Below are 57,671 nucleotides of genomic sequence, written 5' to 3'. Positions count from 1 at the left end.
GGTTCAGCTTCTTTAGATAGACGAATTGTCTTCGCGTAACAACCACCTTCAAAGTTGAAGATACCATCGTCATCCCAACCGTGCTCATCATCACCGATTAGCTCACGTTTAGGATCGGTTGATAGGGTTGTTTTACCAGTGCCTGATAGACCGAAGAAAATAGCGACATCGCCTTTCTCGCCAACGTTTGCACTACAGTGCATTGAAGCAATACCTTGTAGAGGTAGTAGGTAGTTCATCATTGCGAACATACCTTTTTTCATCTCACCGCCGTACCAGGTACCGCCAATGATCTGAACACGTTCAGTCAGGTTGAAAGCGACAAAGTTCTCAGAGTTTAGACCTTGTTTCTCCCAGTTAGGGTTGGTTGTTTTAGCACCGTTCATTACCACGAAATCAGGTTCGAACGTTGCTAGTTCTTCGTCGGTTGGACGAATGAACATGTTCTTAACGAAGTGCGCTTGCCACGCTACTTCAGTGATAATACGCACACTTAAACGCGTATCTGGGTTAGCACCACAATAACCGTCGATGACAAACAGACGCTTGCCAGATATCTGAGTTGTTACAAGCTCTTTCAGCTCGTCCCATACTTCAGTGGTAATCGGTTTGTTGTCATTTTTGCCTTGATCTGACCACCACATGGTATCGCGTGTTGTGTCATCTTTAACAATGTACTTATCTTTTGGTGAGCGGCCAGTAAAGATACCAGTATCAACCGCAACGGAGCCTAGTTCCGTTACTACGCCTTTTTCGTAGCCTTCTAGACCCGGCAGTGTTTCTTCAACGAATAACTGCTCGTAGCTAGGATTACGAAGAACTTCGGTAACGCCAGTCAGTCCGTGCTTAGTTAGATCAATTTGTGCAGCCTTAGTATGTTCCATAACGGTCATAGGTGCTCCTTGTAGGATATTTTGTAGGGATTTTGTAATAATTTTTTATTGTTATCTGCTCACCATGCTAGCAACGAGGCTCGGGGGAAACAGGGATACAGCTCAAAAAATATCCATATTAACCTTGGGGTTTTAAGCGCCTCGTCACATATTGGCCCAACTAGTCTATCCTGTACGCAAACCTTTGCGCTAGGGGCGAGAACATTATTAATTGATTAAAATTAAGCGGTGATTTTATTACGAGATGTTACGGAGTTTGCGCTATTTTGATCACAAAAAAGGCCAGCTGAGTGCTGACCTTTTTGGGGTAAATTACGTGTTTTTGGTACGCCGTAAATTAATGAACCGTATTGCTGCCTTTATCTGCCGCTTCTGCGTAAAGAGCATCTACATCATTTTTGTCGAACGAGTAGTTTGTGCCACAGTAATCGCAGTGTAGTCCCACACTACCTTCCGTGCTTAGAATGTCGTAAATCTCTTCTTGAGCAACAGTAATGATAGCCGCAGCGCTTCGATCACGTGAACAGCCACAGAAGAACTCAACCGGTTGAGGTGTAAATACCTGAACCTTCTCTTGGTTGTATAGACGGTAAAGCAGTTCGTTAGCTTCTAAAGAGAACAACTCTTCGTTTTTAACGGTGTCGGTTAGTTGCTCTAGATGCTCGAAATCATCTGGCGTACCTGTGCCGTCAGGCATAACTTGTAAAAGCATACCTGCAGCGTGAGCTTTACCTTCATGTTCGCCAGTGCGCAGCCATAGACGAGTCTTAAGCTGTTCTGAGTTAGCAAAGTAACCTTCAAGAACGTCAGCAAGCGTTTCGCCTTCCAGACCAACGATACCTTGGTAACGTTCACCTTTCTTAGGATCGATGGTGATCACTAGGTGGCCTTTACCCATTAGGTCGTGTAGGCCAGCATCATCAGCAATCTCGCCTTCAAAGCGAGCGACACCGCGGATCTTTTGGTCGTGATCGCCATTGATAACAACTAGAGATACTGGGCCATCACCTTGCAATTGCATGGTAATAGAGCCTTCAAACTTTAGGGTCGCTGTTAATAGCGTCGTTGAAACCAATAGCTCACCCAGTAGCTTTTGAACTGGCGCTGGGTATTCCTTGCTAGAAATAATCTGTTGGTACGCTTCATCGATTTGTACCAATTCACCACGTACTGATAGATCTTCAAATAGGTAGCGATTTAAAACATTACTTGTAGACATTGGGTCTGCCATTTGGCTATTCCTTCTAGCTTATTGATTCTTGAACTTGATAATGTCACGACGTTGCTTTTTATCTGGGCGACGTTCAGGTGCTGGGCTATGAGCATTCAGCTTACGTTGTGCTGCAAACTCTTCTCTTTTTGCCACGCTCTCGGTGGTTTCTGCATAGAGGGTTTGGGCGATCGGAGCTCCGCCACGATGAGCCGAGATTTTCTCGATTGTCACCGTTTTTTCTTCATTACCTTGACGCAGTGTAATCACGGCCCCAAGTTCGACAATTTTACTTGGTTTGCTGCGCTGACCATTATAGTGGACTTTGCCACCATCGACCATGTTGCGAGCAATAGACCGGGTTTTGTAAAAACGAGCTGCCCACAACCATTTATCGAGTCTGACAGCTTCATTAGCAGTTTTCATATAGGGCTGTGCCTTATTAAGTGAGAAATGAATGCGGTTTAACTGTAATGAACAGTGCGCAACATGTTTTTTTGATGATGCTTATCACATTAAGTAGAAGCTTAAAGTGGAGGCGGTTGGCATTTTTTTCAAGTCATATTACAAAATAGCCATGTAATGCCGTTTTATCGATTTGCTATGATATAGTTCGAGATCTTATGCTTAAATAAGCTCGGTATCGAACGAATGAATAAAAAGGCTGAAAGTTTAATGATTTGCAGCGTTTGTCGTCATGAAAAGGGGCAAGGGAAGTGAACTTTTTAGAGCTCAAAAGTCGCATGGGAAATTCACCTGTGTTGAGCCGCTTATTAGAGAATGGATTTGTATTTCAGCAAAAACTAAGCCTAGTGACGTGTTGTTTGTTGATTGCAGCTTCAGCATGGATTTTAGGACAGCTTGCGTGGTTTATTGAACCTGCCGAGCAAACCGTTGTGCCTTGGAAAGCAACAGCTTCATCGTCTTCCTCTCCTCAATCGACCCTCGATATTTCTTCCCTACAGCAGAGCAACATGTTTGGTGCCTATAACCCAACCACAGCTCCTGTTGTTAAACAGCAAGTTATCCAAGATGCACCTAAGACACGATTAAACCTAGTTTTGGTGGGCGCTGTCGCCAGCTCTAATCCAAAATTGAGCTTAGCGGTGATCGCGAATCGTGGCACGCAAGCAACTTACGGCATTAACGAAGAGATTGAAGGTACGCGAGCTAAGTTAAAAGCGGTATTAGTGGATCGCGTGATCATCGATAACTCAGGGCGAGATGAAACATTGATGCTTGAAGGGATTGAGTACAAGCGTTTAGCGGTATCAGCACCTGCGCCACCTCGTACCACTTCTTCTGTTCGTGGCAATAACCCCGCTTCCGAAGAAGAGAAGCTAGACGAAATTAAAGCGAAGATAATGCAAGATCCACAACAAATCTTCCAATATGTTCGACTGTCTCAGGTGAAGCGTGACGATAAAGTTATTGGTTATCGTGTGAGCCCTGGCAAAGATTCAGAACTTTTTAACTCTGTTGGGCTCCAAAACGGAGATATTGCTACTCAGTTAAATGGGCAAGACCTGACAGACCCCGCAGCGATGGGCAACATATTCCGTTCCATTTCCGATCTGACAGAGCTAAACCTCGTGGTCGAGAGAGATGGACAACAACATGAAGTGTTTATTGAATTTTAAAACTTTGCGTCTGAAGACAGACGAAAGTGTAGGAGAAATACGTGAAGCATTGGTTTAAGAAAAGTGCATGGTTACTGGCAGGAAGCTTAATCTGCACACCCGCAGCCATCGCTAGTGATTTTAGTGCCAGCTTTAAGGGCACTGACATTCAAGAGTTTATTAATATTGTTGGCCGCAACCTAGAGAAGACGATCATCGTTGACCCATCGGTGCGCGGTAAAATTGATGTACGTAGCTATGACGTACTCAATGAAGAGCAATATTACAGCTTCTTCCTAAACGTATTAGAAGTGTATGGCTACGCGGTCGTTGAAATGGACTCAGGCGTTCTTAAGATCATCAAAGCCAAAGATTCTAAAACCTCAGCAATTCCCGTTGTTGGTGATCGTGATTCGATCACAGGCGACAGTGTAGTCACGCGTGTTGTGACGGTTCGTAATGTCTCGGTTCGTGAACTTTCTCCTTTGCTTCGTCAATTGAACGATAATGCCGGTGCGGGTAACGTTGTGCACTACGATCCTGCCAATATCATCTTGATTACCGGTCGTGCGGCGGTAGTGAACCGTTTAGCAGAAATCATCAAGCGTGTTGACCAAGCGGGTGATAAAGAGATTGAAGTCGTTGAGCTAAAGAATGCATCGGCGGCAGAAATGGTTCGTATTGTTGATGCTCTGAGTAAAACCACCGATGCTAAAAACACACCTGCATTCCTACAGCCTAAATTGGTTGCCGATGAGCGTACTAATGCAATTCTTATTTCCGGTGACCCAAAGGTACGTAGCCGTTTAAGAAAGCTGATTGAACAGCTTGATGTAGAGATGGCGACCAAAGGTAACAACCAAGTTATCTACCTTAAATACGCAAAAGCGGAAGATCTTGTCGATGTGTTGAAAGGCGTATCGGACAACTTGCAGTCAGAGAAACAATCTTCAACTAAAGGCAGTTCATCGCAACGTAATCAAGTCATGATCTCAGCCCACAGTGATACCAACTCGTTGGTCATTACCGCACAACCAGACATCATGAACGCGCTGCAAGACGTTATCGCGCAGTTGGATATTCGTCGTGCCCAAGTGTTGATCGAAGCCTTAATTGTCGAGATGGCTGAAGGTGACGGCATTAACCTTGGCGTGCAGTGGGGCAACCTAGATACTGGTGCCGTGATTCAGTATGGTAACACTGGTGCATCGATTGGTGGCGTGATGGTTGGTTTGGAAGAAGCCAAAGACACTGAAACGACCACTGCCGTTTATGATGACAATGGTGACTTCCAACGTAATGAAACCACCACTGAATCGGGTGACTATTCTACCTTGGCATCTGCTCTTTCTGGCGTTAATGGCGCCGCAATGAGTGTTGTTATGGGTGATTGGACAGCGTTGATCAGCGCGGTTGCGACCGACTCAAACTCAAACATCCTATCTTCTCCAAGTATCACGGTTATGGACAATGGCGAGGCTTCATTCATTGTGGGTGAGGAAGTGCCTGTTCTAACCGGTTCTACCGCAGGTTCAAGCAACGACAACCCATTCCAAACGGTTGAACGTAAAGAAGTGGGTATCAAGCTTAAAGTGGTGCCACAAATCAACGAAGGTGACTCGGTTCAGCTGCAAATAGAACAAGAAGTCTCTAACGTATTGGGCGCCAATGGTGCAGTTGATGTTCGTTTTGCTAAGCGTCAACTGAACACGTCTGTGATTGTTCAAGACGGTCAAATGTTGGTGCTGGGTGGCTTGATTGATGAGCGTGCACTGGAAAGTGAGTCTAAGGTGCCGTTCTTGGGTGACATCCCAGTACTTGGACACCTGTTTAAATCAACCAGTACTCAGGTTGAGAAAAAGAACCTAATGGTTTTCATCAAGCCAACCATCATCCGTGATGGCATGACAGCCGACGGTATCACTCAGCGTAAGTACAACTTCATTCGTGCTGAGCAGTTATACAAGTCTGAACAAGGTTTGAAGCTGCTGGATGACGATAATATCCCGGTATTGCCTAAATTTGGTGCCGATATGAATCACCCGGCTGAAATCCAAGCCTTCATCGATCAAATGGAAACAGAATAATGTCTGAATTGGTAGGGGCGGCACGCACTTATCAGCGTTTACCGTTTAGCTTTGCGAATCGCTACAAGATGGTGTTGGAATATCAGCACCCTGAACGTGCGCCAGTGCTTTATTATGTTGAGCCACTGAAATCAGCTGCGATCATTGAAGTAAGCCGCGTTGTCAAAAATGGCTTTACTCCAGAAGCTATTACAGCAGAAGAGTTTGATAAAAAACTGACCGATGCTTATCAACGTGATTCGTCAGAAGCGCGGCAGTTAATGGAAGACATCGGTGCTGACAGTGATGATTTCTTCTCATTGGCAGAAGAACTGCCCCAAGATGAAGATCTACTCGAATCGGAAGACGATGCACCTATCATCAAATTAATCAATGCGATGTTGGGAGAGGCGATCAAAGAAGGCGCTTCGGATATACACATCGAAACTTTTGAAAAGTCACTCTGTATCCGTTTCCGAGTTGACGGTGTGTTGCGTGATGTTCTAGCGCCAAGCCGTAAACTGGCTCCGCTATTGGTTTCACGTGTAAAGGTTATGGCTAAACTGGATATTGCGGAAAAACGCGTGCCACAAGATGGCCGTATATCTCTGCGTATCGGTGGTCGTGCGGTAGATGTTCGTGTCTCAACCATGCCTTCTTCACATGGTGAGCGTGTGGTAATGCGTCTGTTGGACAAAAACGCGACTCGCTTAGACTTGCACAGCTTAGGCATGACCGCAGAAAACCACGAGAACTTCCGTAAGCTGATTCAGCGCCCACATGGCATAATCTTGGTGACCGGCCCTACGGGTTCGGGTAAATCAACAACCCTGTATGCTGGCCTGCAAGAGCTCAACAGCAATGAGCGAAATATCCTTACCGTTGAAGACCCAATCGAATTTGATATTGATGGTATTGGCCAAACCCAAGTGAACCCTAAGGTTGATATGACCTTTGCGCGCGGTTTACGTGCCATTCTTCGTCAAGATCCCGATGTGGTTATGATTGGTGAGATACGTGACTTAGAGACCGCTGAGATCGCTGTTCAGGCCTCTTTGACGGGTCACTTAGTTATGTCGACCCTTCACACCAATACAGCAATTGGTGCGATCACGCGTCTACGTGATATGGGCATTGAACCTTTCTTAATCTCTTCTTCGCTGCTGGGTGTTTTGGCTCAGCGTTTGGTTCGTACTTTGTGTAACGACTGCAAAGAGCCTTATGAAGCCGACAAAGAACAGAAAAAACTGTTTGGATTGAAGAAGAAAGAGAGCCTGACGCTTTACCATGCGAAAGGTTGTGAAGCGTGCGGCCATAAAGGTTATCGAGGCCGTACCGGTATTCATGAACTGTTGATGATTGATGATTCAGTCCAAGAGCTGATTCATAGCGAAGCAGGTGAACAGGCGATTGAAAAAGCTATTCGTAGCACGACACCAAGCATTAGAGATGACGGCTTAAGTAAAGTTCTGAAAGGGATAACGTCCCTAGAAGAAGTGATGCGCGTTACCAAGGAAGTCTAGTATGGCGGCATTTGAATACAAAGCGCTGGATGCTAAAGGTAAAAGTAAAAAGGGGTCTATTGAAGCGGATAACGCTCGCCAGGCTCGCCAGCGCTTAAAAGAGCAAGGCTTAATGCCGGTTGAGATGACTGAAGCCAAGGCAAAAAATGCCAAAGGCTCTCAACCTTCGACCAGTTTTAAGCGTGGTATCAGTACACCTGATCTTGCTTTGATTACGCGTCAAATATCAACGCTTGTTCAATCTGGTATGCCGTTGGAAGAATGTTTAAAAGCGGTCGCCGAGCAATCGGAAAAACCACGTATTCGAACTATGTTACTTGCCGTCCGCTCTAAAGTGACGGAAGGTTACTCGTTAGCCGATAGCTTGTCAGATTATCCACATATCTTTGATGAACTGTTCAGAGCCATGGTTGCGGCGGGCGAAAAATCAGGGCACTTAGATGCGGTATTGGAGCGATTAGCTGATTACGCGGAAAATCGTCAAAAGATGCGCTCTAAGTTACTGCAAGCGATGATCTACCCGATTGTGCTGGTGGTGTTTGCGGTGACGATTGTCTCTTTCCTATTAGCAACGGTAGTACCTAAGATCGTTGAACCCATTATTCAAATGGGCCAAGAACTTCCGCAATCGACACAATTTTTATTAGCATCGAGTGAATTTATCCAGGATTGGGGCATCCAATTACTGTTGTTAACTGTTGGTGTGATTGTTCTGATTAAGACGGCACTGAAAAAGCCGGGCGTTCGTATGAGTTGGGATCGAAAATTATTGAGTATCCCGCTGATTGGTAAAATAGCGAAAGGGATCAATACCTCTCGTTTTGCTCGAACACTCTCTATTTGTACCTCGAGTGCGATTCCTATTCTTGAAGGGATGAAGGTTGCGGTGGATGTGATGTCGAATCACCATGTGAAGCAACAAGTACTGCAGGCATCAGACAGTGTTAGAGAAGGGGCAAGCCTGCGTAAAGCGCTCGATCAAACCAAACTCTTCCCACCGATGATGCTGCATATGATTGCCAGTGGTGAGCAGAGTGGCCAGCTGGAACAGATGCTGACAAGAGCGGCGGATAACCAAGACCAAAGCTTTGAGTCGACCGTGAATATCGCGCTAGGTATTTTTACGCCAGCACTTATCGCTTTGATGGCAGGCTTAGTGCTGTTCATTGTGATGGCGACGCTGATGCCGATGCTTGAAATGAATAATTTGATGAGTGGTTAACCAACTGCTCATAAGACGTTAGTTTTTGGATGAGCGAGAACAAGGACACTATTACCTTCACTCGTTGTCTGTAATTTGGAGAAAACAATGAAAAATAAAATGAAGAAACAATCAGGCTTTACCCTACTAGAAGTGATGGTTGTTGTGGTTATCCTCGGCGTATTGGCGAGCTTTGTTGTACCTAACCTATTGGGTAACAAAGAGAAGGCTGATCAACAGAAAGCGATCACTGATATCGTGGCGCTAGAGAACGCGCTGGATATGTACAAACTGGATAACAGCGTTTACCCAACAACGGATCAAGGCCTTGATGCATTGGTTTCCAAGCCAAGCAGCCCAGAGCCTCGTAACTACCGTGACGGCGGTTACATCAAGCGTTTGCCAAACGACCCATGGGGTAACGAGTACCAATACCTAAGCCCTGGTGATAACGGCACTATCGATATCTTCACACTTGGTGCTGATGGCCAAGAAGGTGGTGAAGGGATTGCTGCAGATATCGGCAACTGGAACATGCAGGATTTCCAATAAGCTTCGGCTTGTTGTTTGATTCGTTCCTGTTGGTTGATAAGTTATTGAGCTTGAAACGTTATTGATGGTTGGACGTAAACAGATGGAGTCTACAAGGTGAAAACTAAGCAAACACAGCCAGGTTTCACCTTGATTGAGATTCTTTTGGTGTTGGTATTACTGTCAGTAACGGCGGTCGCAGTGATCGCGACCATACCTACCAATAGTAAAGACGTCGCCAAAAAATATGCCCACAGCTTTTATCAACGAATTCAGTTGCTTAATGAAGAGGCTATTTTGAGTGGCTTAGATTTTGGTGTTCGTGTTGATGAAAAGAAATCGACTTACGTTCTGATGACTTTGAAGTCTGATGGCTGGCAAGAAACTGAGTTCGAAAAAATCCCCTCTTTAACTGAATTACCAGAAGATCTCGCATTGTCACTGACCTTAGGTGGTGGCGCATGGGAAGACGATGATCGGTTATTCAATCCAGGAAGCCTGTTTGATGAAGATATGTTTGCTGATCTTGAAGAGGAAAAAAAGCCTAAGCCACCACAGATCTACATCTTATCGAGTGCTGAAATGACACCATTTGTGCTGTCGTTTTATCCAAATACAGGTGACACCATACAAGATGGTTGGCGCATTCGAGTGTTGGATAATGGCGTTATTCGATTGCTTGAGCCAGGAGAAGAAGATGAAGAGGAATAACGGCTCTCCTTATCGTTCTCGTGGTATGACTCTTGGTTCTCGAGGAATGACCCTGCTTGAAGTATTAGTTGCGCTCGCTATTTTCGCAACGGCAGCGATCAGTGTTATTCGTGCCGTCACTCAGCACATTAATACCCTTAGCTATCTAGAAGAAAAAACCTTCGCAGCTATGGTAGTAGACAATCAAATGGCTCTCGTCATGCTGCATCCTGACAAGCTTAAAAAAGCGCAGGGCACGCAAGAGTTAGCAGGAAGAGAGTGGTTCTGGAAAGTGACGCCAATTGATACTAGCGGTGATTTGTTAAAGGCGTTTGATGTAAGCGCGGCAACCAGTAAGAAGGCCTCTCCAGTGGTTACGGTGCGCAGCTATGTTGTCAAATAAGAGCATGTCGTTAAGTAGGGTCAAGCCATCAGCTAAGGCTTCATCTAAGTGTCTGTCACGCAAACAAAGACTATCCTCGAAAGGGAGAGGCTTTACCTTAATCGAAGTTTTGGTCTCGATCGCTATCTTTGCCACGTTAAGCATGGCGGCTTATCAAGTGGTAAACCAAGTTCAACGAAGTAATGAAATCTCAATTGAACGCAGTGCGCGCTTGAATCAATTACAGCGTAGCTTGGTCATTTTAGATAATGATTTTCGTCAGATGGCAGCGAGACAATTTCGCACCGATGGTGAAGAAGCATCATCTAAGCTGATCTTATTGAAAGAGTATTTACTGGATTCCGACAGTGTTGGCATCATGTTTACTCGTTTGGGTTGGCATAACCCGCAGCAGCAGTTCCCTCGAGGTGAGGTGACTAAAGTGGGTTACCGCATCAAAGAAGAAACGCTTGAGCGAGTATGGTGGCGCTACCCAGATACACCAGCAGGCCAGCAAGGCGTGATGACTCCCTTACTTGATGATGTCGAAAGCTTGGAGTTCGAGTTTTATGACGGCAGTCGTTGGGGGAAAGAGTGGCAAACTGATAAGTCTCTGCCTAAAGCGGTAAGACTCAAGCTAACATTGAAAGATTATGGTGAGATAGAACGTGTTTATCTTACGCCTAGTGGTACGTTAGACCAAGCTGATGACTCTTCAAGTAGTGAGGACAGCAATGGCTAATCGAATCAATCGTCCTGCTAAGAGACGTTCGGTCATAGGGCGTAAACAACGCGGTGTAGCATTGATCGTTATTTTGATGCTATTGGCGATCATGGCAACCATTGCAGGCAGTATGTCTGAGCGTCTGTTTACTCAATTCAAACGCGTTGGTAATCAGTTAAATTACCAACAAGCTTACTGGTATAGCATTGGTGTAGAAGCGCTTGTACAAGACGGTATTAGGCAAAGCTATAAAGACAGTGATACTGTGAATCTAAGCCAACCATGGGCGTTAGAGGAGCAGGTCTATCCATTAGATTATGGGCAAGTCAAAGGCCGTATCGTGGATGCGCAGGCTTGCTTTAATCTTAATGCGCTAGCGGGTGTTACGACAACTTCAAGTAACCAAACACCTTATTTAGTGACAGTTTGGCAAACCTTATTGGAAAACCAAGATATTGACCCTTATCAGGCTGAGGTTATCGCGAATTCAAGCTGGGAGTTTGTTGATGCTGATACCCGAACCACTTCTTCGTCTGGCGTAGAAGACAGCACCTATGAAGCGATGAAGCCATCGTATTTGGCGGCCAATGGTTTAATGGCCGATGAATCGGAGCTACGAGCGGTGTATCAGGTTACCGGTGATGTGATGAATAAAGTTCGCCCTTTGGTTTGCGCTTTACCAACCGACGACTTCCGATTGAATGTGAATACACTCACGGAAAATCAGGCGCCTTTATTGGAAGCGATGTTCGCGCCGGGCTTAAGTGAATCGGATGCTAAACAGCTGATAGATAAACGCCCATTTGATGGTTGGGATACGGTAGATGCATTTATGGCGGAGTCTGCCATTGTCGGTGTGAGTGCCGAAGTTAGCAAGAAAGCGAAAGCATATTTAACTGTAGATAGCGCCTATTTTGAGCTAGATGCAGAGGTATTAGTTGAGCAGTCACGTGTACGTATACGGTCGCTTTTCTATAGTAGTAATCGAGAAACAGTGACGGTAGTACGCCGTCGTTTTGGAGGAATCAGTGAGCGAGTTTCTGACCGTTCGACTGAGTAGCGAACCACAAAGCCCTGTGCAGTGGTTAGTTTGGTCGACAAGCCAACAAGAAGTGATAGCAAGTGGTGAATTGTCGAGCTGGGAACAGCTTGGTGAATTAACACCTTACGCTGAAAAGCGCAGTTGTATTGCTTTATTGCCGGGAAATGAGTGCTTAATTAAGCGTGTTGAGATCCCGAAAGGTGCTGCTCGCCAGTTCGACTCTATGCTGCCATTTTTGTTAGAAGACGAAGTGGCACAAGATATCGAAGACTTGCACTTAACCATTTTAGATAAAGATACCACTCATGCCACGGTATGTGGTGTTGAGCATGAATGGTTAAGACAAGCGCTAGGTAATTTTCGTGAAGCCAATATTATCTTTCGCAAGGTCTTGCCAGATACACTCGCTGTGCCTTTGGAAGAGCACGGCATTAGTGCATTGCAGATAGACCAACATTGGCTGTTACGCCAAGGTAACTCTCAACGCCAAGGTCACTATCAAGCGGTATCGATCAGCGAAGCATGGTTGCCGATGTTTTTGCAAAGTGACTGGGTTGCTGACGATGCAGAACAACCTACGACTATCTTCAGCTATACAGCGATGCCGAGTGACGATGTTCAACAGCAAAGTGGTGTGAATTGGCAAGCTAAGCCTGCTGAGTTGGTGATGTCTCTATTGAGCCAACAAGCGATCGCAAGCAGTGTGAATTTACTGACTGGCACCTTTAAAACTAAATCTTCATTCAGTAAATATTGGCGCGTATGGCAGAAAGTAGCGATTGCTGCTTGCTTGCTGGTGGCCGTGATTGTGACTCAACAAGTGTTAAAGGTTCAGCAATACGAAGCGCAAGCACAAGCTTACCGCATGGAGAGTGAACGTATCTTTAGAGCCGTACTACCAGGCAAGCAACGCATTCCGACCGTGAGTTACCTCAAGCGTCAAATGAACGATGAAGCTAAGAAATACGGTGGCTCGGGTGAGGGCGATTCCTTACTCGGCTGGTTAGCGCTGCTGCCAGAGACCTTAGGCAAAGTGACATCGATCGAAGTTGAAAGTATTCGTTACGACGGTAACCGCTCTGAGGTTCGACTGCAGGCGAAAAGTTCGAATTTTCAGCACTTTGAGACTGCCAGAGAGAAACTCGAACAGAAATTTTCCGTGGAACAAGGCCCACTAAATCGCAATGGTGATGCTGTCTTTGGCAGTTTTACTCTTAAACCCCGTCAATAACCAACGCAAGGAGAGCAGTGATGAGAAATATGATTGAACCACTCCAAGCGTGGTGGACTTCAATAAGTCAGAGGGAACAACGATTAGTCATTGGTTGTTCTATTTTATTGATACTGGGTATTGTCTATTGGGGATTAATACAACCACTTAGCCAACGAGCTGAGCTGGCGCAGAGCCGTATTCAAAGTGAGAAGCAATTGCTGGCTTGGGTTACGAATAAAGCCAATGAAGTGGTTGAATTAAGAGGCAGCGGCGGCATCAGTGCGAGCCAGCCTTTAAACCAGTCGGTACCCGCTTCTATGCGTCGTTTTAACATCGAGCTGATCCGTGTACAACCACGTGGCGAGATGCTGCAAGTGTGGGTAAAGCCGGTGCCATTTAATAAGTTCGTAGACTGGCTGACATACCTGAAAGAAAAGCAGGGTGTTGAGGTTGAATTTATGGATATTGATCGCTCTGATAGCCCTGGGGTTATTGATGTCAACCGACTACAGTTTAAACGAGGTTAGTGTGAAACGCGGTATATCGTTAAAATACAGCCTGCTATTCAGCGGCATCTTTATCGTTTTTTTCTCAGTAAGTTTGTTGCTGCACTTACCGGCTTCTTTTGCTCTCAAACATGCACCTGTGGTACGCGGTTTAAGTATCGAAGGTGTTGAAGGTACCGTTTGGCAAGGCAGTGCTAACAATATCGTGTGGCAGCGTGTTAATTACGGCTCAGTACAGTGGGACTTCCAGTTTTCTAAACTCCTACAGGCTAAAGCTGAGCTCGCGGTTCGTTTTGGTCGTAATAGCGCTATGAACTTATCAGGCAAAGGACGTGTCGGGTACAGCATGAGCGGCGCGTATGCCGAAAACTTAGTGGCTTCAATGCCTGCTATGAACGTGATGAAATACGCACCAGTGATCCCAGTCCCGGTTGCTATTGGCGGACAAGTTGAACTGACGATTAAGCATGCGGTTCATGCTCAACCTTGGTGCCAATCGGGCGAAGGCACGCTTGCTTGGTCTGGCGCTGCCGTTGATTCCCCTGTGGGTGCGCTAGATCTCGGCCCTGTGATTGCTGACATCAGCTGTGAAGACAGTACAATTGCAGCCAAAGGCGTTCAGAAGAGCACTCAAGTAGAGAGTGAGTTCTCGGCGAGTCTAACACCTAACCAGCGCTACACATCTGCAACGTGGTTTAAACCGGGGGCTGAATTCCCGCCAACGATGCAAAATCAGCTTAAATGGTTGGGGAATCCAGATAACCAAGGTAAGTATCAATTTACCTACCAAGGTCGATTTTAAAAGTGAACGAGTAAAAGAAAGGGCGATAGAATTAAATTCTATCGCCCTTTTGTTTATGGATTAGTTGTTACTTTGAGTCATCCACATATTGATAAGCAATCACAATATCAGCGCCTTGTGTTGGAATGGCAGCCCCTGTAAACACGATAGATTCAGACAGTGGGTAATATTGCCAACCGTTCGAAGAGTTACGGTTTACTTTCGTGCCGTTAACGGTGACTAGAATCGATGATGAAAGAATATGTTGTGCTTCAGCTTTAGAAAGCTTATAACCTGCACTTGAAGCCCCTGCATTTTTGGCCATCACCTCAACAAACGCCTTGTACTCAGAAGTGACATTGATGTTTAGAGTTTTACCTAAAGTTGTTGTCGCGAGGTCATCATATTGACTGCGAGCGGCATCCGACGGATTGACAATAGAGTAAACTCGATAGCCGTTATCAAGGAACAAATTGTTGTTAGGGTCAAATTCTGAAGTATTGTACTGTTTGTAGTGACTTGGTTCATCACTCATGATGACGACTGAGAGTGAAGCGCCAGCTCTTGGGTATCCTGCAAGTTCAACCGTACCTCCTTTTTGGAGTGCAAGTTCTGAATTATAGATCCCACGTTCATTACTACTTCCCCATGTACCAGGTTTAAAGTCTTTTGCAATCTGTTCTAAGTCATTAGTAAAGCCATTCCCGCGAAGTTTATCTGAATCTGTGGTAATGGTACCAACCATGAAGTCCACACCCGCGTTTTGAATGGTGTCTGTAAAGGCTACAGTCAAATCACTGATCGCTTGCTGCTCATCGCCCATGCTGCCTGAATTATCAATAACAAACAGGAAGTCTGCCTTAGAGGTCGTTTGATCAAGCGCGGTAAACGTATCATTTTGTAGTTGCAGTGTTGCATCTTTAGATGCCTGAATACTTTCTGAAGTCGTTGAGACAATCAGATCTGAGTAATTCAAAACCTTGTCGTTCTGCACTAATGTACTGGTAATAACTGCACTGTCTGCAACCTTGTTGTAACTAGTTGTAATATCAAGTTGGTACTCAGTTTGTATTACTTCAGAAGCCGCAGGAACCAGGGCACTAGCTGTCCCCCCAACTTTATTCACGGCTACTTGATTTATTAGAGTATTCAGAATGTCCGTGAGTTTTAACCCAGTTTGTAATGTGATCTTGTAGGTTGCATTAACATCACCATTTTCCAAAGTGGTTAGAGAGGTTTGTACTACTTGGGCACTATTTAGTTTAGATGCAAAAGCACTAACCCCAGTAACAAGGATTTCTTGAGCTGTTGTTTGTCCCGTTAATGCCCCTCTCTCTGCAACAAACCCTGCAAGTTCAGTGTTATCTGGTGTTGGAAGTGAGCTTTTTGTCGAAGCGGCCGCAATAGTAGTCACAGGCTCAGCGTAGATAATAGTACCTGTTACATCACCAGTAAGAGCACTGGTTGTATAACCTTCAGGTAAGAACACTTGTTGGCTGTCGAGAACGACAGACTGTGTTGGCGCAGGAGCTTCCGCGACGGTGATGATGATCTCTTTGGTTTGTAGTACGATTTGACCTTGATCGTTGGTCGTTTCAATGCTGAGTTGATACTTCTCTTGGCCGACAGCAGCTCCCGCCTGAACAGTGATTTGGAGTGGGTCGGATGTGGTTAATTCATCCCCATTTCCGTTATACCAAGTGACTTTATCACTCGATTGAAGGTTACTGATGGTTGCGGTTAGCGTTGTTTGTGCGCTTGCAGCAACGATGGCCGGATTAGCTGTAATTGAGTTGATTACGGCACTTGGCGCGAAATCAGCCCCTATACTACACAATACTTCTGACGACTTAACTTCGCTGCTATCAAGAATACTATTATTGTTAGTATCTACCCCAAGAGTAACAAGTTGCCCTCCTACATCACATCTGGTGTCCGTTTTAGCTATTAAAGCAACCGACACTAGAGCTTGATTGAAGATATCGCTACCTTCTTGCTGGGTATTATTTGTCCCATCGTGACAAATAGTTTTGTTGGAAACATGTTCACTATCTTCTAGTACGTCATTTTCGTTATCATCGTAACCAGCAATAACTTTCAAGCCACCATTAGTACATTCCGAATCTCCAACAGGTAGAGTTAACGTAGAAATTAATGCATCTTTCTGTACAGCCCCTCCACTTGATGAACTATCTGAGGAGCTACCATCACCGCCGCACCCAGCAAGGAGTATAGATGCAACCGAAGTTGCGATTAATGTTTTTCTAGACCACTGTTTGTTCATGTTGATTACCATTTCCTTTAGTAACTTTATTATGTATAGATTTGCTGAATGGTATTTTTATGAAACTGAGGGCGCTTGTAAACAATAATTTTTAACTTAGTTCAAAAAATAAGAACTCGTTAATCTTTTGATTATTAATGATAATTTCATCAATTTGTTTTTTTTTGAACTTAGACTAACTTAATATTTGGTTTATTAAGCGGAGGAGGTGTTAGATATAAAAAAACCGTAAACAAAGTTTACGGTATAGTGTGATTTATTTGGAAAGGCAGTCGGTTGGGAATTACTAGTTCTTATTTTTCAGTATCTCAGCCCAAGGTAAGTCTGCATCACCAAGTACAATGAAGTTCGGGTTCTCAAGCGTATCTCTTTCGTTATAAGAAAGCGGCTCTAATTGAGTGCTTAGGATTCGGCCTCCCGCTTCTTCAACAATACATTGCGTTGCTGCGGTATCCCACTCGCCGGTTGGGCCTATTCTTAGGTAACAGTCCACAGCGCCTTCCGCCACTAAACATGCCTTAAGTGCAGCGGAACCTAGTGGAACCAAGTCATAGTTCCAAGCTGAGCTCATACGGCTAGTGATGCGGTTGATGTCTTGACGACGACTGATCGCCATCGCGATCGATTGGTTTGGTAGCTCGTGATGATGCGTTTTGATTTTCACGCTGTCGTTGAGGTCTGGAATTTTCCAAGCGCCTTTACCGCTATAAGCGTAATAGCTCACCCCTGAAACTGGCGCATACACCACGCCCATTACTGGCTTGTTGTGCTCAATTAAGGCGATGATTGTTGCAAAGTCGCCACTTCGAGCGATGAATTCTTGCGTGCCATCGAGTGGGTCAACCAACCAGTAGCGATCCCATTGAGAACGCTGCTCTAGGCTGATGTCGGCGGCTTCTTCAGATAAAACGGGAATATCAGGTGTGAGTTCAGTGAGTTTTTTCGAGATCAGCTTATGTGCGGCGAGATCGGCACTGGTGACAGGTGTGTCATCGCTTTTGGTGAACTCTTCGTAATCTTTTTTCTCATAGATCTCTAAGATGAGTTGCCCTGCAGAGCGAGCAATCTCAATGACAGAGGGAAGGAGATGAGATAAATCTTTTGTTATTGGCATAAATATTCTCTTACTCTTCGAGCGAGCCTGTTTGTTCTAATTGTTTAAGACTCGAAGGGTTAATAGTAGGGCGGTAATACTGCGAGCCTCACAGAAGTCGAGATGTGTTAATAGCTCTTCAGCTTGAGCAAGTGGCCAGCGAACAATATCCAGCGGCTCAGGCTCATCACCTTCTAATTTCTCTGGATAGAGCTCTTCTGCGATGAATAGTGTCATTTTGCTAGAGAAGTAAGAGGGCGCGAGAATCACTTCTTTTAGCGGGGTAAGCTTGTTGGCACCAAAGCCTATCTCTTCTTTTAATTCGCGAACGGCGGCTTCATTAGGCTGCTCTCCTGGGTCAATGAGACCTTTTGGAAAGCCTAATTCATAACGCTCAGTACCCGCGGCGTATTCACGCACTAATAGAATATCGCCTTGCTCAGTAATCGGAACCATCATTACTGCATTGCGACCACTAGGCTTCATGCGTTCGTAAGTGCGCTCTTCACCGTTTGAAAAGCGTAAATCGAGAGACTCGATAGAGAATAGTTTTGATTGAGCGACAGTTTGCTGAGCCAAAATCTCTGGCTTGGTCCTTTTTGTCATTGCGCTCGCTCCTTAACTCATTGAGGTTCTTTCTTGTAAAGTCATTCTAATATAGGGGAAATGACGTTGAGTTCCTAGATCCGAGTTTTCATATCCTAGATTTATTAGATCAGGAACCGATTGTGATCACTTGAATACCTTACTGCAAATGGTAACGCCGCCGTCATTATTGTGATTGCACGGGATATATACGGATAGAGGGTGTTTTTGCCGTTTTTAAAACAAAAAAGGTTGATGCTTGCGCATCAACCTTTTAATCATTGAATCATACTAATTGAGTGATTAGTAGTAAGAGTGCTCACCGCGATCGTGCTCAGTGGCATCGCGAACTGCAGTCAGTTCACCTTCGAATTGTTGAAGAAGTTCTTTCTCGATGCCTTCTTTTAGCGTTACATCAACCATAGAACAACCGTTACAGCCACCGCCGAATGCAACGATAGCAGCGCCATCTTCAGTGATTTCTACCAAGCTTACGTGACCACCGTGGCCTGCAAGTTGCGGGTTAACTTGTGTTTGAATTGCGTATTCAACGCGTTCTACAAGTGGTGCATCATCAGAAACTTTACGCATCTTAGCGTTTGGTGCTTTCAGTGTGAGCTGAGATCCCATTTTATCGGTCACGAAGTCGATTTCAGCTTCGTCTAGAAATGGCAGGCTTAGCTCATCAACGTATGCAGAGAATGCGTCGAAAGAAAGCTTTGTATCCGATGCTTCGATAGCATCTGTTGGGCAGTAAGAAACACCACACTCAGCGTTTTGTGTGCCTGGATTTACCACGAACACACGAATGTTTGTACCTTCAGGCTGCTGTGACAGCAGATTGGCAAAGTGAGTTTGAGCTGTTTCTGTAATAGTAATATTTGACACGACGAATACCTGAGTAGATTTGTAGGTTATTAGCGCCATTCTACTCCTGTCAGATTTGTAATTCAGCCCTTTTTTGTTGGATTGCTGTACAAGTAGCGATCCACAGCTTTTATCCAGAGGGCTCAGGAGTGCGGCAGATGCAGTAAATATCAATCCTTTTCACGCCCACTTCAAGTAGTAATTGGCATAATTGATACACTGTACTGCCTGTGGTTACAACATCATCAATTATCGCGACGTGAGAGTCATCGTTCGTTGAAAAATTCGTATTGCGCAGCGTGAAAGCGTCTTCCAGGTTGTTCTGCCTTGCTGATTTGGTTAACCCTTGCTGCGAAGCGGTTGATCGAGTTCGACGAAATAAAACCGCACTTTTAACATTCAGCTCCTGAGCTGTGTAATGTGCCAATAACTGGCTTTGGTTAAAACCTCGATGAAGGTATCGAGTCCAATGTAAGGGAACACCGGTAATCAAAGGCGCTGGGTGCTGAATATGTGGCGCTAACAATTTTGATAGATCGCGAGCGAACCAGAACTTATCGGCGTATTTCATTTGTTGGATATAACGCGCCGTTGGAAAGGTGTAGTCACCTACACAATAGAGATGATGCCAAGGTGGAGGCTGAGACAAGCATTGACCACACTGCTCGACTGTGAGCAGTGTTTTTAACCCACATCGTTGGCAGCGTGGCTGTTGGCAAAAGAGATCGAGGCAAGACTGACACCATCGAGGATGAGTATCATTGGGGAGTTTGTCTAGCTTGCATAGGTGGCACTGAGATGTGACCAGGCGTGGTGTGTTTTTTTGTAGCCAATCAGATAACATAGCTCGTGATGCTTTTGGGTTAGGGTGTTCCTTTTGCTCACCATACTGAAAAGCGCGGATTATAGCTGATGGAAAAAGTAGGGAATATTGAGAATGAGTGACGCGTTGTATTGGCATGTTTCAGGGCAAGGTCCTGATTTGGTTCTGGTTCACGGCTGGGGAATGAACGGTGCGGTATGGCAACAAACGGTCACTGCGTTAGAGTCTGATTTCCGAGTTCATGTTGTCGATCTGCCGGGTTATGGACACAGCTCTCACTGCCACGCTCAAGATCTTGAAGAGATAGCTCTGCAACTGTTGGCCGATGCCCCTAAGCAAGCTATTTGGGTCGGTTGGTCACTCGGTGGCTTGGTCGCGACGCATATGGCTCTGCATCATTCAGATTATGTAAGCAAATTAGTGACGGTCGCCAGTTCTCCCAAATTCGCCGCTGCAAAAGAACCTGTTTTGTGGCGAGGTATTCAACCCAATGTATTAACGGCTTTCACTGAACAGTTAGTGGAAGACTTTCAGACCACCATCGAACGCTTTATGGCATTGCAAGCCATGGGCAGCCCTTCAGCAAGGCAAGATGTAAAACAGCTCAAGCAAGCAGTGCTTTCACGTCCGTTGCCGAATCCAGATTCTTTATTGGCGGGCCTAAAGATGCTGTCGGACGTCGACCTGCGTGAACAGCTCCCTGAGATTTCAGTGCCTATGCTGCGTTTATACGGTCGATTAGATGGATTGGTGCCAGTGAAAGTGGTCAAAGATCTGAGAAATGCGCTACCCGATACCGAGCAATACATCTTCACACAGTCGTCCCATGCGCCGTTTATGACAGAAGCCGATGCCTTTTGCAGTGAACTGGTCAGCTTCGCGCAAAAATAATCGCTAAATTTATCGCTGGCTTGGTCGATATATAACCTAATACCAATCACAGTAAGTAAGTGTTCAAAAATAGCGTAGGAAAAAGGCTTGAGAACAAGGCTGCTTTTTTTTGACAAGTAGTTTTGATAAGTAGTTATTCTACAATCAAAAGTTCTAATGCCGTTATCGAGCATTTTAACAAGCTAGGATGAGCAGTTATTTACTACGATTGGTATAACACCAAGGCATTGCATGATACTCAGACCTCACTCTCTCCAGAGTGGATTGCGATAAGTTGGGCTATGCCTGTTGTGCTGACTCACAGTACAACAGCGTTGTAGCAATAACGATGGGCGATTCTTGAGGAGAGTTCGCGATGATTGTGTCACCTGCAACTGCAGTGAGTGTGCCACTGATCGCTCCATCCGTTAATGTGCAAACAGAGCAAGTTGCGCGTGATAATAGAGTTCGAGAACCCGTAGCTCCTGCCGTAGCATTGGCGAAAACCAATGCAGAGCGAAAGGTAAAATCGGACGATAAGCGAAGGCAGCAGTCGGCTTGGGATCCTTCAGACCATCCTGGTTATGAAATGGAGAACGAGTCAGAGGCCAATTCGATTAGCCAAGAAGAGCCACAAGATCCTTTTGAGAGGTTATTCAGCTTATTGGCACTGAGAACATACAGTGCTGATCAAGGAAAGGGCTATACCATGCGTTTTCGCCTGCCAAAGCATGTTTTAGATGCGGCGATTCAAGAGGGACAGATGGAGAAACGACGTAAGGTCATAAAATATCATTATGGTCATGCTGTTGCGCCTCATGCTCCATCAGAGATGCTGGTCGTGTTGTAAGTCGAAAACTTATGACCCTGCCAAACTTCGATGTCTTTTTTGAACACATAATAAAAACCTGCATACCCTAAGGGATGCAGGTTTTTTGTTTTAGGCGAATCAGCTTTTCAGATGAGCTAACGGATTACTTTTTCGCTTTTGCAAAAGCAGCAGCGAACGCACCACCCATCGCAGCGTTTTGTTGCGGCTCTTCGCGACGGCGTTGTCCGCCTTGTGAATTTTGGTTCGGGCGGTTTTGCGTGCGAGGCGCGCTTGAGCGCTGTGCACGGTTGTCTTGTCCAGGCTCATCTTTCATGCGCATGCTTAGCGCAATACGTTTACGTTGAACATCAACTTCCATTACCTTCACTTTCACGATGTCACCGGCTTTTACCACTTCACGCGGATCAGAAACAAAACGATCGGTCAGTGCTGAAATGTGCACCAAGCCGTCTTGGTGTACGCCAATATCCACGAACGCACCAAAGTTTGCCACGTTTGAAACCACACCTTCTAAGATCATGCCAGGTTCTAAGTCAGATATGCTATTCACGCCATCAGCGAAGGTCGCAGTCTTGAACTCAGGACGAGGATCTCGACCCGGTTTATCCAGCTCTTTAATAATGTCGGTTACTGTGGGTACACCAAAGCTTTCGTTGGTGTAATCAATCGCATGTAAACCTCGTAAGAAATCTGTATTGCCGACCAGAGATTTGATGTCTTTGTGGTTTTTCTCGGCGATGGCTTTCACCAATGGGTAAGCTTCTGGGTGAACCGAAGATGCGTCTAGTGGATTCTTACCATCCATAATACGTAGGAAGCCAGCACACTGTTCAAAGGCTTTTGGCCCTAAACGAGCAACTTTCTTCAGCGTAGTACGCGCTTCAAAGCGACCATTTTCATCGCGGTAATCTACGATGTTCTGAGCGATGGTGTTAGAAAGACCAGCAACACGAGTTAGAAGCGCAGCAGAAGCGGTATTCACATCAACACCAACCGCGTTTACACAGTCTTCGACAATCGCATCTAGGCGCTTAGCGAGCATAGTTTGGCTAACATCATGTTGGTATTGGCCCACACCGATCGATTTAGGGTCAATCTTCACCAGCTCTGCCAGTGGATCTTGCAGACGACGCGCAATAGATACCGCACCACGAATCGATACATCCATGTTCGGGAATTCTTTTGCCGCTAGCTCAGAAGCAGAGTAAACCGATGCGCCGGCTTCGCTGACAATGATTTTTTGTGCTGTTAGGTTGCTACGCTTAATTACATCAGCAACAAAGCTGTCGGTTTCGCGTGAAGCCGTACCGTTACCAATCGCAATTAAATCAACATTGTATTTACGAACCATTTGCTCAACAACGTGCGCAGATTTGTCGTATTGTTTTTGAGGCGGGTGAGGGTAAATGGTTTCTGTCGCCAGAACTTTACCGGTTGAATCTACCACCGCGATTTTCGAACCGGTACGTAAACCCGGATCCAAGCCCAAGGTTGCACGAGGTCCAGCCGGCGCTGCCATCAGCAGGTCTTTAAGGTTAGTTGCGAACACTTCAATCGCTTCGATCTCTGCACGCTCTTTCATCGCACCCATCAATTCGGTTTCCATGTGCATAGAAACCTTGATGCGCCATGCCCAGCTAATCACTTGCTTACGCCATGCATCTGCAGGTGCGCTGCTTAGAGTAATGCCATAGTGATCAGAGATGATGTTCTCGCAGTAAGAACCACGTACACCTTCTTCTTGCTCTGGGTCTGCATTCATTGCCAGCGTTAGGAAGCCTTCATTTCGACCTCGCAACATAGCAAGCGCACGGTGAGAAGGCACTTTGTTGAGTGTTTCGTTGTGTTCGAAATAGTCTTTGAATTTCTCGCCTTCATGTTCTTTCCCCGTAACGACACGAGCCACTAGCTCAGCATTGCGGTTTAGGTGTTGGCGAATTTTCTCAAGCAGGTTTGCATCTTCAGCAATGCGTTCCATGATGATCGCACGTGCACCATCGAGTGCGGCTTTAGTATCGGCGATGCCTTTATCGCTGCTGATGAAGTTAGCGGCTTCAGTTTCAGGATCGTGCTGTGGTTCATTCCATAGCGTATCGGCTAGGGGTTCTAGGCCCGCTTCAATCGCGATCTGACCTTTGGTACGACGCTTTGGTTTGTATGGCAGGTATAGATCTTCTAGGCGCGTCTTACTGTCGGCTTGAGTGATATCCCGCTCTAACTCTGGCGTGAGCTTACCTTGATCTTGAATCGACTTAAGAATCGTTTGGCGACGATCGTCGAGCTCGCGAAGGTATGAAAGGCGGCTATCAAGGTTACGTAGTTGGGTATCGTCTAAGCCACCCGTGACTTCTTTACGGTAGCGGGCAATAAAGGGAACGGTGTTACCGTCGTCAATTAGGTTTACTGCGGCGGTGACTTGCTCTGAACGAACATTCAGTTCTTCAGCAATCAGTCGACAGATAGCTTGGCTCATCCGATGAATCTCTTATTTAATATCATGACAAATACATGGGGGTTAGCGTACGCTTTTTCTAGCTTTGGCTGTGTAATTATCCTGTCAGAAGCCGAATTTCCGTTTGTGATACCCGCTTTGTGCGAGATCTCTTACACGTGGTGTGCGACTAAGTCACTTTAAACCGATGAAATCGTCTTAAAATAAATCTAAGTTACTGATTTTATTTGTTTGTGTGTTTGTGGGCGTATTTCTCACCTGAAATGTTTTTTGGGACTATCTAGGAAACTCGCTCAATTACCGTAATATTTAACTTGTCGACAAGGAGTTGGCAGGAACAGGAAAAAGCCTAATGGACTAGGTATCTTCAGGATGAAGATTTGATTACTTAGGATGAGTGGTCAGCAAGGAAGTGATAATCTCTGGATGAGATTCGCCAGTCAGGATGACAGGCTAGAATGGACACCGCTAGGATGGCGATGAACAAAAAGGAAATTGGTTAAAGGATTTAGCCACTATCAAGGAAAGATGCAGGGAGCACCTTATCTCGAAGAGATAAACAGTAGCCGGATTGCTGCGATAGAGACTTAACCCCGCTAGGCGAAAGCCTTGCGGGGTTTTCTTTTATCTGGAATTTGGTTTTTGCCAGTTTCGGGCTGTTATGGCCAGTTAACTGCGCTTGTCTAGTCAGTTCTAAGCGTTATCTGTGTAGTGAATTGAATTGATAAACCATTCTTTTATGCCTTCCGGGGTCTTCACCTCGAACTCATCGTCGACTTCCTTTTTAAGCAGAGCTCTAGCCATAGGTGAGTCGATAGAGATATAGCCTTTAGCATCGCCGTAGATCTCTTCAGGGCCGACAATACGAAACTTCTTAATTTCCCCATCATCATTCTCAATTTCCACCCAAGCACCGAAAAATACCTTACCTTCTTGTTGCGGCGAGTAATCAACGATAGTTACATCAGGTAAGAACTTGCGTAGGAAACGCACTCGGCGATCAATTTGACGAAGCAAACGCTTATTGAAGGTGTAATCTGCGTTTTCTGAACGATCTCCAAGGCTTGCAGCCCAAGTGACTATCTTAGTAATTTCAGGACGTTTCTCGTGCCATAAGTGGTCATGTTCTGCTTTGAGCTTGTTATAACCTTCTCGGGTGATAAGTTTGGTTTTCATAAATCTGACTTAATGAAATGATGATCTAAGATAGAATATATAGAAAGGCAACATACGTTAACAATTATTTAGGCGACTTTTTCCTCAATAATGTTACATTTTTAATGTCTTATACAATTTACCAAGAATGCTTAACCTCAGGTTTAAGCTTTAATAGGTGGAACCATTACATGCAAGAAAACTACAAAATTTTAGTGGTCGATGACGATGCTCGTTTACGTGCACTGTTAGAACGCTATCTGTCAGAGCAAGGCTTTCAAGTGCGTAGCGTGGCAAACAGTGAGCAGATGGACCGCCTGTTAACCCGTGAAAATTTTCACTTGATGGTATTGGATTTAATGTTGCCGGGCGAAGATGGTCTTTCGATCTGTCGTCGTCTAAGAAACGCAAACAACTCGCTACCTATCCTTATGCTGACAGCAAAGGGGGATGAAGTGGATCGCATTGTGGGCTTGGAAGTGGGTGCGGATGATTACCTGCCAAAACCATTTAACCCACGTGAACTGCTTGCTCGTATCAAAGCGGTAATGCGTCGCCAAGTGATTGAAGCGCCGGGCGCACCAAGCACAGAAGAATCTGTGGTTGAGTTTGGTGAATTCCGCTTAAATCTAGGTACGCGTGAGATGTTCCGCGGTGAAGATCCGATGCCTCTTACCTCAGGTGAATTTGCGGTTCTTAAGTCACTAGTGACTAACGCGCGTGAGCCAATGTCTCGCGATAAGTTGATGAACATGGCGCGCGGCCGTGAGTATTCAGCGATGGAACGTTCTATCGATGTTCAGATTTCTCGTTTGCGTCGTCTAGTGGAAGAAGATCCAAGTAAACCTCGTTATATCCAAACGGTGTGGGGCTTGGGTTACGTATTCGTTCCAGATGGCAAAGTAGTCTAAGCCGGTTTTGTAAGCTCTATATCAGCTTCATCGGTTCTGTGAATCAGAATTCTATATTTACGGGTCATCTCATTAATATGTGATGGCCCGTTTTGTATTCAGCACAAGGGTTTAGGGTTATAGTCATAGCCATATAAAACATTTTATCACCCCTCACTTTAGGTCTCCTATGCGCATACGTAGCTCCTTTACTCAGTCGATAGTGCTCTTCTTAACCTTGTTGGTTGCTAGCCAAATCTTTTCTTATTACGCAGTGTTCAACTACGCATTAATGCCGAGTTTGCAGCAGTTTAATAAGATCTTGGCTCATGAGTTAAACCTTGTGTTGGACCAAGGCACTGACATGGATATCGAAATTGATGCGCCACTACGTCAGCGTGTACTTGAGCAATTAGGGGTAACTGTTCACGCGAAAAACAGTGAAGCGGCGGGTGAGTATTACCACGCCGTTGCGATTGACTTGATGAGCGAGGAGATGACCAAAGAGCTGGGTTCTGAAACCGAAGTGCGGCTGATCTTGGGGAAAGAGAGTTATGTACTGTGGATGGACATTGCGCAGTTACCCAACTCTTTAATTCGTATTCCGTTATCAGAGCTGCAAGAAGAGGATTTTGCACCACTGTTTCGTAACAGTCTGATCATGGCGCTGTTGATTGTCGCAGGTGGTTGGCTATTTATCCGATTGCAAAACCGTCCGTTGATTGCGCTGGAGAAAGCCGCGCAAGGTGTCGGGCGAGGTGATATTCCACCACCCCTGCCAGTACAAGGTGCGCAAGAGATTCGTTCAGTAACCCGAGCCTTTAATCAGATGTCGAAAGGTATCCAAGAACTCGAAGAAGACCGCGCTTTGTTGATGGCAGGTATCAGTCATGATTTACGTACTCCGTTAACGCGTATTCGTTTAGCGACTGAGATGATGTCACCAGAAGACAGTTACTTAGCGGAAGGCATCATCAGTGATACCGAAGAGTGTAACGAGATCATCAGTCAGTTTATGGATTATTTAAAACCCGTTGATCGAGATTCATTTCAAGCGGTGTTTGTTGACGATATTGCTCGTGAGGTTTCTAGCTCTGAAGGTGGATACGAAGTACAGATTGAAACGGATATTCCTGAATCAATGAAGCCCGCGCTTGGTAACCCAATTGCGATGAAGCGTGCGGTGAGTAACTTGGTAGTCAATGCGCTGCGTTATGGTAATGGTTGGGTCAAGGTATCGACCGGCATGACAGCGGATAACAAACTTGCTTGGGTAACGGTGGAAGATAATGGACCAGGTATCCCACAGGACCAGATCGGGAAGTTGTTTGAACCGTTCACGCGTGGCGATACTGCCCGAGGCAGTGAAGGGACCGGTTTAGGCTTGGCTATTGTGAAACGTATTGTCAGCCAACACCAAGGTGCGGTAGTCGTGAATAATCGTAGTGAAGGTGGCTTAAAAGCGCAGATCAGTTTCCCTGTTAAGCCGTAAGTTCAGTTTAATGGTTTGGCGAGTCGGTTGGGTTTCGGCTTAGAGATCCCTGACTCGGTCACTTTTCCCTCTCGGGGATGACGAATTGCTAACCATGGACTTTGATGGTGAAAGTTTACTTTGATCGTCATTCTCTATCGTGAGGAACGAGCGAATAGGGAATCTCGCTTTTGCTTGATGAGAGTAAGGCACAGTAAAAAGGCTTCCTAGAAGGGAAGCCTTTTTGTCTTTTTATGCAGTCTCAGCGTTAGCTAAGCCTTGGAGTAAACATCGCGCTCGCCTAGCCAGCGGTTGATGATCGCCTTGGCGTTATCTGGGTAGTTATCGTGAATATGACGCGCAATACGCTGCACTTCAGGGATCAAACGTTGGTCTCGTACCAAGTCAGCAATCTTAAAGTCTGCCAAGCCCGTCTGCTTAGTGCCAAGCAGCTCACCGGGCCCTCGAATTTCTAAATCTCGCTGTGCAATGACAAAGCCATCGTTACTTTCACGTAGCACACCTAAGCGTTTCTGAGCGGTTTTAGACAGTGGTGAGTGATACAGCAATACACAATGGCTTGCGACCGAACCACGGCCGACACGGCCTCTTAGTTGGTGCAGTTGTGCTAGGCCAAGACGCTCTGGGTTCTCGATGATCATTAAGCTTGAATTAGGCACATCCACACCGACTTCAATCACGGTAGTCGCGACCAACAAATGCAGTTTGTTCTCTTTGAATTCCTGCATTACTGCTTGCTTCTCGGCTGGCTTCATTCGGCCGTGCACGAGACCAATTTTGACGTCAGGCAGTTTGCGTTGCAGCTCTTCAGCAGTATCAGCCGCAGCTTGAGCTTCTAATACTTCGGACTCATCAATCAGCGTACATACCCAATAGGCTTGTTTGCCTTCATTAAGACACGCATTTTTCACACGTTCGACAATGTCATCCCGCTTGGTATCAGGAATCGCCACGGTTTGAATTGGTGTTCGACCCGGTGGCAACTCATCAATAATTGAGGTTTCGAGGTCGGCATAGGCCGTCATCGCTAACGTTCGTGGAATCGGTGTTGCCGTCATGACTAATTGGTGTGGGTAATAACCTTGCTTTGCACCTTTCTCACGCAGCTCTAATCGCTGGTGGACGCCAAATCGGTGCTGCTCATCGATGATCACTAAACCAAGGTTTTTGAACTCGACATGTTCTTGGAACAAAGCATGAGTACCGACCACCATTTGTGCTTCACCACTGGCAATACGAACGAGCTCGGTTTCGCGAGCCTTGCCTTTGAGTTTACCTGCTAGCCACCCAACTTGAATGCCCATCGCCTCAAACCAGTTGGCAAAGTTAATCGCGTGCTGTTCTGCGAGTAGTTCAGTTGGTGCCATCAGTGCCACTTGCTGACCGTGTTCGAGTGCGCGAACAGCCGCGAGTGCAGCCACTAAGGTTTTACCAGAGCCCACATCACCTTGCACTAAACGCATCATAGGGTGCGGCTTTTCAAGGTCAGCTTCGATCTCTTTGGTTACTCGTGCTTGTGCGTTGGTTGGCGAGAATGGCAGCTGAGCTAACAGTTTATCTTTGAGGGTGTTCACCGGAGGAAAAGGCATTGCCTTGTCTTGCTGCCCTTTGCTACGAACAGACAACATCGACAGGTTTTGAGCCAGTAACTCTTCCATAATCAGGCGTAGCTGCGCAGGGTGTTTACCTTCATCAAACAACTCTAGGTCAATGCCTGGAGGTGGCCTGTGAATGGTATGCAGTGCTTGCGCGAGGGTAATTTGGTGATCGTATAAACCTGATGGTAGCAGCTCATTCACCGCGGCTTTGTCGATCAGTTCTAATGCTTGGTCGGTGAGGTTACGCAGCGTGACTTGTCTTAGCCCCTCCGTGGTTGGATACACTGGAGTCAGATTGGCTTCAACATCTGGCTGTTGCCTAGGCGCAAAGAATTTGTAGTCGGGATGGACAATCTCCAGCCCCATGTTACCGCGCTTGATCTCACCGTAGGCATGCACTTGTTTGCCTTCAGCAAAGTTGTTCTTCATACCTGCGGTGAAGTTGAAAAAGCGTAGGGTAATAGTGCCGTTACCATCGCTGATCTTTACCGCCAACATCTTACGTTTACCGAAAATGGTATCGACATGCATGACCTTGCCTTGCACTGCAGCCCATAAGCCCGCGTGCAGTTTTACGATGGGGTAGATACGTGTTCTATCTTCATAGCGCAAAGGGAGGTGAAAAAGCAGATCTTGTACGTTGTTAAGCCCAACCTTTTCCAGTTTCTCTGCGACTTTAGCGCCGACTCCAGATAAAGAGTTGAGAGGGATAGCAGATAAAAGCTGTGACATAACAAGGCTCATAAACGTAAGAGAGATGATCTATTCAAGCATTTTACTGGATTTTTGTACAGGCAGGAATGGGAGGGAGCGCGGTAAATACTAGGATTACGGTTATAAAAATCCCCTTAAGCGATAAAGCATTAAGGGGATTTAAATTCTTGGCAAAACTATTATCAAGTTTAAACGTTAGTTCTTACGACGTCTTACTTTCAGCGCGTGTGGCATCACACGTAGCTTTTTCATAATACTTGCAAGATGAACACGATCTTTGGTGGTCAGCAAGATAGTCACTGTGTACAGGCGTCCATCACGTTCTTCAGTTGAAATACCGTGAATGTTCGAGCCTGTTTTCGAGATAACGTTAGTTAACTCAGCCAGTGCACCTTGGTGATTCTGCAGATCAACCTGAAGTTCAGCAGTGAACTCTTGGTCGTAATCGTCAGACCATTCAACCGCCATGTATTTGTCTGGTTCTTTCTGGTAACCACGAACGTTTGGACACGTTTCACGGTGAACCACAAGGCCACGACCTGGCGATACATGGGCAATGATGTGATCATCTGGAATTGGGTGACAACAGTTAGCGAACGTCAGTAGTAGACCTTCAGCACCACGGATAGCCAATTTCTTCCTTGGTGTGTCGCTGTTGTTTTCCACTTCAGTCAGTTCGTCAGCATCACCCAGTAGACGACGAGCAATAACAATACTCATCAGCTCACCAAGACCAATCGATGCCAGTAAGTCTTCAACATTGTCTAGGCGAAGATCAGACAATACGTGGTCGATATTCTCTTGGCCGATATCGCCAATAGAGTGTTCGCCAAGTGCATGATTCAGTAGACGACGGCCTAGCGTGATCGACTCTTCACGACGCATCGTTTTCAGAACCTGACGGATCTTAGTACGTGCACGCGATGTCACCACGTAGTTGAGCCATGCTGCATTCGGGCGTGCGCCCGGAGCACTGATGATCTCAATGGTTTGGCCATTCTTCAGCGATTTGCTCAGTGGGTAAGGGTTCATGTCTACACGAGCACCTACACACATGTTGCCGACATCGGTATGTACCGCGTAAGCAAAATCGACCGCTGTTGCGCCCGCAGGAAGTTCGACAATGCGACCTTTCGGCGTGAACACAAAGATCTCATCTGGGAACAGATCAGACTTAACGTTTTCAATGAATTCGAATGAGTTACCTGCGCTTTGTTGCAGCTCAAGTAAGCTCTGCATCCAACGTTGTGCTTTAACCTGTGCGGTCGTGCCGTTGCTACTACGTGCCCCATTGCCTTTGTAAGACCAGTGCGCTGCGACACCTTTGTCTGCCATTTGATCCATATCTTCAGTACGAATCTGAACCTCAACGGGCACCCCGTGAGGGCCGATCATTGACGTGTGCAGAGATTGGTAGCCGTTGGCTTTTGGTACCGCAATGTAATCTTTCATGCGGCCAGGACGAGGCTTGTACAGGCTGTGAGCCTGGCCAAGTACGCGATAACAAGTATCTGGGGTATCAACCACCACGCGGAAAGCGTAGATGTCCATAATGGTGTGGAAGCGTTGTTCTTTGGTTTTCATCTTGTTATAGATGGAGAACAGGTTCTTTTCACGACCAAGTACGCGAGCAGGCAAACCGACTTCTTCAAGACGGCCTTCGATTTCGCTATGGATACGTTGGATCATTTCCTTACGGTTACCACGCGCAGCTTTCACTACGTTTTTAAGTACGCGATAACGGTTAGGGTAGAGGGCTTCAAAGCCCAACTCTTCTAGTTCGGTCTTGATGTTATGAATACCAAGACGGTGAGCCAGTGGAGAGTAGATCTCTAGGGTTTCACGAGCAATACGACGCTTTTTGTCAGGACGAAGTGCCCCAAGCGTACGCATGTTGTGAGTACGGTCAGCTAATTTGATCAAGATAACGCGGATGTCTTGCACCATGGCGAGAACCATCTTGCGGAAGTTCTCTGCTTGCGCTTCTTTGCGATCACGAAATTTAAGCTTATCCAGCTTAGATACACCATCTACCAATTCAGCAACAGTATTGCCAAATTTAGCCTCAAGGTCTTCTTTAGTGACATCACAGTCTTCGATGACGTCATGAAGTAAGGCTGCTTGCAGGGTTTCGATATCCAGACGCATTTCTGCCAGGATTCTTGAAACCGCTACAGGGTGGATTATGTATGGTTCACCGCTTGAGCGGGTTTGCCCTTCATGGGCGTCTCTCGCTACCACATAAGATTGACGCAGAGCCTCAATTTGAGGCTCTGTTAGGTATTCTTGGGCAACGTCTTTGAGGCTATCGAATAGATACAAATTAAAGGCCCGGAAGGTTAATTAGTTCGAATGGCGCTATTAGCGACTGTGAGCTAACGAGTGTGAGCGATGCTGCTTACTGCTGCAAGTTCAGCCGCTTCTTGCTCTTGTTGCTCTTGACGCTCACGAGCATCTAGTACGTCTTTAGTGATAAGACCTTCTTCGATTTCACGAAGAGCGATAACCGTTGGCTTATCGTTTTCTTCAGGCACTAGTGAATCTTTACCGCCAGTTTGCATTTGACGTGCGCGGCGAGCCGCAATAAGAACTAGGTCGAAACGGTTGCCAACTTTTTCAACAGCGTCTTGAACAGTTACGCGTGCCATGAGGACTCCAAATAGTAATTAACTAATAAATTTTTTATGACGAGAAAGTATACAAGTTTAACTAGATAGTTTCTAGTTCACCGTATACTTATCTCAATGGAAAATCCAGTTATACCAATCACAGTAAATAAGTGCTCAGAGATAGCGTCGGAAAAAAGTTTGAGAACAAGGAAGAATTTTTCGATAAGTAGTGACCCTACAATCAAAAATTCTAACGACGTTATCAGGCTTTTTCACAAGCTAGAATGACCAGTTGTTTACTACGATTGGTATCAGAGATTATTCCGCCAGTAGTGCTGTAAGCATGCCGCTGTATTTTGCTGCTTGCTTATCTTCTTTTAAGCGCTCCGCACGAATGATTGCTCTGAAGTCCATTAGGGCTGCATCAAAGTCATCATTCACGATCACATAATCGTATTCTGCATAGTGAGAAATCTCTGATTTTGCTTCGCTCATGCGTTTCGCAATAACTTCGTCGCTATCTTGACCGCGAACATTTAAACGACGCTCTAGCTCACCATTTGATGGTGGAAGAATGAAGACACTCTTCGCTTGAGGCATTTGTTCTCGGATCTGACGAGCACCTTGCCAGTCGATATCTAGGAATACATCGATACCGCGGTCTAGGTTTTCTTCAATCCAAACGCGTGACGTACCGTAGTAGTTGCCGAATACTTCAGCATACTCTAGGAACTCACCTTTACTAATAAGGTCTTCAAAATGATGTTTTTCTACAAAGTGGTAGTGAACACCATTTTCTTCACCAGGGCGCATACCGCGAGTGGTGTGTGAAACAGATACCTTCATTGCGTAGGTTGGATTGGTTTCTAGCATTGCTGAGATCAAGCTCGACTTACCTGCGCCACTAGGTGCAGATACGATGTAAAGAGTACCTTTGCCCATCTGTATATTTCCACTGTTGGTTGGATAGAGTGAAGGCGATAAACCGACACTATAAAAGATAGCACTGACCTTAATTGTTATACCGATGGCTGCATCTATAAAGGGATAACGAGTGAAACTAATAGAGACAACTGGTGAAAATTAGGTCAGAAAAATGGAGGCGAAGAGTAGCATATTTAGATGATTGAGAACAACTGACTTGATCGTTATTTATTAGCGAATGATCTTATCAAGGATCTTTGTATAAATGTAATGACTCATCATGTTCACTTTTTTATGTGATCTGGGCAAAATTTGTTGAAGTTTTAATCCCAACCCTTACAATCCGCGCAAACGATTAAATGCTGTATATGTCTAGGGTTAACAGACCCTACTTGACTAGATGTTTCTACTACCAAGCCTACCTTGGTGACTACAGTTTTTAGTGTAGAGACCTCTCTATTCTCACAGCATTTGAATCTCAAATTCTTAATTTATTGCAAAGGTTTTGTTGTGAGTACCGATTCCACCCTGAAAGCCCAGAACACCTCTGGCTCGCTTGATTCGATGTTTAAAATCACTGAAAGAAAAACCACGATTGGCACAGAGCTGTACGCGGGTTTTATTACTTTCTTAGCGATGAGCTACATTCTGGCGGTTAACCCAGCGATTTTGGGGGATATCCCAGGTATGGACAAAGAGGCAGTATTTACAGCAACCGCTCTGTCTGCCGCTATCGCAACGCTTATTATGGGCATTTGGGGCAACTACCCAGTCATGCTTGCACCAGGCATGAGCATGAACGGCTTCTTCAAAGGCTTATTATTAAGTGGCTCTGTTGCGGTGCTTTGGAATGAAGCGCTGTTTGGCATCTTCCTATCGGGTATCCTTTACCTCGCGTTCTCATTGACCAATATCCGTAAATCGATGATTGAGTCGATTCCTGAAGATTTGAAGTTGGCGATTACCGTGTCTCTCGGACTGTTCATTGCTTTCTTAGGCCTCAAGAATGCGGGCATCATTGTTTCTAACCCGTTCGTCTTGGTTGGCTTAGGTGACATTTCCGATCCGAAAGTGATCATCGCTTATGTGAGCATCTTCATTGCATTAGGCTGTATGGTTCGTGATATTAAGTTAGCAACCTTTATCTCGTTCGTTTCTGCTATTGCACTGACCATTCTTGCTGATGTCTTCATGGGCACTTCAAATGCACCAATCCCAGAACAGTTCATTGCTATGCCACCAAGCATGGCAGGTAGCTTCGGTGCTATTTTTGATTTCTCTGCTTTTACGCCAGAGAAAATGTTTGACCTCTTGTTCATCGTCCTTATTTTCCTGATTGTCGATTTCTTTGATGGCTTGAGCACAATTGTTGGTGTGGGCCGCGATGCAGGTATCATTGACAAAGACGGCAAGGTACCAAACGCAAAATCAGCGTTAGTCGCCGATGCGGGCGGTACAGTGATTGGTTCAATTCTAGGTACCACATCGATTACGGCTTTCTCTGAATCGGGTATTGCTTCTTCTCAAGGTGCAAAAACGGGCTTGGCAGCAGTCATGGTGGCGGGTCTGTTCTTAATCTCGCTTTTCCTATACCCACTTTTCTCTATCTTCTCGGCGGCAATGGTTGCGCCTGCGATGGTTGTAGTGGGCATCTACATGGTGGGTCGTCTTGGTCAGATTAACTGGGAAAAGAAAGAGTCACGTATTGCAGCTTTCTTCACTATCATGTTCACCGTACTAAGCTTCTCTCCTGCTAATGGTATGGCGATGGGTTTCATCAGCTACGCATTCACCATGGTTGTGGCAGGTAAGCGTAAAGAAGTACACCCGCTTATCTACGGACTGTGTGTGGTGTTCTTAACTTACCTAATCCTGCTATAAGCTTAATAGCGAAGTAACGTTTGTTAAGCAATAGTCGTTAAATAACAAACCAATAGATGGCTCTGCAGTGAAAGTGGGGCCATTTTTGTATCTGTTATCTCTTAGAATGCGCGACTTATATTGATGCATGCTATTGTAGAGGTTGGATTAATTATTTTTGAAGAGTGACTATGTCTTCTCACTTACCTAAGTCTTTTAGTAAGCCTTTCCTTAAGGTTTTCCACATTCTTGAAGCCGTTCTATTAGTGGCGATCACACTGGCGACACTGTTTGCCATGATGGAAGAGTTCATGCACGTCTTTGCTGAACGTCGAGTACAACTGACCGACATTCTGCTGATGTTTATCTACTTAGAAGTGCTAGCCATGGTTCAGCAGTTCGTGATGAACGGTAAGATCCCAGTGCGATACCCTATCTATATCGCGATGATGGCGATAGCACGTTACATTACCTTGGGTATGAAAGAGTTGGATGCGGTACTGATTGTTTGGTTATCTTTAGCGGCATTTATCTTAGCTGCAGCAACTCTGTTGATTCGAGTTGGTCACCATTACTGGCCATATGTCGATCTCAGAACTAAGCAGCCAGACGAGTAAATTTTTTGAGATCAAAATCTTACAAATCAAGCCCGGCGACCTAGCTGGGCTTGAAATAAAGCCAACCGAACAAAAAAACATCAATTATTTTCAAATAAAGCTTTACAACCGGGCCTAGATCACCAAGAATGGCCTCGCTCTGTTTTCAGAGTTATTAAATGAAACATCCAGTTGTAAAGTAAAACCCTTAGTATTGCTTCATTGTTATTCTCAGTGTTTCCCTTGGCTTCATAGATACATTAAATAATTCAAGCTTTCAGCGCATCGCACTTTTGGCGATTAATTTTTTATTTTTATATAAGGGACACATCATGTCTAACAAAACAAACGGCGTAGTAAAATGGTTTAACGAAGAGAAAGGTTTCGGTTTCCTAACTCAAGACAACGGCGGCGCTGACGTATTCGTTCACTTCCGTGCTATCGCATCTGAAGGTTTCAAGACTCTTAAAGAAGGCCAACAAGTGTCTTTCGAAGTAGAGCAAGGCCAAAAAGGTCTTCAAGCTGCAAACGTTGTAGCTCTATAAGATTTTAAGTCGGCGCAAGTTGCAATAGCAACTTGCGCCACTTTCTCCCTTAAATCTTTCCCCTTGTAATACCCCCCTCAAAATATTCTAAAATCCTTTGTTACATCCGCTTCTCTGTTTTATTTATAGCTGTATCTATCTCTATCTCTTGCTCCAAACAAATCTCCTGCGTAATAATCTGCTCACTTAGTCATCCTGATTGGCATTATTTTATCCATAAAAAAAGCCCCTAAAATTAGGAGCTTATCTTGATTTAATTAACACTGTTAGTTAATCAACACTGATTCAGCTAATGGCTATTCACAGCGTATTACTGACAAACTGTTATTCAATGTTCTGGATCTGAATGTGGATTTCAATATTTAAGTTGTTGTATTTAAAGTTTATTTGTTGTTTTTTTTGGTGGTTTTATTGATTTAACCACCCAATGCACTACCCAATAAGAATTTTACTTCCAATGATTTGACGCTTACTTATACCTCTGAAGCCACTCGAACGAGAGCCGCGCCATTATGGTCAAAATACTCAGTAGCTGTTCCTTTATAAAGGTTTGTGTATAGCAACCTTCTTAGCATATCTGGATCTTGCTGAAAAACCGTCATCCAAACGCTCCAAAAACCACTATCCTCTGCGTGTTCGATGATTTGCTCACGCATTTCTTCACTATCGCACGATTGTAGACGATCTCGTGCTCTAAGAGCTTTGTCCCATACAACTCTTCTTTTATTCCAACGGCGATCACTTGCTTCATGATCTAGGGATGGACGTTTTTTGAGCCCTACTAGTTCTATGAGAGCATCAATTTTTTCTCTGGTTGGAGAATTGATTGAGCCAGCTACTTCGACAATACCACCTTCTTTATAAGTCAGAGCTTTAAAAGTATTGTGAGTATCTGGCCAAACAAAATCAGCAAGAACGATATTTGCGTTGCCTTTATGTGAATTGCAATTTGTACATGCTAATAAGAAATTATCCCAATCAAGTAGTCTTTCTTGAATAATAGCACCGGAACCTTTTGGTTTTTTTGGCAAAACATGCTCAACAGCTAGATTGGTGTCTAACTGCATTTCACAATATGAGCAGTACTCACCAATCCGCTTGATCAAGTCACCTCTAGCTTTTTGGTATGTGCTGTATATCTTATCGACGCCATCTTTCTGGGGGACCGCTCCGCGGTTTACTGGTCTCATTTATTTTTATTCGACTTACCTAAGCCTTTAGCGAGCCGCTCCATTTCTAAAAATGCATAGTATGCGATGTCTCCACTTTCACTAAAAGGAGCGCTTAACTCATCTAATTCTGCTTTAAGTAATTCTTTTTCTTCTGGTGTTGCAGAATCGCTGCGCTCTAGAACTTGATAGTACTTCTTAGCTACTTCATACATTCTTTCTAAACGTGCACTTCTTGAAGGTATACCTACCCCCATTACATCTTCAACGATATCTTCGATACTACGCTCACTGTAGGTATTTTTTGGTGAGGGCTTAGCTATGCTTACTACTTCATCATTGTTACTGTCTAGCTCAAAATCTACAGGTAAGCACTCACCATTATTTAAGTCGATAACTTCCCCTCTTTTTAGGGACTGAATTATAAATGGAGAATGGGTGGACACTATAAATTGAATACTTGGAAATGCACTTCTTAGAGAAGTGATAATCTCTCGTTGCCACTTTGGATGTAGGTGCAGATCTATTTCGTCTATAAGGACAATTCCTGGGCTTGATTTAGCAGCGTCAGAACCCAAATGAGGATTTAGCCTTGCTGCTCGATGAGCTATATCTGCTACGATAGCTAACAGGTTTCGATAGCCGTCACTTAGGTTGTCAAAGCTATATAGTCGCCCGTCTTTAAACTCAACCATCAATTGCTGAAGTTCTATATCAAAATAAAAGCTATCACAGTCAGGTATACATGTCTTTACAGCAGATCTAACTGATTCTAATACATTGAATTTTTTACTTTTCTGGATGCTGGCTTGTTCTAATCGGCTGAACCATTTATAAAAAAGTCGATGATTGGATGCAGGATCTAAGCAATCACGATAACCTACCGTTCTAGAGTCTGGTTTTGATATTTTTATGTCCTGCTTTTTATGCCATAGCCTTCCTGTCCCATAGTAGGATAGTACTGGAAGGACTATTGAGTCACCATTTTCAACTTTTACACGAGCATCTCGTCCTGCTTTGGAGATCTTCTTCGCATTGATTCTGGTTGTTTTTCCACCTTCAGACGTTAGTGATCTTGACCAAGTAAATGGTTTACTTAGAGAATTATCTTTTGAAGTAGCTTCAGATAATGAACCAACACATGACACCTCAATACCATCAGCCCATTGTGGCTCTAAGCTAATGATTTCTCCTGATTTGATTTGTGCAATTCTAACTTCGTCTTTTCTAATGTGCCTTGCTGCTTGTGGGACTTTGAAGTCGAGTAAGTAGCTACCCATCATGATGGAAAGTGCATTGAGGATGGCGGACTTACCTGTAGCGTTATCACCAATAAGTACAGTCACATTCGTTTGAGTGTTGAAGCAAAATCGTGCATCAACAAATTTTCTATAATTTTTAAGGCGTAGTTCATGAATTTTCATACGATCACTCGTTGTCGACTTACAGTGCCATTCTTATATGGCAATTTTACTGCTTTTTTGCTGATTTCCCAACCACATACGACTAATTCTTAATGTCTATCTCTAACTTGAACTAAAAACACAGCATTTCTAAGATGACTTTTTTTACCTTTTCTTCATCGGCTAATGCCTTTATAACATCGTTTGACCAATCAAAATCTAAGTATGTTGCTTCTCTTCCGAGTAGAAGCTCAATTGTTTTTTCTTGCAGTGTGTAACTGTACTCTCCAAGTAGTTCAGATATTTCGTACTCATCCATAGCAAAAATCAAACCATCTTCATACCGACAATGCTTCACCGTAAGATGCAACCGCTTAAGCATGGCTGTTTCATAATCCACAGCGTTAAACGAGCTCTTATCCCACAAGAGATCTGCTAGTAGTGTAACTAAGCAAGATAGTTCATCGTAACCAAGATCACTATCAGATGTGCTAAAACCGTGTATTTCAGCAAGTGCTTTTAAGTCATTCAGAGTTTCTTGATGAAGATGAACTCTCTTCGTCTTTAGTCCAGATTGTTTGCGAATACGGTCTGCTTTCTTCCTACGCTCGTTAGCTGCTTTTTTCTGTTCTTCTTTCTTTTCTTCTTCTGTTTTTTCAGTATCCATTTTCTTCATTTTGTGAGGCTCACAAAAGTTATACACAACCACACTATGCCGTGAGACTCACAAAAATTCAATGAATAATTTCATACTTGTGAGTCTCACGATGAAGTGGTGGTTTTAATTGATTGATAGATATATGCTTTTTGACTGTGAGTCTCACGAGTTTTGGTGTTTGAGAGTGTTCTTTGTGAGTCTCACAAGGTTTGAGTTATGTTCGAATAGGGTATTTTTGAAAACTGTAAATCGAGTTGTGACATAAAAAATAAGGAGAATGTCATGACAGATTTAGGTTTGATTCGACGTGAAATGATTTTGGATCAGCTACGCATCTCTAACTCAACATTGTACTTGTGGATCTCTCAAGGGAAGTTTCCAGAACACACGAAGAAGTGTGGTCGTATAGTTTTTTGGCGAATCTCGGATGTTCAAAAATGGATTGATTCGTGTGATTCATCGGGAAAATGAGAGGATAGTAGAAAATGGAACTTCATGATTTTTTATACGATCTGAAGCTTGAAAATTGGGAATGGATATACGATGAACACCAAGCTTACGAGGAAGACATTTTTAGGATCGACACATTGAGATCTAGGGCAAATGATCTATTTCAAGTTCGTGGAAGAAGGTACACGAATGCGGATATGCATAACCTAGCGGATATGCTTGAAAACTGTATCGACGGAGAAGAATGTAGAAGCCCAGCTTGCAAACGCTGTACACGTCAGCATCAAATTGAGCATGTGACATCGATATTAGAAGCCATGTTAACTGAGCTAAATATGGGAACTAGTATACGCTACTGTGCTTTACATTTGGTTCAGTACTCTAGAAACATCGAGGCATACGAGTTTCTCAATTATGACGTTCAAGCAGATAAAGACCGTTTACGTAAATTGCTTTCTAGCAGCGGTATTGATGGTCCGGTATTAGGATCTTTAGAGATGGATTTTCATAAGTCACCGCAAAAATGGCTGAGTCACTACCATCTTTTGACCAAGCTAACAGGAAATGAACAAGCCTTAGGACGTCTTTCTGACAAAATAAAACGTCTTCACCCCGAGCATATTAAGAGTGGAGTTACTGCTCGTCCTTTCATGGTTCAAAAGATAGGTAATCCAGTAAAACAACTAAGTTACTTATGCAAATTAGGTTTTAACGAAGTTCGAGACTATAAAACGAATGGTTTTAGACGTTGTACTAAGAAGTACAGATTAGATACTTTACTATTTTGTGACTACTTATGTTGGATGAATGAACTAGGTAGAAGAAAATTCTTGTTTCAATATCGTGCAAGAGAATGGAAGAAGATAAAACGCTCCGAGTTTTGATTTCATCATTATCTCATAGAACCAAATATGGTTATGTTTTAAGTATTTAGACCTAACTTCTACGAAAGTAGCTTAACAACACTGCATTTTATTTAGCTTTAACCTAGAGTTTTAGGCGAAGAGGCAACGAGCTGGATTAGCTTTGACACTGTTAATCTAGCTTTCTAAGCACTAATTGCTAAACAAAATGCATATGCAGCCGATAGGTTAATTGTTCAGTTATTTCGTAGTTAATGAGGCTCATCTAGTTATGCTAAGCGTTAATACAAACATAGTTGCAATGAAGGGTTCACAAGGTTTACACCGAGTGATGAATAGTCACTCTGTTTCGATGGAGCGCTTGTCGTCAGGTATGAAGATTAATAACGCGAAAGACGATGCTGCTGGTCTTCAGATCTCTAATAGATTGCATGCACAGAGCCGTGGAATGGATGTTGCTATTCGAAATGCAAACGATGGTATGTCTATGCTACAGACTGCTGAAGGTGCGATGAATGAATATACCGAGAACCTAACTCGTATGCGTGATCTTACACTCAGATATGCCAATGGTTCTTTAGCAACAGAAGACCGCACTGCTATTAGTCAGGAATATAGCGCATTAAAGGATGAGTTAAACCGTATAATTCAAACAACTAGCTATGCGGGACAAAAGCTACTCAATGGAGAAAATTCTGAGCGCATGTTTCAAGTTGGAGCTAATGCAGGAGAGGCTATCAGGTTAACCATACCCGATTTTGAAAAATTTCAAGAGGAAGAAAATCAGGTAGCCTCCAAGATAACTAGGTTTAGAGCTGTTAAACCAAGCTCGTTAGAAAATTGGCGTGCTTTTACTGATTTTACTATCAATTTTGAAGTATTTGAAGGTAACTATACTCTTGATGGGAATGAACCTATATCAATAGAGTTACCCAAGGGCTCCTCTCTGAATGATATTGTGGATGAAATAAACGATCAACATGGTGACAAAATGAGAGCGTTTATTGATGAGGAAGATTTGTTCTTTGATAATGGCAGACTTGCTTCTAAAGGACCGAGGTTAAGCTATTACGCACTAGCTGATAATTCAAGAGTGCTGTGGCGGGGTATAGATGCACCTGCATATTTCGGTGGCCCATTTAGAGGAGAAGGAGGAGAGTACGCTGCTGACATCGAAGAAGAATCTTTCTTTGTTGTACCTGACCTATATGAAGCTTCAAGTACTGACACTGTCCTTGATAAACTTGATGCGGTATTACACCTAGTCGACTCGGAAAGAGCTAAGTTAGGAACAGTCCAAAATCGATTATCTCATGCCATAAATAACTTGTCCCAATCATCAGAGAATGTAGTAGCCAGCAAAAGCCAAATTCGAGATACGGATTTTGCAAAAGAAACCACCAATCTAACTAAACAGTCAATTCTCAAAGAAGTTGGGACGTCTTTGCTTGCTCAAGCTAAAGATTATCCTCGCAATGCGGTCAGCCTTTTGAGTTGAATTTACTTGATGTATGAATCGAGTAACTTGGATAGCTTATCCAAAGCACGTTTCCGCTCTTCTAAGAAGTCATGCTTATCATAAGTATCAATCTGCTTTCCCAGCTTATGATTCAAGCATCGTTCTGCAATATGTGGAGCAACACCACATTGAGAAAGCAGAGTTCGGAAAGTCCTTCTTAGATCATGTACGGTGAAAAGCTCCATTTCCCCCATTTTATTTGGTGGCTGCACTTTTCGTCCGGGCTCTCGTCCAAATAGCTTTGATATTGCTCTATTTAAGGTGTCTTTTCCCATGTGAGGGAGTTTGCTAGATCTTCTTGCTGGAAACACGTACTCAGATCCACAAGCTCTAATATGTAGCTCTTTCAGCCATGTCATTACTTGTTCAGTAAGTGGTATGGTTATTCCTCTTCCTTTCTTTGCTCTTTCATCAGGTAAGTGCCACAGTGCATTGTCTAGGTCAAACTCAGACCATCTAGCTTCTGTTAGCTCTGATTTTCGTACTCCGAGAGAAAGTAGCATAGCGCAAGCTAAATAGTTATCCCGCCCAAAGCTTGTTGCGTTTGCTTGGAAAATTTCAAAGGTTATTTGAATCTCATCAAGAGTAAGTTTGCGCTCTCTACTTGCTTCAACACCTCCTGCGTCATTCACAGAAAATGCCGATGCTGGATTTTTATCACTTAAACCTAGCTTAACGCCATGATTAAACAATTGTTTGCAATACATGAGCGTGTCATTGGCAACGGTAGGACGTCCACTATTTGCAACATTTCTTATGATTGTTCGGATATCAAGAGGGGTTACGGAAGTGATTTTTTTTCCGCCAATAATCGGTTTTATATCTCGTTGGTAGATCCTTTGAGGGATATTGGGATGCTTCAATCTGCTAGCTAGATCTGCATACCAATCTTCATATAGATGATTGACCAGCTTAATAGTTATGGCTTGATGCTGTTTGCGCTCTGCTAACGGATCCTCTTCATTACTGATTTTCTTCTTCAACTCTAATGCCTTGTATCGAGCATCAGCCAGAGAGAGGTGCTGAACCTTATCTATAGTCATCTCACGGCGCTTACCCATAATTGTATATCTGAGCATCCAATAAGCTTGACCAGATTTAGGAATCATCAGGTACAAGCCATCACCGTCACTATGACGACCAACTTTATTGTTGCTAACCAGAGACTTAATTTGGTTTACCTTTAGCTTTCCCATACCGCTATCCTGAGCAAAAAGAAGATATGCCAATAATAGCTTCCATAGTGGTGGGTAGTAAAGTGATGAAACTGTTGTTTAGGAAAGAGTTTTGATGAAGCTCTACCCATATCACTCCCCCAATAAAATGGGTAGTAATAGGATTTATTAGGACATGTTAGGAAAGATTTTGCCCATAAATATTTGCTTTTATTGGTATTTATGGGCTTATCAAGATCTGATAGGATTTTACTCAATATTCTGGATCTGCTCACGCATCTGTTCGATAAGAACCTTAAGCTCTACGCCCGATGCTGTGATGTCTGTGCTGATCGACTTAGACGCTAGCGTGTTTGATTCACGGTTGAACTCTTGCATCATGAAGTCAAGCTTACGGCCACAAGCGCCACCTTTCTTCAATACTGCATTGGCTTCTTTCACGTGAGAGTCTAGGCGGTCTAGCTCTTCTGCGACGTCTGACTTCTGTGCTAGCAGGATAAGCTCTTGTTCAACGCGAGAACCTTCAAGCTCAACTTTAGCTTCTTCAAATTTGTTAAGTAGACGCTCACGTTGCCATTCTAGGATCTCAGGCATGCGTGCACGAACTTTCACTACTTCTTCAGTGATCGCATCCAAGCGCTGAACGATGAGCGCCTTCATGTTTTCACCTTCACGAGCACGAGCATCAATGAACTCTGCAATCGCATCGTTGAATGCTTCTAGCAGGTCTTTGTTGATGGCATCCATATCTTGCTCTGGCGTTTCCATCACGCCAGGCCAGTTCATGACTTGGAATGGGTTCAAACGGCTGTTTTCACCTGTCATGGTCATAACTTGGTTAGCTGCATTAATGACTTGCTGAGCCAAACCTTCGTTGATACTTAGCTCACCTTTTGCCGCTGGGTTTGCCTCAAAGCGTAGGTTACATTCAACCTTACCGCGCGCTAGACGCTTACGGAAACGCTCACGTAAGATTGGTTCTAAACCACGGAACTGTTCAGGCATACGGAAGTAAGTTTCTAGGTAGCGTTGGTTTACACTACGGATTTCCCATACTGCTGTACCCCAATCGCCTTTTACTTCTTTACGCGCGTACGCGGTCATACTATAAATCATCGAATTTTCCTGTCTTTTATCATTCTGAAAATAACGCGCACGAATAGTATCACGATATGGTGTACTCCCGAAGCCTGTCGCTTTTCACTATCGATAGCCTTTGCGATAACTCCCCCTTTCATGGAGATTAGCTTTTAATGGCCAATCGCTTTTAATGAGCAATAGCGTTTAATGACTAATAGCTCCTAATAACCAATAGCTTCGAACAGTAAATAGATTTGAAAGGTAAACTGCTATATAATCTTGCCCCAATCAAAACTGTCTCACCCCTTTCTTAGGTGATGCACTCTTTCGATAGTTAATCACTTCAGACTGTTAATAAGGTAGATACCAATGCGTCCAAATGACCGCGCTGTAGATCAAATTCGTCCAATTAAAATTACTCGTAACTACACAGCTTATGCTGAAGGTTCTGTATTAGTTGAGTTCGGCAACACCAAAGTTCTATGTAATGCGACGGTAGAAGAAAACGTACCGCGTTGGTTAAAAGGCCAAGGAAAGGGTTGGGTAACCGCTGAATACGGTATGCTTCCACGTGCAACGCACACTCGTAACCGTCGTGAAGCGGCGAGCGGCAAGCAAGGTGGTCGTACGATGGAAATCCAACGTCTGATCGCTCGTAGCCTACGTGCTGTTGTTGACCTGAAAGTACTGGGTGAAATCATGATCACTGTCGATTGTGATGTTATCCAAGCAGACGGCGGTACTCGTACTGCTTCTATCTCAGGTGCAAGCGTTGCGATGGCTGATGCTATCAACAGCTTATTAGCAAGCGGTAAACTGAAAAAGAACCCAATGAAAGGCCACGTAGCGGCAGTTTCAGTGGGCATCGTTGGTGCACAAGCATTGTGTGACCTTGAGTACGTTGAAGACTCAGCAGCCGATACCGACATGAACGTTGTCATGACGGAAGACGGTAAGATGATTGAGATTCAAGGCACCGCAGAAGGCGAACCGTTCAGCCACGAAGAGCTGATGCAGCTTTTAGCTCTGGCGAATAAGGGCATTGCCGATATTGTTGAAGCGCAGAAGTCGGCGTTAGCAGAATAGTTTTTAGATAGCTCCCATTTGGGGGCTATTTTTTATTTTCATCATATATAACTCTACACCTGTGTTAGCTACAATTTTTCACCCTAATCACATAGGTCCCCTATGCTCATAGGGCTGAAAAACCTTGCTGCCTTGTTGTAGTGCTATCTATTTAGAAAATACATCATCGTTAGCTTTCGAAGTGTTTGGAAGTTAGGAATTGGAAAGTAAATTAATTTAGAGGATGAGCATGAAAGCATATCAACGTGAATTTATTGAATTTGCACTAGAGAAAGAAGTACTTAAGTTTGGTGAGTTTACTTTAAAGTCTGGACGTAAGAGCCCTTACTTCTTCAATGCTGGATTGTTTAATACAGGTCGTGACTTAGCGCGTTTAGGTCGCTTCTACGCAGCAGCATTGGCAGATTCAGGTATTGAGTTTGACGTACTATTTGGCCCTGCGTACAAGGGCATCCCAATTGCAACGACAACAGCCGTAGCATTGGCAGATCACCACGATGTGGACACGCCTTACTGCTTTAACCGTAAAGAAGCGAAAGACCACGGTGAAGGTGGCAATCTAGTTGGTAGCGCACTTGAAGGCCGCATCATGCTGGTAGATGATGTGATCACTGCAGGTACTGCAATTCGTGAGTCGATGGAAATCATCCAAGCGAACGGTGCGGATTTAGCGGGTGTGCTTGTTGCTATCGACCGTCAAGAGAAAGGCAAAGGCGAGCTGTCTGCAATTCAAGAAGTTGAACGCGATTTCGGTTGTGCAATCATCTCAATTGTTAGCCTAACTGACCTTGTGACTTTCCTTGAAGAGAAAGGTACAGATGCAGCACATCTAGACGCAGTAAAAGCGTACCGCGCTCAGTACGGCATCTAATAGAGTTTGTTATAGCTATAGAATGCACAAGGGGCTGATGAATCATCAGCCCCTTTTCTTTTGGTTCAATTATTTATAGCGACCACTCTATTTATAACGAATACCGCGTTCAGCTTCTGGATCTTCCATTGTCTTGAAGCGCTTGTGTAGCCACATCCATTGTTCTGGTGCTCTTAAGATAATCTTCTCTAGGTAGCTGTTCATGTAAGCCGCCGCCGCTTTCTCATCTTTTTGCGGATAGTTATCTTCTATCGACTCGTCAGCCATGATCTCATACTTGCCATCGGCATTTCTAAAGCCAGAACCCGGTACAAGGGCACATCGGCTGGTGTACGCAAGAATGCTGGTGCCTGTGGTGGTACATGCATCTTCTACTGCGAAGAAAGGCACAAATACAGACTTATTACGGCCGTAATCATGATCCGGTAGGTAGAAAAGGATCTCCCCCTGACGCAGGATTCGAATCATACGCTTCACGTCTTTACGGTGAATCAGGCGATTGCCGTTCTGAGTTCGACCTCTGTATTGAATGAATTCATAAGCCGGATTGTTGTGTGGGCGATAAACACCTAACCCAGAAATACCCAGTACCGCCATTGCTCGCGCGGTGATCTCTAGGTTCAAGGCATGTACACAACATAGTAGAACACCTTTACCGTTGGCTTTGTGTGTACGCAGCGTTTGGGTGTCTTTATCCACTAGGATTCTTTTGAAGCGCCACGTTGGCCAAAACCAGGTAATACCGGTTTCGATCAGTGCCATGCCGGTATTTTTAAAGTTTTCACTGACCATAGCCGCGACTTCGTCTGCTGGCTTATCTGGGAAGGCAAGTTCTAAGTTACGTGTTGCCACAGCTACACGCTTTTTACCATAACGAGCGCCCAAAGAACCTAACGATCGGCCTAACAGCAGTAAGAGGCGATAAGGGAGAACGTTAACGATAAGCGCCAATAACCCAAAACCGAACCACACTCCCCAATATTTAGGGTGGAGCAGCGCCAGAGTAAAAGGTGGCTTAGTAATAACGTGTTGTGCAGTGCTGTTTGTCGGAGAAGTTTTCGTCGTCATAACCATCACTTAGAATTTGATTGCTACTTAATTTGATTGTTACTTAATTTGAGCGCTTAGCAGAGCCCAATAAGCATCAAAGTTTTCTGTCGGTTGATATTTGAAGTCTGAGCGAACAAATCGATTCAAGCTGCCTTCAACTTGACCGAGCAGCTGAGCGGCTAAGATTTTCTCATCAACCGGGAATGATTTCCCTTCACGAAGCTTTCTTTCACGCAGGATCTGGCGAAGTTGCGTCTCAATGCGTTCGAAAAGTTGGTTGATGCGATCACGCAGGCGTTCATTTTCAAACATTAGAGCATGGCCCGATAAAATTCGAGTCAGGCCTGGGTTACGTTCTGAGAAAACTAAGATAAGTTGTAGCACTAGGCGTATGCGCTCTAGCGTGTCTTTCTCTTCATCCAGAATGCGGTTGATTCGAGACATCAACGCTTCTTCAATGAACTCGATTAGGCCTTCAAACATGCGAGCTTTGCTTGGGAAGTGGCGGTATAACGCAGCCTCAGAAACACCCACTTGCTTGGCCAACTTTACCGTTGTGATACGAGAAGCACCTTCGGTCGATTCCAACATTTGTGCGAGAGCTTGTAGGATTTCTTCACGACGGTTTGATTTTCGAGCACCAGCCATCTATTTACTTCCTTTCCTAAAGATGAGGATTGAGTGAAGAAGGATTATAAACACCATTCAATTCTGTTTCCTAGTTTTGTAAGCCCTAGGTCAACAGAATCGAGAGGTGTCAGCAGATTGTCAGAGCAAATTTGTGCGTTTATGCATCAATAAGCTGTTGGATCTGATCGAGGATCTGGAAACCAAGGGTGTCTTTGCTATCCAACGGCAGAGATTTATCGCCACCTTTCCAATAAAGGTGCAGCTCATTGTTACTGCTATTGAAGCCTTGGCCTTCGACAGACACATCATTGGCGCAAATCATGTCGAGGTTCTTTCTTTCTAACTTACCGCGCGCGTATTTTTCAACATCTTGCGTTTCAGCCGCAAACCCAACAGTAAATGGGCGGTCTTCAGTCATTGCAGCAACAGAAGCGACGATATCAGGGTTCTTAACCATTTGAATGGTCATGTCGTCTTTACCATCAACCTTTTTGAGCTTTTGGTCTGCGATGGACTCAGGGCGATAATCGGCAACCGCGGCGCAGCTGATGAAAATATCGTGTTGAGAAGCGCTTGCTGTAACCGCATCAAACATCTGTTGAGCGCTGTCGACATCAATACGAGTCACTTGGCTTGGTGTCGCAAGTGATACTGGGCCACTGACTAGCGTCACCTTTGCGCCTTGTTTAGCCGCCGCTTCAGCCAGTGCATAACCCATCTTGCCTGAGCTGTGGTTGGTAATGTAACGCACAGGGTCAATGGCTTCACGAGTCGGGCCAGCAGTAATAAGTACAGAACGGCCAGCAAGCGGTTTAGGTTGGAAGAAGTCTTCACAAAGGTGCACCAGCTGAATAGGTTCTAGCATGCGACCCATGCCGACATCACCACACGCTTGCTCACCAGCCGCAGGCCCCCAGATCTCACAGCCACGACGTTTTAGCGTTGCGATGTTCTCTTGAGTGGCAGGGTGGCTGTACATCTGTTGGTTCATTGCTGGAGATACCGCAACTGGCGCATCGGTTGCTAAAACCAAAGTGGTCAGTAGGTCGTTACCCATGCCTGCTGTCATACGTGCAATCAGGTCAGCCGTTGCTGGTGCTAATAATACCAAGTCAGCCCACTTTGCGAGCTCAATGTGTCCCATGGAAGCCTCAGCAGCAGGATCAAGCAAACTATCAGACACTGGCCTTCCTGAGACGGCTTGCATGGTGAGGGGAGTGATGAACTCCTTGGCTGCATTCGTCATGACGACCTGTACTTGTGCTCCGCGTTCAATGAGGCGGCGAGTCAGTTCGGCACATTTATAAGCAGCGATACCACCACTAATGCCAAGTAGAATTTTTTTCCCTGCTAGGCCTTGTTGGTCAGCGTTACTCAGTGGATTAACCTGTGTTTGCATGATTCTGTTCCTTAATTTTTCTGCGACTTACGATATCAGAACAAAGGATGAGTGCCTAGAAGCAGAACCGGAACAGATTTGACGCTCATCAAATTGGTGTTATCAAACTTATCAATTACATGGTTTTGCTAGTGACTCGTCCACTTCTATCTCTATCGAAGGATCTCTTATTACGATCTCATTAGGGTGGTGGGTCGTGTTCATGACCAGTGATTAGCTTTTATATGCCAATAGATAAAATACCTGCCGAATCGATGCCGAGAGAAAAGCTATTAAATAGAGGGCCTGATTCTTTGAGTGATGCGGAACTGCTTGCGATATTTCTGCGAACGGGCACACAAGGGATGAACGTTTTAGAGTTATCTGACAAGTTGATCAAAGATTTTGGTTCGTTGCGCCAACTTTTTTCTGCAACCGAGGAAGAGTTTTGTGCTCATAAAGGGATGGGGCAGGCCAAGTATGTTCAGTTACAAGCTGTGTTAGAGATGACGCAGCGCTATCTCGCAGAGACTTTATCTCGAGGTGATGCACTCACTAGCCCGAGTCATACAAAGCTTTATCTTTCGAGCATATTACGCGACCGCCAGCGAGAAGCCTTCTATATATTGTTCCTCGATAACCAAAATAGGGTAATAAAAGATGAGGTAATGTTTGAAGGAACCATCGATGCCGCATCAGTTTACCCACGAGAAGTGGTTAAACGGGCACTTCATCATAATGCGGCGGCATTAATCTTAGCGCATAACCATCCTTCTGGAGTCGCGGAGCCAAGCCAAGCCGATAGGAGAATTACACGCAGATTAACCGATGCATTAGCGCTGGTGGACATCCGAGTTCTCGACCATTTTGTGGTTGGAGACGGCGAAGTTGTCTCTTTTGCAGAGCGTGGATGGATTTGAAGATGATGCTTGTGCAATCTCGTGTCATTAGGAGTGAGTAAAGCAAGAGCTCACGAGTAGCAAAGTGGCCTATTTTCCTTCACTCAATCTTATGATAAATTACTGTTTATATACACAGCATAGGGCTGAGGTGAAAATTCGTTGTTAACCGGCATCAAGCTACGCGCCAACCCTACATCAAATCAAAAACTGGTATTAAGTCAGTGGATGGGTTGTGCGCGTAGTATTTGGAATGCCAAGGTAGACGAAGAAAAGTATTACCGTACTTTTGCAAGTAAGTATTACCCAATTGGTACTTATGCACCAATCGATCAGAAAGCATCGCAATTTAAATCAAAAGAACTCTCTCCCTGGCTCTACCTATGCCCTAGTCAAATTATCCGCAATAGCGCAGTGAACTGGTATCAGACTTATCAGAAGTTCATGAAAGGCACGTGTGGGCGACCTAAGCGTAAACCTAAAACTGATCGCGGTAGTATCTATCTTACTCGCGAAGTGTTCCGCTTCGACCGCTGCGAAGATGGTAATTTGCGCCTATTCATTGGGACTAAGACTAATAATATCGGCTACTTATCTTTTAAGGTGCATAGCAAATTTGAGATCCCGAAATCGCTGTATGTGAGAAAAGAGCGTGGTCAATATTATGTGTCTTTCTGTTATGAGGATAGTAAGAGTGAGGATGAGTTATCAAGCAATGCTGAGCATTTGGCGTTCCTGCAAGGTTCAACAAAAGAGTTTCTGGAGGAACACACAATAGGAGTAGACCGTGGTGTTGCTATTCCGGTACATACTGGTTCAAGAGAATTCGATTTTTCTGATAATCAGAAAAAGAACATGACCAAAACTGATCGGTACATAAAGCGACTTCAACGTAAGCTAGCACGTCAAATCAAAGGTTCAAACCGAAGAAATAAAACCAAGCATCGCATTGCTACGCATTATGCTAAAAAGGGCAATATCCGTAATGATTTTGCACATAAAACTAGTCGCTCATTAGTCGATAGTGAAGCAAAGGTCATTGTGTTCGAAGCTTTGAGAGTCTCAAGCATGACGCGCAAGCCAAAGGCAAAGCAAGACGTACAAGGCAGATATGTATCTAACAAAGCCAAACAAAAGGCAGGGTTGAACAAGTCTATCCTTAACGTTGGTTGGTACATCATAGAAACCTATACCAAATACAAGGCTTATCAAGCAGGTAAAGCCGTATTCAAAGTAAACCCAGCTTATACCAGTCAGGAGTGCGCTAAGTGCGGTCACACTCATCCCGACAACCGTAGAACGCAAGACTTATTTGTGTGCGGTAACTGTGGCAACACTGACAATGCAGATAACAACGCATCTTTGGTTATTAAGAAACGGGCAATTAACTTAATTTTAGACACTGGAACGGTGTTGTCTGATGATGGAGTTCTACGAACTAAGTCAGATAGTGGATGTGGAGGCAATCGTAAGACTGGCCGAGTCAAAAGCTCGACTAGCTGTGCTCATGAAGCGTCAAAAAAGAAAAATTAGCGGCTAAAGCTGCTTTTTGGAAGCTCATGTTTTACACATAAGTAGTTCATTCACATTTTAGGTTGTTAGTTGCGTTAAATCTGCTATTATTCCGCCCACATTTTTAGACCTAAAATCAGCTCTGATTACTCAAGCAAGCTGCGCTGCACAAAAAAAGATCACGAAATCCGTAAAAAGGATCTGTTCGGGTCTTGAGCAATGCGTGTCAAGTTAGTATAATGCGCGACCTTTGATAGCCTTGTATGGATTTTCCATAACGGTTTTTACCTTCTATTTTAATTGATAGAGAGGTTCGGCCACCAAGGTTGATATCGAGCTGAAACGATTGGAGAAGACATTCATGTCCCGAGTATGCCAAGTAACTGGTAAGCGTCCAGTAACGGGTAACAACCGTTCACACGCACGCAATGCTACTAAGCGCCGTTTTCTGCCGAACCTACAAACTCATCGTTTCTGGGTAGAGAGCGAAAAACGTTTTGTTAAACTACGTCTAACTGCTAAAGGCATGCGTATCATTGATAAGAAAGGCATCGATGCTGTTCTTGTTGATATCCGTGCACGTGGCGAAAACGTTTAAGAGGAATTAAGCAATGGCTAAAGGCATTCGTGAGAAAATTCGTCTAGTATCTTCTGCAGGTACTGGTCACTTCTACACAACTGATAAGAACAAGCGTAACATGCCAGGCAAATTTGAGATCAAAAAGTTTGATCCAGTAGTTCGCCAACACGTTATGTACAAAGAAGCTAAAATCAAGTAATTGATGCTTTTTTTGCTCTTCTTCAGTAGAAGAAAGAATTGAAAAACCCAGCTTAATCGCTGGGTTTTTTTATATCTAAAATTTGAGCTACTCAACAATCCTTGGCTGATATCGCACCTAATGAGTAGAGGGCGTACGGGTATAGGACATATTTGACAGAAAACCACTCAACATAGAAAGTCTTCCTACTTTCACGATATACTGATTACTCAATAGGTTAGATGAGCAGAATCAGATGAGATATCGTGGACGCCGATGGAACAATATACTCATGCTAAGCGTGATCGCTTTTATTGGGGTGTTGAACCTCCCAACATTGATCAAAGCGTACCTTATCGAACCTGAGCCGCAGGTTGATAGCCCTTATCCTTATCTTCTTAACCCAGCAGCAGAACTTCAAGCCTTGCACTTTGCCAAGTGGTCTGTCATTCAACAAGGCAATCATTGGGTTTATCAGTTCAAGGGAACAGACCTCCCTCAAACCACCACTGCAAAAGAGCTGTCACAGCGCTGGAAAGAGCTTGTGGGAACCAAAGTCGACACACCGACCTACACCGACCTTACACCTCGATTAAATACACCACACACCATCGAAGTATGGTATCAAGACCAAGAAGAGCCCCAGCGTATTACCTATTATCAATTGCCGGAGTTTTGGTTGTTAAAGAACTGGAATGATCAGTGGTTGGCGGTGTCTATTGAAGAGAGCTACCTGTTTCCAAGTCTCAGCTCGAACAACTCCTCAGAATCGGACGACTAAACTATGCCTGAATTACCCGAAGTCGAAGTAAGCCGCATGGGGATCTCGCCTCATTTAGTCGGCGAGACTATTAAAACCCTTACCTTTCGCACACCTAAGCTGCGCTGGGATATTCCACAAAAGCTTAAAAAGCTAGAGGGGCAGGTGATTCGTTCCATCTCGCGTCGTGCAAAGTACCTATTGATTGAAACCGATATGGGCACTGCCATTGTTCACCTTGGTATGTCTGGCTCATTGCGCGTGTTAGATGCGGACTTCCCGCCAGCAAAGCACGATCACGTGGATCTTAAGCTCACCAATGGCAAAGTGCTGCGCTACAACGACCCGCGTCGCTTTGGTGCTTGGTTGTGGTCAGCACCCGATGAAATCCATTCAGTTTTGCTTGGTTCTGGCCCTGAACCGTTAACGGACGACTTTAACGCTGACTACATAGCCGAGAAGGCAGAAAAACGTAAAGTGGCCGTAAAGCAGTTCATCATGGACAATAAAGTAGTGGTGGGCGTCGGAAATATCTACGCCAATGAAGCGCTATTTTCTTCACGTATTAGTCCTTTGCGTCCTGCAAGCAAAGTAACAAAAGAAGAATGGATCTTGTTAACCGATGAGATCAAACAAGTACTTGCGACGGCTATCGAACAAGGTGGGACTACCCTAAAAGATTTCTCACAAGCAGATGGCAAGCCTGGATATTTCGCGCAAGAACTGCAAGTTTACGGTAAAGCTGGTGAAAAGTGCCCTACTTGTGGTGAGAAGCTTGAAGAGCAAAAGATAGGACAAAGGAATACGTTTTTTTGCTCTCAATGTCAGGTATAGAAAAACTGAACCTATGTTCACCTTTTTAAGCTAGTAGATATTCGGTCTAGTAGCTACAATTGCAATAATTATACGAATTGAGAATAGTAGAATGAAATATTTAGTAACTGGCGTTGCTGGTTTTATTGGCTCTGCAGTTTCAGAGCGACTATGTGCGGCAGGAGATGAGGTTGTTGGTATTGATAACCTAAATGACTACTACGAAGTCTCTTTAAAGCATGACCGTCTGAAACGTATCGAGCATGAAAACCTAACCTTTATCGAGCTGGATCTTGCTGATAGAGAAGGTATCGCTGAGCTTTTTGCACAGCAAAAATTTGACCGCGTTATTCACTTAGCGGCGCAAGCTGGCGTTCGTTACTCAATCGATAACCCAATGGCTTATGCTGATAGCAACCTTGTTGGTCACTTAGCTATTTTGGAAGGCTGTCGCCATAACAAAGTTGAACACCTCGTTTATGCTTCATCGAGTTCCGTTTATGGCTTGAATCAAAAAATGCCATTCCATACAGCAGACAGTGTTGATCACCCGATTTCACTGTACGCCGCGACTAAGAAGTCGAATGAGTTGATGGCGCATACCTATTCTCATTTATACGACGTACCAACGACAGGTCTTCGCTTCTTTACGGTTTACGGCCCTTGGAGTCGCCCTGATATGGCGATGTTCAAGTTTGCGAATCTAATCGTAGCGGGCAAAGAAATCGACATTTATAACAACGGCGACATGATGCGTGACTTCACTTATATCGATGATATTGTTGAAGGTATTATTCGTGTTCAAGATCGTATTCCAGCCAAGCAACCAGATTGGACCGTTGAGCAAGGGTCACCAGCAACCAGTTCTGCTCCGTATCGCGTGTTTAACATCGGTCATGGCAGCCCGGTTAAATTAATGGATTACATCGAAGCATTAGAAGGTGCTCTAGGTGTTGAAGCGAAAAAGAACTTCATGCCAATGCAGCCTGGTGATGTGTACGCGACTTACGCTGATACGGAAGATTTGTTTGAAGCGGTTGGCTATAAACCTCAAGTGAAGATCCAAGAGGGGGCGAAAGCTTTCGCGGATTGGTATAAAGCCTATTACTCGCTGTAGTCATTGATAAACTTTGAATAAAAAATAGCGCTCACTGAGCGCTATTTTTAGTTCCACCCTTTTAATTTAGGGCTGTACTCTTTTCTTAGAATAAAAAAATGGAAAATATTTGTAGCTAGATTAAGTGTCATGCTTTTTACTTTATTTAAAATTTTCATGAATGCTACGAAGTAATTTTTTTTACCTTTATGCTTACGGTTGCCAATAATAGACGGTTGTTGGCTTCGCTGTAAGCCTGCTTGACGGACACCAAACATCGGCTGTTTGTGAATCCAAGTATTCCTTAAGAATACATCAACTGGATAATTAAAAGTTGAACTTTGTTCGATGAAAGCTTGTGCCGCTTTAGGAGATATAGCATAGCAGGCGGTTCCTTGAGGAACTTTCAAATACTTTACAAGATGTTGTGTATCGTACGTATCAACTGAATAATGTAGTCTATTCTTACTGTCTTGTAAGCGAATAAAACCACACTGCTCAATATGCTGCTCGGCGATAGCCAGAGTATTACGAAATATGTCGATATTAATATCTACATGATCTTCGAAGACTAAAATGGGTTCATTTAGCTCTATACATTTTTGCCAAATAAGATAATGGCTTGCATAACATCCAACTTCCCCTGTTGCATGCGGTCTACCCATATTGTGTAAAAAAGTTCTATCGTGAACTCTTGTTAGTAGAGGGTGTTCATCGGTTCGTGCATCCACTCCGATAAAAAACTCAAAATCAACCTGAGCATCCTTAAGGGCATTGGCTGTTGATTTTTGCCTACAATGGTTCGCTTTTAAGGTAATACAGTATGATTTCATAAAGCTATAATTGGTGTATTTGTTCACAAGAGATTATGTTATCACTCGCTTGACTCTTTGTAATGATTGTTCGCTTTGCTAGAAGTTATGGTTGTGACGAACCTCAAGAGTGTTTGAAGTTAGCATGATCTAATTCATTGGTTTTGCAGTGTCAGGGCTAATATGTAAGGATCTCAATGAATTTATCTGTATCAAAAAATAGCGCTCAATGAGCGCTATTTTTTTGTGTAGACAAAGAGAATTACTTGGCAGTCTTCAGCTTTATTTCGGCTGCCACCTTTTGTGGCACAAACTGACTAATGTCCCCACCATGAATGGCCACTTCTCGAACTATTGTCGAAGAGAGGAATGCATACTCCTCTGAAGGCGTTAAAAATACACTTTCAAGGCCTGGAAGTAGCTTTCTGTACATGCTGGTGAGTCCAAACTCGTACTCAAAATCCATGGTTGTTCTTAGGCCTCGCACCAACACATTCGCTTGCTGCTGTTTAGCAAAATCGACCAGTAACCCCGAAAACCCTTCAACAGACACGTTAGGTAAATGAGATACCGCATCACGTAACAGCTCTACACGTTCATCTAATTCAAACATGGTTTTTTTACTTGGGCTCGCTGCTACTCCAACAGTGATATGGTCAAACATGCTAGCGGCACGAACAATGATATCAAGGTGGCCATTGGTCACCGGATCAAAAGTTCCTGGATAAATAACGTGTGTGCTCATTTTAGCTGTCCTTGCTTAATGTAGTGTTCGAATTCGGTGCTTTACTAGAGTTTAAGGCCTTATCGAGTTGTTGCTTTACCATATCGAGAGTGATGTCTTTCATCAGGTCATCGCCTTTAGCACGGGTTCCCCATGGAAGGTCTGCGACTGGCTTTCCTTGTTGTGCTTCTACGTGCTGTTGATAAACACTCACTACGATATCGAGATCGTTGTAAGGTCCTGTTCTACGAGGATCGCTGTGCGCGTACAAGCCAATTACAGGCGTTGACTGCGTAGTTGCCAAGTGGGCTGGGCCAGTATCAGGTGCCAATACCACCGTTGCATGTTTCAGTACGGCAGTCAGTTGCTTCAAGTTCGTTTTGCCAATCAAGTTG

56 protein-coding genes (2 of these 56 cut by a window edge) are annotated in these 57,671 nt (G+C 44.4%); 31 read left to right on the top strand and 25 right to left on the bottom strand.

The window, feature by feature from the left end:
- The 3 genes from pckA to hslR all read right to left on the bottom strand — a co-directional run.
- On the bottom strand, positions 1 to 893 hold the 5' portion of the coding sequence (gene pckA / locus OCW38_RS14420; RefSeq protein WP_261894658.1) for a phosphoenolpyruvate carboxykinase (ATP). 733 nt of this gene lie to the left of the window's left edge; the window shows 893 of its 1,626 coding nt (coding positions 1–893); it begins with the start codon at positions 891 to 893; its stop codon lies beyond the left edge, outside the window.
- Between the two features lie 337 nt (positions 894 to 1,230).
- Positions 1,231 to 2,124, bottom strand: coding sequence for an Hsp33 family molecular chaperone HslO (gene hslO / locus OCW38_RS14415; RefSeq protein WP_010433546.1), 894 nt, complete (start codon positions 2,122 to 2,124; stop codon positions 1,231 to 1,233).
- Between the two features lie 18 nt (positions 2,125 to 2,142).
- Positions 2,143 to 2,529 (bottom strand): ribosome-associated heat shock protein Hsp15, encoded by a 387-nt coding sequence (hslR, locus tag OCW38_RS14410; protein ID WP_010433549.1) that lies wholly within the window; start codon positions 2,527 to 2,529, stop codon positions 2,143 to 2,145.
- 317 nt (positions 2,530 to 2,846) lie between these two features.
- Between hslR and gspC the strand changes: the two genes are divergently transcribed.
- From gspC to OCW38_RS14350, 12 genes are all read left to right on the top strand, one after another.
- Entirely contained in the window at positions 2,847 to 3,743 is an 897-nt protein-coding gene (gene gspC / locus OCW38_RS14405; protein ID WP_016768265.1) for a type II secretion system protein GspC, read from the top strand.
- A 41-nt stretch (positions 3,744 to 3,784) separates the two neighbouring features.
- The gene (gene gspD / locus OCW38_RS14400) at positions 3,785 to 5,809 is read left to right on the top strand and encodes a type II secretion system secretin GspD (RefSeq protein WP_016794088.1); all 2,025 of its coding nucleotides are present in this window, start codon (positions 3,785 to 3,787) and stop codon (positions 5,807 to 5,809) included.
- A complete protein-coding gene (gspE, locus tag OCW38_RS14395; RefSeq protein ID WP_010433557.1) occupies positions 5,809 to 7,311 on the top strand; it encodes a type II secretion system ATPase GspE in 1,503 nt (500 codons plus the stop codon). Before gspD ends, gspE begins: the two co-directional genes overlap by 1 nt.
- A gap of 1 nt (position 7,312) precedes the next feature.
- On the top strand, positions 7,313 to 8,533 hold the full coding sequence (gspF, locus tag OCW38_RS14390; RefSeq protein WP_010433558.1) for a type II secretion system inner membrane protein GspF: 1,221 nt from the start codon (positions 7,313 to 7,315) through the stop codon (positions 8,531 to 8,533).
- 87 nt (positions 8,534 to 8,620) lie between these two features.
- On the top strand, positions 8,621 to 9,064 hold the full coding sequence (gene gspG, locus OCW38_RS14385) for a type II secretion system major pseudopilin GspG (protein ID WP_004741459.1): 444 nt from the start codon (positions 8,621 to 8,623) through the stop codon (positions 9,062 to 9,064).
- Positions 9,065 to 9,160: 96 nt separating this feature from the next.
- Positions 9,161 to 9,754: a type II secretion system minor pseudopilin GspH gene (gspH, locus tag OCW38_RS14380; RefSeq protein WP_010433564.1), complete on the top strand. Its 594-nt coding sequence runs from the start codon at positions 9,161 to 9,163 to the stop codon at positions 9,752 to 9,754.
- Positions 9,741 to 10,136: a type II secretion system minor pseudopilin GspI gene (gene gspI, locus OCW38_RS14375; RefSeq protein ID WP_010433567.1), complete on the top strand. Its 396-nt coding sequence runs from the start codon at positions 9,741 to 9,743 to the stop codon at positions 10,134 to 10,136. The genes gspH and gspI overlap by 14 nt, the downstream gene beginning before the upstream one ends.
- Entirely contained in the window at positions 10,123 to 10,857 is a 735-nt protein-coding gene (gspJ, locus tag OCW38_RS14370) for a type II secretion system minor pseudopilin GspJ (RefSeq protein WP_193846799.1), read from the top strand. Before gspI ends, gspJ begins: the two co-directional genes overlap by 14 nt.
- Positions 10,850 to 11,899, top strand: coding sequence for a type II secretion system minor pseudopilin GspK (gene gspK / locus OCW38_RS14365; protein WP_010433573.1), 1,050 nt, complete (start codon positions 10,850 to 10,852; stop codon positions 11,897 to 11,899). Before gspJ ends, gspK begins: the two co-directional genes overlap by 8 nt.
- A complete protein-coding gene (gspL, locus tag OCW38_RS14360) occupies positions 11,868 to 13,112 on the top strand; it encodes a type II secretion system protein GspL (RefSeq protein ID WP_261894651.1) in 1,245 nt (414 codons plus the stop codon). Before gspK ends, gspL begins: the two co-directional genes overlap by 32 nt.
- 20 nt (positions 13,113 to 13,132) lie before the next feature.
- Positions 13,133 to 13,621 (top strand): type II secretion system protein M, encoded by a 489-nt coding sequence (locus OCW38_RS14355; protein WP_016768269.1) that lies wholly within the window; start codon positions 13,133 to 13,135, stop codon positions 13,619 to 13,621.
- Position 13,622: 1 nt separating this feature from the next.
- Positions 13,623 to 14,402 carry a type II secretion system protein N gene (locus OCW38_RS14350; RefSeq protein WP_261894648.1) on the top strand — a complete coding sequence of 260 codons (780 nt, stop codon included), beginning with the start codon at positions 13,623 to 13,625 and terminating at the stop codon, positions 14,400 to 14,402.
- A 67-nt stretch (positions 14,403 to 14,469) separates the two neighbouring features.
- Here OCW38_RS14350 and OCW38_RS14345 read toward each other — a convergent pair whose 3' ends face one another.
- The 5 genes from OCW38_RS14345 to OCW38_RS14325 all read right to left on the bottom strand — a co-directional run bounded on the left by OCW38_RS14345 (position 14,470) and on the right by OCW38_RS14325 (position 20,054).
- Positions 14,470 to 16,665, bottom strand: coding sequence for a DUF7151 family protein (locus OCW38_RS14345; protein WP_261894646.1), 2,196 nt, complete (start codon positions 16,663 to 16,665; stop codon positions 14,470 to 14,472).
- Positions 16,666 to 16,951: 286 nt separating this feature from the next.
- Positions 16,952 to 17,779: a 3'(2'),5'-bisphosphate nucleotidase CysQ gene (gene cysQ / locus OCW38_RS14340; protein ID WP_261894644.1), complete on the bottom strand. Its 828-nt coding sequence runs from the start codon at positions 17,777 to 17,779 to the stop codon at positions 16,952 to 16,954.
- 36 nt (positions 17,780 to 17,815) lie between these two features.
- Positions 17,816 to 18,364 carry an ADP compounds hydrolase NudE gene (gene nudE / locus OCW38_RS14335; protein WP_261894642.1) on the bottom strand — a complete coding sequence of 183 codons (549 nt, stop codon included), beginning with the start codon at positions 18,362 to 18,364 and terminating at the stop codon, positions 17,816 to 17,818.
- A gap of 282 nt (positions 18,365 to 18,646) precedes the next feature.
- Complete coding sequence (gene nfuA / locus OCW38_RS14330; protein ID WP_010433605.1) at positions 18,647 to 19,231, bottom strand: Fe-S biogenesis protein NfuA; 585 nt, start codon at positions 19,229 to 19,231, stop codon at positions 18,647 to 18,649.
- Between the two features lie 109 nt (positions 19,232 to 19,340).
- Positions 19,341 to 20,054: a ComF family protein gene (locus OCW38_RS14325; RefSeq protein WP_315974536.1), complete on the bottom strand. Its 714-nt coding sequence runs from the start codon at positions 20,052 to 20,054 to the stop codon at positions 19,341 to 19,343.
- A gap of 93 nt (positions 20,055 to 20,147) precedes the next feature.
- Between OCW38_RS14325 and bioH the strand changes: the two genes are divergently transcribed.
- Both bioH and OCW38_RS14315 read left to right on the top strand, forming a co-directional pair.
- Positions 20,148 to 20,924, top strand: coding sequence for a pimeloyl-ACP methyl ester esterase BioH (bioH, locus tag OCW38_RS14320; protein WP_261894637.1), 777 nt, complete (start codon positions 20,148 to 20,150; stop codon positions 20,922 to 20,924).
- A gap of 355 nt (positions 20,925 to 21,279) precedes the next feature.
- Complete coding sequence (locus OCW38_RS14315; protein ID WP_010433611.1) at positions 21,280 to 21,753, top strand: hypothetical protein; 474 nt, start codon at positions 21,280 to 21,282, stop codon at positions 21,751 to 21,753.
- 124 nt (positions 21,754 to 21,877) lie between these two features.
- Here OCW38_RS14315 and OCW38_RS14310 read toward each other — a convergent pair whose 3' ends face one another.
- Together OCW38_RS14310 and greB are read right to left on the bottom strand one after the other, a co-directional pair.
- Positions 21,878 to 24,208, bottom strand: a complete 2,331-nt coding sequence (locus tag OCW38_RS14310) for a Tex family protein (protein ID WP_261894634.1) — start codon at positions 24,206 to 24,208, stop codon at positions 21,878 to 21,880.
- Positions 24,209 to 24,880: 672 nt separating this feature from the next.
- Positions 24,881 to 25,363: a transcription elongation factor GreB gene (gene greB / locus OCW38_RS14305; RefSeq protein WP_010433615.1), complete on the bottom strand. Its 483-nt coding sequence runs from the start codon at positions 25,361 to 25,363 to the stop codon at positions 24,881 to 24,883.
- Between the two features lie 170 nt (positions 25,364 to 25,533).
- Here greB and ompR point away from each other — a divergent pair, with 170 nt between their 5' ends.
- Positions 25,534 to 26,253 carry an osmolarity response regulator transcription factor OmpR gene (ompR, locus tag OCW38_RS14300; protein WP_261894631.1) on the top strand — a complete coding sequence of 240 codons (720 nt, stop codon included), beginning with the start codon at positions 25,534 to 25,536 and terminating at the stop codon, positions 26,251 to 26,253.
- A 169-nt stretch (positions 26,254 to 26,422) separates the two neighbouring features.
- A complete protein-coding gene (gene envZ / locus OCW38_RS14295; protein ID WP_010433621.1) occupies positions 26,423 to 27,724 on the top strand; it encodes a two-component system sensor histidine kinase EnvZ in 1,302 nt (433 codons plus the stop codon).
- Between the two features lie 251 nt (positions 27,725 to 27,975).
- Here envZ and recG read toward each other — a convergent pair whose 3' ends face one another.
- The 4 genes from recG to gmk form a co-directional block, all read right to left on the bottom strand.
- A complete protein-coding gene (gene recG, locus OCW38_RS14290; protein ID WP_261894627.1) occupies positions 27,976 to 30,054 on the bottom strand; it encodes an ATP-dependent DNA helicase RecG in 2,079 nt (692 codons plus the stop codon).
- 177 nt (positions 30,055 to 30,231) lie between these two features.
- Entirely contained in the window at positions 30,232 to 32,358 is a 2,127-nt protein-coding gene (spoT, locus tag OCW38_RS14285) for a bifunctional GTP diphosphokinase/guanosine-3',5'-bis pyrophosphate 3'-pyrophosphohydrolase (protein WP_010433627.1), read from the bottom strand.
- A 53-nt stretch (positions 32,359 to 32,411) separates the two neighbouring features.
- On the bottom strand, positions 32,412 to 32,684 hold the full coding sequence (rpoZ, locus tag OCW38_RS14280) for a DNA-directed RNA polymerase subunit omega (RefSeq protein ID WP_009848003.1): 273 nt from the start codon (positions 32,682 to 32,684) through the stop codon (positions 32,412 to 32,414).
- 279 nt (positions 32,685 to 32,963) lie between these two features.
- Complete coding sequence (gmk, locus tag OCW38_RS14275; RefSeq protein ID WP_010433632.1) at positions 32,964 to 33,587, bottom strand: guanylate kinase; 624 nt, start codon at positions 33,585 to 33,587, stop codon at positions 32,964 to 32,966.
- A gap of 492 nt (positions 33,588 to 34,079) precedes the next feature.
- Here gmk and OCW38_RS14270 point away from each other — a divergent pair, with 492 nt between their 5' ends.
- From OCW38_RS14270 to cspE, 3 genes are all read left to right on the top strand, one after another.
- Complete coding sequence (locus OCW38_RS14270; protein ID WP_261894621.1) at positions 34,080 to 35,450, top strand: NCS2 family permease; 1,371 nt, start codon at positions 34,080 to 34,082, stop codon at positions 35,448 to 35,450.
- A 170-nt stretch (positions 35,451 to 35,620) separates the two neighbouring features.
- Complete coding sequence (locus OCW38_RS14265; protein WP_010433639.1) at positions 35,621 to 36,046, top strand: phosphate-starvation-inducible protein PsiE; 426 nt, start codon at positions 35,621 to 35,623, stop codon at positions 36,044 to 36,046.
- A gap of 311 nt (positions 36,047 to 36,357) precedes the next feature.
- Entirely contained in the window at positions 36,358 to 36,570 is a 213-nt protein-coding gene (cspE, locus tag OCW38_RS14260) for a transcription antiterminator/RNA stability regulator CspE (RefSeq protein ID WP_004735656.1), read from the top strand.
- 473 nt (positions 36,571 to 37,043) lie between these two features.
- On the opposite strand, the gene OCW38_RS14255 is transcribed toward cspE, so the two are convergent.
- The 3 genes from OCW38_RS14255 to OCW38_RS14245 form a co-directional block, all read right to left on the bottom strand.
- Positions 37,044 to 37,760, bottom strand: a complete 717-nt coding sequence (locus OCW38_RS14255; protein ID WP_102306035.1) for an HNH endonuclease — start codon at positions 37,758 to 37,760, stop codon at positions 37,044 to 37,046.
- Positions 37,757 to 39,163, bottom strand: a complete 1,407-nt coding sequence (locus OCW38_RS14250; RefSeq protein ID WP_102306036.1) for an AAA family ATPase — start codon at positions 39,161 to 39,163, stop codon at positions 37,757 to 37,759. Before OCW38_RS14250 ends, OCW38_RS14255 begins: the two co-directional genes overlap by 4 nt.
- Before the next feature lie 112 nt (positions 39,164 to 39,275).
- A complete protein-coding gene (locus OCW38_RS14245; RefSeq protein WP_261894618.1) occupies positions 39,276 to 39,809 on the bottom strand; it encodes a hypothetical protein in 534 nt (177 codons plus the stop codon).
- A gap of 273 nt (positions 39,810 to 40,082) precedes the next feature.
- Here OCW38_RS14245 and OCW38_RS23060 point away from each other — a divergent pair, with 273 nt between their 5' ends.
- From OCW38_RS23060 to OCW38_RS22995, 3 genes are all read left to right on the top strand, one after another.
- Positions 40,083 to 40,271 (top strand): helix-turn-helix transcriptional regulator, encoded by a 189-nt coding sequence (locus OCW38_RS23060; protein ID WP_102306038.1) that lies wholly within the window; start codon positions 40,083 to 40,085, stop codon positions 40,269 to 40,271.
- Positions 40,272 to 40,285: 14 nt separating this feature from the next.
- Positions 40,286 to 41,134, top strand: a complete 849-nt coding sequence (locus tag OCW38_RS14240; RefSeq protein ID WP_102306039.1) for a hypothetical protein — start codon at positions 40,286 to 40,288, stop codon at positions 41,132 to 41,134.
- Positions 41,135 to 41,384: 250 nt separating this feature from the next.
- Positions 41,385 to 42,611, top strand: coding sequence for a flagellin N-terminal helical domain-containing protein (locus OCW38_RS22995; protein ID WP_102306040.1), 1,227 nt, complete (start codon positions 41,385 to 41,387; stop codon positions 42,609 to 42,611).
- A 2-nt stretch (positions 42,612 to 42,613) separates the two neighbouring features.
- On the opposite strand, the gene OCW38_RS14225 is transcribed toward OCW38_RS22995, so the two are convergent.
- Together OCW38_RS14225 and OCW38_RS14220 are read right to left on the bottom strand one after the other, a co-directional pair.
- Positions 42,614 to 43,828 carry a tyrosine-type recombinase/integrase gene (locus tag OCW38_RS14225; RefSeq protein WP_025441156.1) on the bottom strand — a complete coding sequence of 405 codons (1,215 nt, stop codon included), beginning with the start codon at positions 43,826 to 43,828 and terminating at the stop codon, positions 42,614 to 42,616.
- Positions 43,829 to 44,056: 228 nt separating this feature from the next.
- Entirely contained in the window at positions 44,057 to 44,923 is an 867-nt protein-coding gene (locus OCW38_RS14220; protein ID WP_016768955.1) for a YicC/YloC family endoribonuclease, read from the bottom strand.
- A gap of 333 nt (positions 44,924 to 45,256) precedes the next feature.
- On the opposite strand from OCW38_RS14220, the gene rph reads away from it, so the two are divergent.
- The gene (gene rph, locus OCW38_RS14215) at positions 45,257 to 45,973 is read left to right on the top strand and encodes a ribonuclease PH (RefSeq protein WP_010433734.1); all 717 of its coding nucleotides are present in this window, start codon (positions 45,257 to 45,259) and stop codon (positions 45,971 to 45,973) included.
- A gap of 229 nt (positions 45,974 to 46,202) precedes the next feature.
- Positions 46,203 to 46,844, top strand: coding sequence for an orotate phosphoribosyltransferase (gene pyrE / locus OCW38_RS14210; protein ID WP_026084102.1), 642 nt, complete (start codon positions 46,203 to 46,205; stop codon positions 46,842 to 46,844).
- Positions 46,845 to 46,931: 87 nt separating this feature from the next.
- On the opposite strand, the gene lpxL is transcribed toward pyrE, so the two are convergent.
- The 3 genes from lpxL to coaBC form a co-directional block, all read right to left on the bottom strand.
- Positions 46,932 to 47,912, bottom strand: a complete 981-nt coding sequence (lpxL, locus tag OCW38_RS14205; RefSeq protein WP_050619726.1) for an LpxL/LpxP family Kdo(2)-lipid IV(A) lauroyl/palmitoleoyl acyltransferase — start codon at positions 47,910 to 47,912, stop codon at positions 46,932 to 46,934.
- A gap of 39 nt (positions 47,913 to 47,951) precedes the next feature.
- Positions 47,952 to 48,542, bottom strand: a complete 591-nt coding sequence (slmA, locus tag OCW38_RS14200; RefSeq protein ID WP_017063086.1) for a nucleoid occlusion factor SlmA — start codon at positions 48,540 to 48,542, stop codon at positions 47,952 to 47,954.
- 139 nt (positions 48,543 to 48,681) lie between these two features.
- Positions 48,682 to 49,923, bottom strand: a complete 1,242-nt coding sequence (gene coaBC, locus OCW38_RS14195) for a bifunctional phosphopantothenoylcysteine decarboxylase/phosphopantothenate--cysteine ligase CoaBC (protein WP_261894612.1) — start codon at positions 49,921 to 49,923, stop codon at positions 48,682 to 48,684.
- A gap of 224 nt (positions 49,924 to 50,147) precedes the next feature.
- On the opposite strand from coaBC, the gene radC reads away from it, so the two are divergent.
- The 7 genes from radC (at position 50,148) to OCW38_RS14160 (ending at position 55,761) form a co-directional block, all read left to right on the top strand.
- Entirely contained in the window at positions 50,148 to 50,822 is a 675-nt protein-coding gene (gene radC, locus OCW38_RS14190; RefSeq protein ID WP_261894610.1) for a RadC family protein, read from the top strand.
- Positions 50,823 to 50,963: 141 nt separating this feature from the next.
- Entirely contained in the window at positions 50,964 to 52,334 is a 1,371-nt protein-coding gene (locus OCW38_RS14185; protein WP_261894608.1) for an RNA-guided endonuclease InsQ/TnpB family protein, read from the top strand.
- 340 nt (positions 52,335 to 52,674) lie between these two features.
- On the top strand, positions 52,675 to 52,911 hold the full coding sequence (gene rpmB, locus OCW38_RS14180; RefSeq protein WP_004728407.1) for a 50S ribosomal protein L28: 237 nt from the start codon (positions 52,675 to 52,677) through the stop codon (positions 52,909 to 52,911).
- Between the two features lie 13 nt (positions 52,912 to 52,924).
- Positions 52,925 to 53,092 (top strand): 50S ribosomal protein L33, encoded by a 168-nt coding sequence (gene rpmG / locus OCW38_RS14175; RefSeq protein WP_002535344.1) that lies wholly within the window; start codon positions 52,925 to 52,927, stop codon positions 53,090 to 53,092.
- A gap of 235 nt (positions 53,093 to 53,327) precedes the next feature.
- Entirely contained in the window at positions 53,328 to 53,852 is a 525-nt protein-coding gene (locus OCW38_RS14170) for a hypothetical protein (RefSeq protein WP_261894604.1), read from the top strand.
- A gap of 3 nt (positions 53,853 to 53,855) precedes the next feature.
- On the top strand, positions 53,856 to 54,665 hold the full coding sequence (gene mutM, locus OCW38_RS14165; protein ID WP_261894603.1) for a bifunctional DNA-formamidopyrimidine glycosylase/DNA-(apurinic or apyrimidinic site) lyase: 810 nt from the start codon (positions 53,856 to 53,858) through the stop codon (positions 54,663 to 54,665).
- 91 nt (positions 54,666 to 54,756) lie between these two features.
- The gene (locus OCW38_RS14160) at positions 54,757 to 55,761 is read left to right on the top strand and encodes an NAD-dependent epimerase (protein ID WP_261894601.1); all 1,005 of its coding nucleotides are present in this window, start codon (positions 54,757 to 54,759) and stop codon (positions 55,759 to 55,761) included.
- Positions 55,762 to 55,808: 47 nt separating this feature from the next.
- Here OCW38_RS14160 and OCW38_RS14155 read toward each other — a convergent pair whose 3' ends face one another.
- From OCW38_RS14155 to OCW38_RS14145, 3 genes are all read right to left on the bottom strand, one after another.
- On the bottom strand, positions 55,809 to 56,573 hold the full coding sequence (locus OCW38_RS14155) for a glycosyltransferase family 25 protein (RefSeq protein ID WP_261895682.1): 765 nt from the start codon (positions 56,571 to 56,573) through the stop codon (positions 55,809 to 55,811).
- Between the two features lie 241 nt (positions 56,574 to 56,814).
- Positions 56,815 to 57,297: a pantetheine-phosphate adenylyltransferase gene (gene coaD / locus OCW38_RS14150; protein ID WP_010433787.1), complete on the bottom strand. Its 483-nt coding sequence runs from the start codon at positions 57,295 to 57,297 to the stop codon at positions 56,815 to 56,817.
- 1 nt (position 57,298) lies between these two features.
- On the bottom strand, positions 57,299 to 57,671 hold the final stretch of the coding sequence (locus OCW38_RS14145) for a glycosyltransferase family 9 protein (protein WP_010433790.1). Its footprint extends 710 nt past the window's final position; the window shows 373 of its 1,083 coding nt (coding positions 711–1,083); its start codon lies beyond the right edge, outside the window — the gene reads right to left on this strand; its stop codon occupies positions 57,299 to 57,301.

The organism is Vibrio cyclitrophicus (assembly GCF_024347435.1).
Classification (GTDB): Bacteria; Pseudomonadota; Gammaproteobacteria; order Enterobacterales; family Vibrionaceae; genus Vibrio; species Vibrio cyclitrophicus.
This window is presented reverse-complemented; position numbering and strand designations above follow the sequence as displayed.

What these genes read in the sequence shown, in the direction of transcription:
- gspG (WP_004741459.1), top strand. Translation starts at nt 8,621, where the DNA reads ATGAAAAATAAAATGAAGAAACAATCAGGCTTTACCCTACTAGAAGTG.
- hslO (WP_010433546.1), bottom strand. Translation starts at nt 2,124, where the DNA reads ATGGCAGACCCAATGTCTACAAGTAATGTTTTAAATCGCTACCTATTT.
- rpmG (WP_002535344.1), top strand. Translation starts at nt 52,925, where the DNA reads ATGGCTAAAGGCATTCGTGAGAAAATTCGTCTAGTATCTTCTGCAGGT.
- recG (WP_261894627.1), bottom strand. Translation starts at nt 30,054, where the DNA reads ATGTCACAGCTTTTATCTGCTATCCCTCTCAACTCTTTATCTGGAGTC.
- OCW38_RS14345 (WP_261894646.1), bottom strand. Translation starts at nt 16,665, where the DNA reads ATGAACAAACAGTGGTCTAGAAAAACATTAATCGCAACTTCGGTTGCA.
- OCW38_RS14225 (WP_025441156.1), bottom strand. Translation starts at nt 43,828, where the DNA reads ATGGGAAAGCTAAAGGTAAACCAAATTAAGTCTCTGGTTAGCAACAAT.
- coaBC (WP_261894612.1), bottom strand. Translation starts at nt 49,923, where the DNA reads ATGCAAACACAGGTTAATCCACTGAGTAACGCTGACCAACAAGGCCTA.
- gspJ (WP_193846799.1), top strand. Translation starts at nt 10,123, where the DNA reads ATGTTGTCAAATAAGAGCATGTCGTTAAGTAGGGTCAAGCCATCAGCT.
- OCW38_RS14265 (WP_010433639.1), top strand. Translation starts at nt 35,621, where the DNA reads ATGTCTTCTCACTTACCTAAGTCTTTTAGTAAGCCTTTCCTTAAGGTT.
- OCW38_RS14170 (WP_261894604.1), top strand. Translation starts at nt 53,328, where the DNA reads ATGAGATATCGTGGACGCCGATGGAACAATATACTCATGCTAAGCGTG.
- OCW38_RS22995 (WP_102306040.1), top strand. Translation starts at nt 41,385, where the DNA reads ATGCTAAGCGTTAATACAAACATAGTTGCAATGAAGGGTTCACAAGGT.
- hslR (WP_010433549.1), bottom strand. Translation starts at nt 2,529, where the DNA reads ATGAAAACTGCTAATGAAGCTGTCAGACTCGATAAATGGTTGTGGGCA.
- OCW38_RS14255 (WP_102306035.1), bottom strand. Translation starts at nt 37,760, where the DNA reads ATGAGACCAGTAAACCGCGGAGCGGTCCCCCAGAAAGATGGCGTCGAT.
- gmk (WP_010433632.1), bottom strand. Translation starts at nt 33,587, where the DNA reads ATGGGCAAAGGTACTCTTTACATCGTATCTGCACCTAGTGGCGCAGGT.
- OCW38_RS14250 (WP_102306036.1), bottom strand. Translation starts at nt 39,163, where the DNA reads ATGAAAATTCATGAACTACGCCTTAAAAATTATAGAAAATTTGTTGAT.
- gspC (WP_016768265.1), top strand. Translation starts at nt 2,847, where the DNA reads ATGGGAAATTCACCTGTGTTGAGCCGCTTATTAGAGAATGGATTTGTA.
- OCW38_RS14240 (WP_102306039.1), top strand. Translation starts at nt 40,286, where the DNA reads ATGGAACTTCATGATTTTTTATACGATCTGAAGCTTGAAAATTGGGAA.
- rpoZ (WP_009848003.1), bottom strand. Translation starts at nt 32,684, where the DNA reads ATGGCACGCGTAACTGTTCAAGACGCTGTTGAAAAAGTTGGCAACCGT.
- rpmB (WP_004728407.1), top strand. Translation starts at nt 52,675, where the DNA reads ATGTCCCGAGTATGCCAAGTAACTGGTAAGCGTCCAGTAACGGGTAAC.
- mutM (WP_261894603.1), top strand. Translation starts at nt 53,856, where the DNA reads ATGCCTGAATTACCCGAAGTCGAAGTAAGCCGCATGGGGATCTCGCCT.
- slmA (WP_017063086.1), bottom strand. Translation starts at nt 48,542, where the DNA reads ATGGCTGGTGCTCGAAAATCAAACCGTCGTGAAGAAATCCTACAAGCT.
- bioH (WP_261894637.1), top strand. Translation starts at nt 20,148, where the DNA reads ATGAGTGACGCGTTGTATTGGCATGTTTCAGGGCAAGGTCCTGATTTG.
- gspK (WP_010433573.1), top strand. Translation starts at nt 10,850, where the DNA reads ATGGCTAATCGAATCAATCGTCCTGCTAAGAGACGTTCGGTCATAGGG.
- pyrE (WP_026084102.1), top strand. Translation starts at nt 46,203, where the DNA reads ATGAAAGCATATCAACGTGAATTTATTGAATTTGCACTAGAGAAAGAA.
- OCW38_RS14160 (WP_261894601.1), top strand. Translation starts at nt 54,757, where the DNA reads ATGAAATATTTAGTAACTGGCGTTGCTGGTTTTATTGGCTCTGCAGTT.
- gspI (WP_010433567.1), top strand. Translation starts at nt 9,741, where the DNA reads ATGAAGAGGAATAACGGCTCTCCTTATCGTTCTCGTGGTATGACTCTT.
- cspE (WP_004735656.1), top strand. Translation starts at nt 36,358, where the DNA reads ATGTCTAACAAAACAAACGGCGTAGTAAAATGGTTTAACGAAGAGAAA.
- OCW38_RS14315 (WP_010433611.1), top strand. Translation starts at nt 21,280, where the DNA reads ATGATTGTGTCACCTGCAACTGCAGTGAGTGTGCCACTGATCGCTCCA.
- OCW38_RS14155 (WP_261895682.1), bottom strand. Translation starts at nt 56,573, where the DNA reads ATGAAATCATACTGTATTACCTTAAAAGCGAACCATTGTAGGCAAAAA.
- OCW38_RS23060 (WP_102306038.1), top strand. Translation starts at nt 40,083, where the DNA reads ATGACAGATTTAGGTTTGATTCGACGTGAAATGATTTTGGATCAGCTA.
- OCW38_RS14310 (WP_261894634.1), bottom strand. Translation starts at nt 24,208, where the DNA reads ATGAGCCAAGCTATCTGTCGACTGATTGCTGAAGAACTGAATGTTCGT.
- OCW38_RS14325 (WP_315974536.1), bottom strand. Translation starts at nt 20,054, where the DNA reads ATGTTATCTGATTGGCTACAAAAAAACACACCACGCCTGGTCACATCT.
- cysQ (WP_261894644.1), bottom strand. Translation starts at nt 17,779, where the DNA reads ATGCCAATAACAAAAGATTTATCTCATCTCCTTCCCTCTGTCATTGAG.
- gspF (WP_010433558.1), top strand. Translation starts at nt 7,313, where the DNA reads ATGGCGGCATTTGAATACAAAGCGCTGGATGCTAAAGGTAAAAGTAAA.
- radC (WP_261894610.1), top strand. Translation starts at nt 50,148, where the DNA reads ATGCCAATAGATAAAATACCTGCCGAATCGATGCCGAGAGAAAAGCTA.
- OCW38_RS14245 (WP_261894618.1), bottom strand. Translation starts at nt 39,809, where the DNA reads ATGGATACTGAAAAAACAGAAGAAGAAAAGAAAGAAGAACAGAAAAAA.
- OCW38_RS14220 (WP_016768955.1), bottom strand. Translation starts at nt 44,923, where the DNA reads ATGATTTATAGTATGACCGCGTACGCGCGTAAAGAAGTAAAAGGCGAT.
- ompR (WP_261894631.1), top strand. Translation starts at nt 25,534, where the DNA reads ATGCAAGAAAACTACAAAATTTTAGTGGTCGATGACGATGCTCGTTTA.
- lpxL (WP_050619726.1), bottom strand. Translation starts at nt 47,912, where the DNA reads ATGACGACGAAAACTTCTCCGACAAACAGCACTGCACAACACGTTATT.
- rph (WP_010433734.1), top strand. Translation starts at nt 45,257, where the DNA reads ATGCGTCCAAATGACCGCGCTGTAGATCAAATTCGTCCAATTAAAATT.
- gspE (WP_010433557.1), top strand. Translation starts at nt 5,809, where the DNA reads ATGTCTGAATTGGTAGGGGCGGCACGCACTTATCAGCGTTTACCGTTT.
- greB (WP_010433615.1), bottom strand. Translation starts at nt 25,363, where the DNA reads ATGAAAACCAAACTTATCACCCGAGAAGGTTATAACAAGCTCAAAGCA.
- envZ (WP_010433621.1), top strand. Translation starts at nt 26,423, where the DNA reads ATGCGCATACGTAGCTCCTTTACTCAGTCGATAGTGCTCTTCTTAACC.
- OCW38_RS14355 (WP_016768269.1), top strand. Translation starts at nt 13,133, where the DNA reads ATGAGAAATATGATTGAACCACTCCAAGCGTGGTGGACTTCAATAAGT.
- coaD (WP_010433787.1), bottom strand. Translation starts at nt 57,297, where the DNA reads ATGAGCACACACGTTATTTATCCAGGAACTTTTGATCCGGTGACCAAT.
- nudE (WP_261894642.1), bottom strand. Translation starts at nt 18,364, where the DNA reads ATGACAAAAAGGACCAAGCCAGAGATTTTGGCTCAGCAAACTGTCGCT.